Here is a 56,127-nt window from a genome sequence, read left to right as displayed (position 1 = left end):
CGGCCCTTGGCCTCGGCCCAGTTGAAGGCCCGCGAGGCGGAGCTGCTGCTGTCCACGGTTCCGAACGGCGCCGTGGTGGTGGCGCTGGACGAGCGCGGCCGCCATATGACATCGCCCGACTTCGCCGAGAAGATTCGCGTCTGGCGCGACGGCGGTATCGGCGATGTGGCCTTCCTGATCGGCGGCGCCGACGGCCATGGCGAGGCGGTGCGGGCACGCGCCGACCTGCTTTTGTCGCTGGGCGGCATGACCTGGCCGCACATGCTGGTCCGCGCCCTGTTGGCGGAACAGCTGTGGCGGGCCCAGGCCATACTCGCGGGCCACCCGTATCATCGAACGTAATCTGGCAACAAACGCCGCTGGCCTCTTGAACTTCTTCGCTTTATGGCGCAAGGATGGGGTTCGGGGAGAAATGACAACCGGGGCAGGAGGGATGGTGTCGGAATCGGATATTCCTCCGGACGAGTTCGCGGCTTTTCAGGAATTCGTCGCCAGGGTGGATGGCACGAATATCAGTGCCCAGACCCTGCTCGCGACGGACTACCTCAACCACTTCAACGAAATCGTCATGCTGATCGACATGATTCCGGACATGCCGGACATGGTCGAGGAATGCAAGATGTGGCAGCCCAAGAGCTATACCGAGCATTTCGCCGATTCCAGCTTCAAGGACAAGCAACTGGCCATCGAGGCCTATGACCGGGTGCCGAGCAAGTTCCGCCGTCCCTTCGAGGAGACGCTGAACCAGTTGAACGGCCTGATCATCGGCGGCGTCAACAAGCTGGAAGAAGAAATCCTGGCCGGGTCCGATCCCGGACTGATCACCGAGCATGTCAAGGCCATCAGCCGCGCCGCCCAGGCGCTGATGGACTGTGCCAACGCCATCATCCACGGCTCCGACCGCGCCATGGCTCAGTTGGAAATCGACGGGGTGCTCAACGGGATGTAAGGCCGCTGGTCACTTGATGTGACTCTCGGGCGGGCGAGACGCCCGCGCTCCGAACGGCGCGCTATTCTCGGAGCGCGGCCGTCCCGGCCGCATTCCACAAGGGTCATTTCATCGGCCGAGCGGCATAAGGCGCCGGATCGGCCAGACCGGCCTCGGCGAAGCCCTTCAGACGCAACCGACACGAATCGCACTGGCCGCAGGCATGCCCCAGCGGATCGGGGTCGTAGCAGGTCGACGTGATGGCATAGTCCACGCCAAGCGCCAGCCCCTTCTTGATGATCTCGCCCTTGGTCAGGTTGATCAGCGGCGTGTGCAGCGTGAGGCGGCGCCCCTCCACCGCCGCCTTGGTGGCCAGATTGGCCATGTCCTCGAACGCCTTGATGTAGTCGGGGCGGCAGTCGGGATAGCCGGAATAATCCACCGCGTTGACGCCGACGAAGATGTCGGCGGCGCCGATCACCTCGGCGAAGGCCAGGGCGAAGGACAGCATGATGGTATTGCGGGCAGGCACATAGGTGACCGGAATCCCCGTCGAGATTTCCGCGTCGGCGCGGCCCTTGGGCACCGCCAAGTCGGAGGTCAGCGCCGAGCCGCCGAACACCCGGAGGTCGATATCGGCGATGCGGTGATCGGAAACCCCGATGGCGAGCGCCACCCGGCGCGCCGCGTCGATCTCGACGGCGTGACGCTGGCCATAGCGGAACGTCAGCGCCGCCGGGGCGAAACCGTCGGCCTTGGCCATGGCCAGCGTGGTCGCCGAATCGAGACCGCCGGACAGCAGAACGACGGCGGGCTTCATCAGCGGCTCACAGCGAGAAATGCTTGGCGATGAAATCGTCGCTTTCCGCCTCGCTCCACCCCTTGGCGATCAGGCCGTCGCGCACCCGGGTGATATCCACGTTGGGCCAAGTGTGGCAGCTTTCCACCGTGTGCTTGTCGGCGTCGACGATGCGGAAGTCGTAGGGCCGCCTCTCGCTTTGAAAGACGTCGTAATACAGCACCTGATCAACGTGATTGTCGGGCAGGAAGGTCAGGATGCGCGGCTTGATGTCATAGAGCTTTTCCGGCCCGCTGATCAACTCGGAGGCGGCGATGATCAACTCGTCGCCCTTCTGGCAGGTCCGGGCGGCGGCGCCGTTGAGCACGCAGCAGCGCGAGCCGGGCTCGCCGTAGATCACATAGGTGGAGATGCGGGCGGCGGAATTCTTGTTCCAGATCTCGACGAATTCCATGGGATAGATGCCGGCCATCTCGCACTGCTCGGGATCCAGCGTGATGGAGCCGTGGTAGTTGAGATCGGCATTGGTGACGCGAATGCCGTGAAGCTTCGCGCGGATAACATTCATCATGAGACACCGGAACAACAGATATGGTCGAATGTGACCTAAACTGAGTGGCGCGCTTTCCGCAACACCTTAATTGCATTCAAGGGCGTCAAATCAAGAGGGACCCCCACGGATTCGGCGCTTGACGGGCTTACCCGCCCTGTCGTTTGCTGGTCCCTCATCGCAAGAGTCAGGATTACCGGTTCCATGTCCGCACCCGCCACGCCCAGCAGCGCGCCCGTCACCGGCAAGCGCCAATTGGTGGACTCGCTGGAACGAGGGTGCAAGCCGCGCGACCAATGGCGCATCGGCACCGAGCACGAGAAATTCGGCTATACCGACGGCGATCTGCGCCCGCTGCCCTATGACGGCAAGCGCGGCATCAAGGCCATGCTGGACGGGTTGGCGGCGCTGGGCTGGGAAAAATTCGAGGAAACCGGCAAGGTCATCGCGCTGCTGGACGGCCAGGGCGCCTCGGTCAGCCTGGAGCCGGGCGGCCAGTTGGAACTGTCCGGCGGCCTGATGGAAAACATCCACCAGACCGCCGCCGAGGTCACCCATCACCTGGAGCAGGTCAAGCAGGTGGCCGAACCGCTGGGCATCGGCTTTCTCGGCGCCGGGTTCCAGCCCAAATGGGGCCAGGGCGACATCCCCTGGATGCCCAAGGGCCGCTACGACATCATGCGCCGCTACATGCCGCTGGTGGGCGGCAAGGGCCTCGACATGATGCTGCGCACCTGCACGGTGCAGGTGAACCTGGACTTCGCCTCGGAAGCCGACATGGTGAAGAAGCTGCGCGTCTCGCTGGCGCTGCAATCCATCGCCACCGCCCTGTTCGCCTCGTCGCCCTTCGTGGACGGCAAGCCGTCGGGCCTGCTGTCGGCGCGGGCCGATGTGTGGACCGACACCGACCCCCATCGCACCGGACCGCTGCCCTTCGCCTTCGAGGACGGAATGGGGTTCGAGCGCTACGTGGACTGGATGCTCGACGTGCCCATGTATTTCGTCTACCGCGACGGAAAATACATCGACGCGGCGGGCCAGAGCTTCCGCGACTTCATGGCGGGCAAGCTGCCCGCCCTGCCGGGCGAGACGCCCACCATGGGCGACTGGGCCGATCACCTGACCACCGCCTTTCCCGATGTGCGCCTGAAGCAGTTCCTGGAAATGCGCGGCGCCGATGCCGGGCCGTGGCGGCGTCTATGCGCCCTGCCCGCCCTTTGGACCGGATTGCTCTATGACGACGTGGCGCTGGACGGCGCCTGGCAGTTGGTCAAGGACTGGACGGCGGAGGACCGCCACGGGCTGCGCCGCGACGTTCCCGCCCAGGCCCTGGCGGCCAAGGTCGGCGGCCGCACGGTGCGCGACATCGCCGCCGATGTCCTGGCGCTGGCCTCGGGCGGGCTGAAGCGGCGCGCCCGGCTCAACGATTCCGGCCGTGACGAGTCCATCTATCTCGACACCTTGGAAAACACGGTGCGGACCGGACGCACCCCCGCCGAGGATATGCTGGAGGCCTATGAGGGCCGCTGGCAGGGATGCGTCGATCCGATCTTCAAGGAATACGCCTACTAGCGATCCTTGCGGTCCTCGCGCATCTCACGACGGTCCTCGCGATGCTCCTTGCGGTCGTGGCGCATCTCGCGCTTGTCGTCGCGCATTTCCTTGCGGTCCTCGCGAAGCTCCTTGCGATCCTTGGCCATGGCCTCCTTGTCGCCGTCCTTGCGGTCCTTGCGCAATTCATTGCGGTCATGGACCTCCTTGCGGCGATCCTGGCCGATCTCGCGCCGGTCCTCACGCATGTCCTCGCGGTCCTTGCGCATTTCCGGGCGGTCCTTGCGCATCTCGCCCGGTTGCTGGGCCGAGGCGGGCATGGTCATCACCACGGGAAGGGCGGCGATCAGGGCAATCAGAAGCTTTTTCATGGACGTAACTCCGGTTGAAGGGATGGATGGAGTAGAGCATCCCTTTGCGACATAAATTGGGCAACGTCACACGGTGGGCAAATCCACCGTGAAGCGCGCCCCGCCCTCGGGACGGTTGGCGGCGAACAGACGGCCGCCATGGGCGTCGATGATCTGGCGCGAGATGGACAGGCCGAGCCCGGAATGGGTGCCGAACTTCTCGCCTTCGGGGCGCTCGGAATAAAAGCGCTCGAAGATGGCGTCCAGCTTGTTGGACGGAATGCCCGGCCCCTGATCGTCGATTTCCATGCGGACCATGCCGTCCATCCGCAAGGCCCGAAGGGCGATGGTCCCCTGGGGCGGGCTGAACGAGATGGCATTGGCGATGAGGTTCCGCAACACCTGCACCAAACGCGGTTCCAGGCCCATGACCATCAGCGGATCGCCGTCGGGCCGTTCCAGGGTGAAGCTCAGCCCCTGATCGGCGGTGGTGGAGCGGTAGACCTCGGTCAGGGCGTCCATCATGGCGGTCACCGCCACCGGTTCGGTCTCGATCCGCTGCATTTCGGCATCGATGCGCGACGCGTCGGAAATATCGCTGATCAGCCGGTTCAGCCGCCCCACATCGTCGAGGATGATGGCCATCAGCTTGCGCTGCTGATCGGGGTTCTCGATGCGGGCGGCGGTCTCCACCGCCGAGCGCAACGAGGTCAGCGGATTCTTGATTTCATGGGCCACGTCGGCGGCGAAAGCCTCGATGGCATTCATGCGTCGCCACAACGCCTCGGTCATCTCCTTCAGGGCCAGCGACAGCTCGCCGATCTCGTCCTTGCGGGCGGACATGTCGGGAATGGAATGGTTGCTTCCATGGCCGTGGCGCACCCGCTCGGCCGCCAGGGCAAGGCGGCGGATGGGCCGCGCGATGGCCCCCGCCATGTAGAGCGACAGGCCGATGGTCAAGGCCAGGGACACCGCGAAGGCTTCCAGGATGGCGATGCGGATCTGAAACAGCGAACGGGCGATATTGGTGCCGTCGGTGGTGATCAGCAGGGCGCCGACCACCTGCTTGTAATGCTGCACCGGCACCGCCACCGACAGAATCAGCCCTCCGATCGGCCGCGTCCGCACGCCCCAATCCTGGCGTCCCGCCATGGCGCTCATCACCTCGGCGAAGTCGCCGGCGCGGTGATGCAGGCGTTCCTGATAGACCGGCAATCCGTCGTCGGCGGGAACCCAGCGGGTGACGTGTTCCAACCACAGACGCAGACGATCGCTCCACTTCGGGATTTGCGGCACCGGCAGTTCCTCGATATGAACCAGCCCGACCGCCCCCCGCCGCCCTCGGGAATCCGCCGCCAGATCGCCATCCATCTCGAACAGGCGGGCACGCAGATTGGCCGGTTCGGCCAGACGCCGCACCAGGAGCTGCACCAGATCGTGATTGAATTCGATATTGCCGCGCTCTTCCTCGAACACCGCGCTTTCGCCGATGGCGGCGGCCATCATCTTGGCATGGGTGCCGAGCGCCTCCAATTCGGTGCGGACCAGTCCCTGCTTATAGTGGTCCAGATAGAACAGTCCGATCACCAGGACCACCGGCGCCAGCAGATTGACCGCCAGAATGCGCCGGGTCAAAGGCGAGGCCAGGGGCCGCCAGCGGGGGAGCTTTCTTTGGACCACCTCGGTCATGCCTATTCCTCGCCGTAGCGATAGCCCACGCCGTAGAGGGTCTCGATCTGGCTGAATTCCTCGTCCACGTCGCGGAACTTCTTGCGCAGCCGCTTGATGTGGCTGTCGATGGTGCGGTCGTCCACATAGATGGATTCGCCGTAAGCCGCGTCGATCAACTGGTCGCGGTTCTTCACATGGCCGGGCCGCTGGGCCAGGGCCTTGAGCAGCAGGAACTCGGTGACGGTGAGGTCCACCTTCTTGCCCTTCCAGGTGCTGGCATGGCGGGCGGGGTCCATGACCAATTGGCCGCGCACCAGGGCGTCGCCGCCCGGCTGATCGCCGATCACATTGGCCTCCAGGCGGCGGATCAGGGTGCGGATGCGCTCGATCAGCAGCTTCTGCGAGAACGGCTTCTTGATGTAGTCGTCGGCGCCCATGCGCAGCCCCATCAACTCGTCGATCTCGTCATCCTTGGAGGTGAGGAAGATCACCGGAATAGCCGATTGCTTGCGCAGGCGTTGCAGCAATTCCATGCCGTCCATGCGCGGCATCTTGATGTCGAGCACGGCAAGATCGGCGGGCTGGCCGGTCAGGCCGCGCAGGGCCTCGGCGCCGTCGGTATAGGTGCGGACCTTGAAGCCCTCGGCCTCCAGCGCCATGGACACCGAGGTCAGGATGTTGCGGTCGTCATCGACCAGGGCAATGGTGTGGGACACGAAAGAAACCTCCCTAAATCGTCACTCCCTCTCCCCCGATTCGGGGGAGAGGGTTGGGGTGAGGGGGCTGGATGCCAATAGACGAACCCTCACCCGGCGCGTTCCGCGCCACCCTCTCCCGCAAGCGGGAGAGGGAATAAGGTTAGCACCTCGCGAAGGGTTTGCATCCCGATCATGGCGAAATTATAGTGGCCGTGATGGTTCCCGGCGTCCCAAGGGCGTCGGGTGAAAATGGGAACTACGGTGCGGCGCCCGAAAAGGGGGCTAAATCCGTGACTGCCCCCGCAACTGTAAGCGGAGAGGGTTCGGCCCCAGAGATCGCCACTGGCCCCCAAACGGGCTGGGAAGGCTATGCCGGACCTTATGACCCGCAAGTCAGGAGACCTGCCATCGCGAGAGTCGTTGCGAGCCCGTTCGGCCGGGGTGAGTCGGTGGGTTGGTGTTCCGTTTCGCGACGACGTTTGGTCTCGACGAACGGAGTCTGTTCAAAATGCATATCATGGAAGGTTTTCTTCCCGCCGGGCATGCCCTTGCCTGGACGGTGATTTCCGCCCCCTTCGTGGTGATGGGCGCGCGGCGGCTGAAGCGCATCGTCGCCGAACACCCGGAAGCACGGCTGCAACTGGCCGCGGCCGGCGGCTTCACCTTCGTGCTATCGGCCCTGAAGCTGCCCAGCGTCACCGGATCGTGCTCGCATCCCACCGGCACCAGCCTGGGGGCCATGATGTTCGGCCCCTCGGTGATGGCGGTGATGGGAAGCGTCGTCCTGCTGTTCCAGGCCCTGCTGCTGGCCCATGGCGGCCTGACCACCCTGGGCGCCAATATCTTTTCCATGGCCATCGCCGGTCCCTGGGTCGCCTATGGCATCTGGAAGCTGGCGGGACGGCTGGCCCTGCCCGCCTCCGTCGCTGTCTTCCTGTCGGCCTGCCTGGGCGATATGGCCACCTATGTGGTGACCTCGACCCAATTGGCCCTGGCCTTCCCCGATGCCGAGACCGGCTTCGCCGGATCCTTCGCCAAGTTCGCGGGCATCTTCGCCGTGACCCAGGCGCCGCTGGCGGTGGCCGAGGGATTGGTCACCATCGTGGTGATGAACGCCCTGGCGGCACGCGGCCATATTCGCATTCTGGGAGCAAAGGCATGACCGCCAAGAGCAACGCCCTGCTGCTGGGCATGGCGGCCCTGATCGTCGCCGCGCCGCTGATCCTCAACCCGGCCGCCCAGTTCGGCGGCACCGACGACGCCGCCAGCGAGGTGGTCACCGCGTCCAACCCCGATTACCGGAAATGGACCGAGCCGTTCTGGGCCCCCACCAAGGAAATCGAGGCCACCCTGTTCGCGCTGCAGGCTGCCTTCGGGGCTGGAATCCTGGGCTATGTCCTCGGCCGGATGCACGGTCGCAGGGACAAATGAGCCGACAGGATGCGGGCAGGATGCCCGCGCCCCGATCCCGGACGCCACAATCGGGAGCGCGGCCGTCCCGGCCGCATTCCTCATGAGTCTCCACATCGACCGTCTGGCCCAGGCAAGTCCATGGCGGGGCCGGGCGCTGGCCGAGAAGGCGGCGCTCGCCCTCGGCCTGCTGGCCCTCGCCCTGACGCTTCCGCCCTGGCCGGGGGCGGCCCTGGTGCTGGCGGCCGCCTGGGGCACCGCCCTGATCGGCGCCCGCATAAGGCTTGCCGATTGGCTGCGGCTCAACGCGGCGCCCATGGGCTTCATCCTGACCGGCGCCGCCGCCATCGCCATTGACCTGGGGCCGCAGGGCATCGGTCTTGCCGCCGACCACGGACAGGCGGCGGCCATGGTCATGCTGCGCGCCTGGGCGGCGGTGGCCTGCCTGCTGCTGCTGGCCGCCACCACGCCGACGCCGGATTTGATCCGGGGCATGCGACGGCTGGGCCTGCCCGCCGAGATCGCCGAGATCATGCTGCTGACCTGGCGGTTCCTGTTCCTGCTGCTCGATGCCGCCGCCGCCATCCAGACGGCGCAAGAGGCGCGGCTGGGCTGGCACGGCTGGCGGCGGTCCATCCGCTCGCTGGGGCTTTTGATCGCCCTGCTGCTGCCCCGTGCCATGGACAGCGCGAGGCGGCTGGAGATGGGACTGGCGGCGCGCGGCTTCGACGGCACGCTGCGCATGTTGAGCCCAAGGCGGCAGGCCTCGCTGCCCATGCTGGCCGCGATCCTAGCGGGCGAAGCCGCCCTGGCGGGAGCCTGCCTGTGGCTGGCCTGATCCTCGACGCCCAAGCCCTGAACTACGCCTATCCCGGCGGCATCAAGGCCCTGGACGGGCTCGACCTCGCCGTCGCAAGGGGGCGCAGGCTGGCGGTGCTGGGCCCCAATGGGGCGGGCAAGTCGACCTTGCTGCTGCATCTCAACGGCAGTTTGAAGCCGTCGGGCGGAAGGGTGCTGCTGGACGGCGCCGAAGCCGCTTATTCACGGGCGGCCCTGGCGGATTGGCGCAAGCGGGTCGGGCTGGTGATGCAAGAGCCCGACGACCAATTGTTCGCCGCCACGGTGGCGGAAGACGTCTCGTTCGGCCCGCTCAATCTCGGCCTCGACGAGACTGAAACCCGCCAGCGGGTCGCGGAAGCCTTGGACGCGCTCGGCATCGGCGATCTGGCCGACCGCGCCACCCATATGCTGTCGTTCGGCCAGAAGAAGCGGGTCGCCATCGCCGGAGCCTTGGCCATGCGGCCCGAGGTGCTGTTGCTGGACGAGCCGGTGGCGGGCCTCGACCACCAAGGCGCCAGGCGGCTGCTGGACGCCCTGGCGACATTGTCCGAGGCGGGCACCACCCTGGTCTTCACCACCCATGACGTGGATCTGGCCTGGGCTTTCGCCGACGAGGTGGCGCTGTTCAACCGGGGCAGGGTGACGCGGCACGGCACCGCCGCCGAGGTGCTGGCCGACCGCGCCGCCTTGGCGGAAGCGGGGCTGGAACCGCCGCTGCTGCTGGAACTGGGATTCAAGACGCGGGAAGAAGCGCTGGCGGCACGCCGTTAACCCCGACGAGCCGCAGGCGAGGAGTTGCGGCCAAGGGCCGGCGCGCCGCGTGGCGCGGAAGCCAAGCGAACGGAGTTCGCGCCCGGCGCTTGAGGGGCATGTCTAATGCTGTTCCCGCGTGGCGGTGAAGCGAACTTTCTCGAAATCCTGCTGGGCGCGGTTCATCTGCCAGGTATTGCGGGCCAGATAGACGATGCCACCGTCGCGGTCCTCGGCCATGTTGGACTTGTTGGCCTCCATGAAGCGCTTCAATTCGGCCTCGTCGTCGCAGGCGACCCAGCGGGCGGTGACGAAGGGGGCTTCCTCGAAGCCGGCCTTGATGTTGTATTCGGACTCGATGCGGGTGGTCAGCACGTCGAACTGCAGCGCGCCCACCACGCCGACGATCCAGGTGGAACCGTCGATGGGCTTGAACACCTGGGAGATCCCCTCTTCCGCCAGATCCTCCACGGCCTTCTTCAACTGCTTGGCCTTCATGGGATCGTCAAGGCGGACGCGGCGCAACACTTCCGGGGCGAAGGTGGGAATGCCGAGGAAGTTCATGTCCTCGGCCTCGCTCAGCGTGTCGCCGATGCGCAATTGGCCGTGATTGGGAATGCCCATGATGTCGCCGGGAAAGGCCTCTTCCGCCAGTTCGCGGTCGCGGGCCAGGAAGAACACCGGATTGACCAGGGCCATCTGCTTGCCCGTGCGCACATGCTTCAGCTTCATGCCGCGCTTGAAGCGGCCCGAGCAGATGCGGAAGAAGGCGATGCGGTCGCGATGGTTGGGGTCCATGTTGGCCTGGACCTTGAAGACGAAGCCGCTGACCTTGGCCTCGTCGGGCTCGACCACCCGCTTGTCGGACTTGCGCGCCAAAGGCGGCGGCGCCAGACGGCCGACGCCGCGCAGCAGTTCGGCGACGCCGAAGGTCTTCAAGGCGGAACCGAAGAAGACCGGCGTCAGGTGACCGGCGCGGAAGCTTTCCAGGTCGAATTCGGGATAGCCGCCCCGGACCAGTTCCACTTCCTCGCGCAGCTTGGCCGCCGCCGTCTTGCCCACCGCCTCGTCCAGCTTGGGAGAATCCAGCGAGGCGTCGACGCTGATTTCGGCGATGTGATCGCCACGGCCGGGATCGAACAGGATGACGCGATCGCGCACCAGATCGTAGACGCCCTTCAAGTCGCGGCCCATGCCGATGGGCCAGGTCACCGGCGTCACGTCCAGCGCCAGGGTCTTTTCCACCTCGTGCAGCAGATCGAAGGTGTCACGGCCTTCCCTGTCCACCTTGTTGACGAAGGTGATGATGGGCACGTCGCGCAGGCGACAGACCTCGAACAGCTTGAGCGTCTGGGTCTCGATACCCTTGGCGGCGTCCAGCACCATGATGGCCGAATCCACCGCCGTGAGCGTGCGATAGGTATCCTCGGAAAAGTCTTCGTGGCCGGGCGTGTCCAGCAGGTTGAAGGTCAGTCCTTCATGCTCGAAGGTCATCACCGAGGCCGACACCGAGATGCCGCGCTCCTTCTCGATGGACATCCAGTCCGAGCGGGTGCGGCGCTGTTCGCCACGGGCGCGCACGGCGCCAGCCAACTGAATGGCTCCGCCGAACAGCAGCAGCTTTTCGGTCAGCGTGGTCTTGCCCGCATCGGGATGCGAGATGATGGCGAAGGTGCGCCGCAGCGCCAGGGCGTCGGACAATGTGCTCATGGTCCTGGGTTTTCGTCGGAACCGGTGCAAAGATCAAGGGTTAAAGGCTTTGAACATCCCGTGCACCGTGAAGAACGCGAACAACCTCGATTCCGTCGGAGGCTGGGCTGTAAAAGACGATGTAGTGTCCAACGGGAAAGCTGCGCGTCCCGGAGCGAAGCGCCGCACGGTCCCGACCGATCATGGGAGAGCCCGCCAGAAGCTCGCAGCACCGCATGATTTCAGCGATGAAAGTTGCGGCGGCAGCGGGATTGTCGGTCGCGATGAAGTCGCCGATCTGTTCCAGGTCGGCGATGGCGCGGGGACGAAAGCGAACTCGCGCCATCAACGATCGGCTGCGCCATACTTGGCGAGAAGGCGCTGGAACACCGGACCGGCATCGACAGACTCGCCGCTGGCGACACCGTCGTCCAAGGCGGCACGCAATGCCTTGACGCGAGCAGCTTCGCCCCCGGCAAGGGCGACGGCGATCGCAGATTCTTCCGCCGTCTGGAGAAAACCGGCCAGATCGGGATCAAGAAATTCGCGATTGACGCGCATGATTGGCAGGCCTTGGTTGGGGCTTCAATGTCGCGCAGAATATCATATGACTCCTTGGTGTTCCTATGATTGAGAACCACCCCCATGAAAATCGACCTCGACCTCGACCTTGACCTCGCCGCGCGCCTGACCACCGTCGCCCGCCAGTTGAAGCGTGATCCGGCCGAATGCGCCATATCCGCCATCCTGGCCTTCGTCACCGATTGCGAAGAGGCCCAATCCCTGCGGGCCCGCCTGGGCGGCGGCGATCATTGGGTCCGCGACGAGGACTGGAGCGACTAGAGCTCGCGAAGCGAGCGCCTGGGCCATTGAGGCCCGGCGACTGAGGGGCAATGAGAAAGCGATTGACCGCTTGGAGCGATGGGGGCGATTTGCTAGTGTGCGCTCGAACCGAAGGATAAGGGGGCAAGGCTTGGAAGCTTCAGGGGTTAACGTTGATTTGCGGGCCAAGGCGGACTGGGTCTGGCGCCAGACCCTGGAGGTCTATCGCCGGGCTCCGGAAGTCCGCTTGGCGTCGTCGCTGTCGCCCGTCGAGATCTTCGTCTCGCTCTATTACGGCGGCCTGCTGCGCTTCGATCCCCAGCGCACCGACTGGGAAGAACGCGACCGCTGCATCATCAGCAAGGGCCACGGCTCCATCTGCATGTATCCGATCCTGGCCGACCTGGGCTATTTCCCGGCAGAAGAACTGGAGCGGGTGTGCCAGGCCGGCAGTTTCCTGGGCGGTATTCCCGATCCGGTGATCCCCGGCTACGAGACGGTCAACGGCTCGCTGGGCCATGGCTTGGGCGTGGCCAGCGGCATGGCGCTGGGGCTCAAGGTCAAGGGCGGCGCCCAGGACGTCTTCGTGGTGACCGGCGACGGCGAACTGCATGAAGGCGCCAACTGGGAGGCCATCATGTTCGCCGCTCAGAACCGGCTGGACAACCTGACCCTGATCGTCGACGACAACCGCATCTGCATGCTGGGCTTCACCGACGAGATCAACTCGCTGGGCAGGCTTGCCGACCGCCTGGGCGGCTTCGGCTGGGACTGCCTGGAGGTGGACGGCCACGATGTCATGGCGGTTCACGCGGCGCTGTCGCATCTGAAGAAGACCCGCGACGGCCGGCCTAAGGCGCTGGTGGCCCGCACCATCAAGGGGCGGGGCGTCCCCGGCCTGGAAAACGCCCCCCTGTCCCATGTGATGTCGCCCAAATTCGAGACCATCGACTCCCTGCTGCGGGAGCCCCAGCAATGACCGCCCTTCAGCCAAGGGCCATGCGCGATGCCCTGCTTGAGCGCATCTGGGAGAACATGGCGACGGACGAACGCCTGTTCTTCGTCGCCGCCGATTTCGGCGCCCCCACCCTGGACCGCATCCGCGGCGACTTCCCCAAGCGCTTCATCAATGTGGGCATCGCCGAGCAGAATCTGATCAATGTGTCCGCCGGGCTGGCGCTGGAAGGGTTCAAGGTCTTCGCCTACGCCATAGCGCCCTTCATCACCATGCGCTGCTATGAACAGTGCCGCACCAATCTGGCCCTGCTGTCCACGGTGCGGCCCATGAATGTCACCCTGGTGGGTGTCGGAGCAGGCTACAGCTACGTGGTGTCGGGACCGACCCACCAGTGCTACGAGGACATCACCCTGATGCGGACCCTGCCGGGGTTCTCGGTGCTGTCGCCCGCCGATCACGTCACCGCCGGGGCGCTGTTCGACCGCTGCGCCGGACAGCGGGGTCTGAAATACCTGCGCTTCGACGCCCAGAACCTGCCGGTCCTCCATGGCGAGACCGCCCCCGACCTGAACAAGGGCTTCACCCAGTTGCGCGATGGGTCCGACGCCAGCGTGGTTGCCACCGGCTATATGGTCCATACCGCGCTGAAAGTGGCGGACAAGCTGGCCCAGGACGGCATCAGCCTCGCCGTCATCGACCTGTTTGACCTGTCGGGCTTCGACCAGGACGCGCTGGCCGCGCTGCTGGCCGCGAGGCCCGCGCTGATCAGCATGGAAGAGGGCTTCAGCGGCCGGGGCGGCGTCGATTCCCTGGCCCGCGATCTGTTGAGCCGCAAGGGGTTGGAGCGCCCGACCCTGGGCATCGGGGTGGAACCGGCCTATCGTTTCGAGCTGGGCGACCGCGCCACCCTGCACGAGCAGGTGGGAATCGGCCCCCTGGTGGCCGAGGCGCGAGTGCGGGCCTTTCTTAAGACTTAAACAATCAGGATTGCTTGGATCATGTTCTACGAGCTCGCCGCCCCGACCTGGGGCCCTGAAGAGGCCGCCGCCGCCAAGGCCGTCATCGATTCCGGCTTCTACACCATGGGCGCCAACGTCAAGGCGTTCGAGGAGGAATTCGCCGCCTATCACGGCGTGAAGCACGGCATCATGGTCAATTCCGGCTCTTCGGCCAATCTGATCGCGGTGGCCGCCCTGGCCTATAAGAGCGAGCGCCCCCTTCAGCGCGGCGACGAGGTCATCGTTCCGGTGATCAGTTGGGCCACCACCTACCACCCGCTGCAGCAATACGGGCTGAAGCTGCGCTTCGTCGACGTGGACCTGCAGACGCTCAACATGGACGTCGCCCAGTTGGAAAAGGCGCTGACCCCCAAGACGCGGGCCATCGTCGCGGTTTCCATTCTCGGCAATCCGGCGGCGCTGGACGTGACCCGCGCCTTCGCCGACAAGCACGGCCTGTATCTGCTGGAAGACAATTGCGAGAGCATGGACGCCGAACTGGGCGGCAAGAAGTGCGGCACCTTCGGCCATCTCAACACCTTCAGCTTCTTCTTCTCGCACCACATCTCCACCATGGAAGGCGGCATCATCCTCACCGATGACACCGAGCTGGCGCACTTAAGCCGGTCCCTGCGCGCCCATGGCTGGACCCGCGACCTGCCCAACGACAGCCCGGTGTTCCAGAAGAAGGGCAACGACTTCTTCGAGGCCTATCGCTTCGTGCTGCCCGGCTACAATGTGCGGCCGCTGGAAATCGAGGCCGCCATCGGCCGCGAGCAGATCAAGAAGCTGCCCGGCTTCACGGCCCAGCGCCGCAAGAATCTGGCGCTGTTCCAAAAGCTGATGGGCAATGACGACCGCTTCATCATCCAAAAGGAAAACGGCAAGAGCTCGGCCTTCTCGTTCACCATCATCCTCAATCCGGCCAGGAAGATCGACCGCAACAAGGTCTTCGCCGCCTTGAAGGACGCCGATATCGGCTATCGCATCATCACCGGCGGCAATTTCCTGCGCCACGACGTGATCAAGCACTACGACTACGAGGTGGTGGGCGGTGCGGTGCCCAATGCCGACCTCGCCCACGACCACGGCTTCTTCGTCGGCAACCATCCCTTCGACCTGACGGAGCAGATCACCCGTCTGCGCGAGGTCTTGGACAAGGCCTGCGGGTAGCACCCCACCCCGGCCCCTCCCCATCGAGGGGAGGGGAGATACGGGATCACCCCCCTCCCCCTGGTGGGGAGGGATGGGGTGGGGGGACTGAAACGATAATACAGAGAGGGACCACACAATGACCTACAACATCCTGGTGACCGGCGGCGCGGGCTATCTCGGCTCCATCATGGTTCCCGAACTGCTGGCGGCCGGGCATAAGGTCGCGGTGCTGGACAATTTCATGTTCAAGCAGCACTCGCTGGGCCATTGCTGCTCGAACCCCAATTTCAGCGTGGTCAAGGGCGATTGCCGCGACGAGACGCTGATGAAGGGCCTGATCAAGGACAAGGACGTGGTGGTTCCGCTGGCCGCGCTGGTGGGCGCGCCGCTCTGCGCCATGGACCCCATCGGCGCCACCACCACCAATCTCGACGCCCAGAAGATGCTGTTCAAGATGCTCTCGCCCAACCAGCGCGTCTTGATGCCCATCACCAATTCCGGCTACGGCGTCGGCGAGCAGGGCAAGTTCTGCACGGAAGAAACTCCGCTGCGCCCCATCTCGCTCTACGGCGTCCACAAGGTGGAAGTGGAGCAGGCGCTGATGGAGCGCGGCAACGCCATCAGCTTCCGTCTCGCCACCGTGTTCGGCATGGCGCCGCGCATGCGCATCGACCTTCTGGTCAACGACTTCGTCTACCGCGCCGTCACCGACCGCGCCGTGGTGCTGTTCGAGCCCCATTTCAAGCGCAACTACATTCATGTTCGCGACGTGACCCGCGCCTTCATGCACGGCTTGGAAAATTTCGAATCCATGAAGAACCAGCCCTACAATGTGGGCCTGTCCGACGCCAATTTGTCCAAGTGGGAACTGTGTCAGGTGATCCAGAAGCACCTGCCCAAATTCGTCTTCGTCGAGGCCCCCATCGGCGAGGATCCCGATAAGCGCGACTACATCGTGTCCAACGAGAAGATCGAGAAGACCGGCTTCAAGCCCGCTCACTCCCTCGATCTCGGCATCCAGGATCTGATCAAGGGCTTCACCATGATCAAGAACAGCATCTACGGAAACGTCTGATGTCCCAGCGCCCCGATCTCGTCCTGGTCAATCCGGGCGGCCGCGAGCGCATCTATCAGCAGCTCGGCAACGAGCTGACGGCCATCGAGCCGCCGCTGTGGTGCCGCCTGATCGCCGGTTACGCCATCGACCGGGGCAAGAGCGTGGTGATCGTGGATTCCGAGGCCGAGGGCATGGGCCCCGCCTCGGTGGCCGAACGGGTCAAGGCGTTGAATCCGGTGCTGGTGGGCATGGTGGTGTTCGGCCACCAGCCCTCGGCCTCGACCCAGCAGATGGTGGCGGCGGGCGAATCCTGCGCCGCCATCAAGGCCGTGGCGCCGGAAATTCCCATCATCATCGTCGGCGGCCATGTCTCGGCCCTGCCCGAGCGCACCCTGGCCGAAGAGCAGGTGGACTTCGCCTGCAAGGGCGAGGGACCGGCCACGGTGGTGCAGTTGCTGGACTGGCTGGAACTGGGTGCCGAGACCGACCCCACCGAGGTGGCCGGTCTGGTCTGGCGCGACGGCGAGGACGAAATCCGGGTCAATATGTCGGCGCCGCTGATCAGTGATCTGGACGCCGATCTGCACGGCAATGTCTGGCATCTGCTGCCCATGGAGAAATACCGCGCCCATAACTGGCAGTGCTTCGGCGATCTGGGGGCGCGCATGCCCTATGCCAGCATCTACACCTCGCTGGGCTGCCCCTATAAGTGCAGCTTCTGCTGCATCAACGCGCCCTTCGACGCCAACCGCTATCGCATGCGCTCGCCCGTCCAGGTGGTGGCCGAAGTGGACCGGCTATATCGCACCTACGGCGTCAAGACCTTCAAGATCATCGACGAGATGTTCGTGCTCAACGACCGCCACGTCACCGCCATCTGCGACGGGCTGATCGAGCTGGGCTATTCCGACGAGCTGAATTTCTGGGCTTATGCCCGCGTCGACACCGTCAAGCCCGCCATGCTGGCCAAATTGCGCAAGGCCGGTATCCGCTGGCTGGCGCTGGGCATCGAATCGGGCTCGAAGCATGTGCGCGACGGCGCCGACAAGGCGCTGAAATACGAGGACATCGTCGGCATCGTCCGCGATATCCAGAAGGCGGGAATCTGCGTCATCGGCAACTACATCTTCGGCCTGCCCGACGATACGGTGGCGACCATGCGCGAAACCCTGGACCTGGCCAAGGAATTGAACTGCGAGTTCGCCAATTTCTATTCCGCCATGGCCTATCCCGGATCGGGCCTCTATACCCAGGCGGTGGAGAACGGCTGGGCGCTGCCCGACGGCTGGGCCGGATTCTCCCAGCATTCCTACGACTGCAAGCCGCTGCCCACCGAGCATTGCTCGGCGGCCCAGGTGCTGAAGTTCCGCGACGACGCCTTCCACGAATACTTCGCCGATCCCCGCTATCTCGGCATGGTGGCCCAACGCTTCGGCTGGGACACCCGCAAGCATATCGAGGACATGGCCGAGCATCGCCTGGCGCGCAAGATCGTCGAGGAGATGGGGGCTAAATGATCCGCTGCAGGAACGTCCCTATATTAATACTTTGGATGCTCTGGATATCATTCGAGTATTTTGTTTTGGCAAAGTACTCTTACTTCCCCCTCTACGATACCAGTGAGCTATACATGCATTTGCCGGCCCTGGAGACGATAGGGCAGGCCTGGAGTCCCTTGATTAGGGGGGGGGCCGATCTGGCCCAAACCGGATCGGCCTCCCTGATCAGTCAAATACTGTTCGGAGGCATTCCGATCCGGTTCAGCTATCCGGTATTGATCACAGCATCTCTGATCGGCGGAACGTGGTGCATGTACCGCCTGATCCGCAACCAGATGGCGGAACCCATGCCGGCTACCCTGGCAGCCATGGCCTACGGTGCGTGCGCCACCTCGGTCTTTCTGGTTAACATCAACTTGGCTCTATTGCCGGTAGTGCTGCTGGCCATCAGTCGTTATTTGGATGCTAAATATTCGGTCCTCCGCGGTTTGGTCGCGCTGGCCAGTGCGCTGGTGACCGTTGGGGTGCCGTTCCCGTCGGATGTCCTGCAATATTTCTCACTTGCCCTGGTACTGTGGTTTGCCGTAGTGGAGCGGAGGACATCACGGACGGACTGGATCATTATCTTCCTGTTCTGTGCCATCCCACTCATTCGGATCAATGAGGCCTTTTCCCTGTCGGCCCACCTGAATGAGTCGGCGTTTTATTACACCCGTGGCATGAAGCACTACACCGCTACGACGGTCCTTACGGAAATCATCGGGACTCTGTCCTCGTTCCATGTGGAATTCCTGTTGATTCATTTGGGCCTACCGGTCGGCGTCTTCCTGATCCGCAGGAACAGCGCCGCATATATACTTCTTCCGACTGCGGCTGTTCTGGCGCTCCTATTCTCCCGCACCTTCGTTTCCAGCTATGATGGCCCCCTGTCGGCACTGGTTCTGTCCTTTTCCTACGTTAAGATTATGGGCTATATGATCTTGCCGGAACTGGCTGTGACCATGGCCATCGGCATCAGATATCTTTCCCGTTCCCTTCCCGCCATTGGCGGCGGGGCGATGACGGTGGCGATCATCGCCGCCATGACCGTGTCCACCGGCGTCCAAAAGTATCGCAACCTGACTCTCGACTGGCTGTCCAACGGGAATTACGTCCGCAATTTCGAAAGCCCGGTCCTGCGCGCCCTGGCTCAGCGGGTCGCCCAGGATCCGTGGCCCAGCCGAGTGGAACCCATTTTTCTATATCCGGCTCATCTTAACGCCTACGGTCTGGAGACGGAGTCCGGGGATATGCCGGCGGGACCGCGGCGGCATTTCGAATTCTGGAGTGCCATCATGGAACCCTGGATCGCCCAGGAAGGCGGGCCGGAAGCGGTGTCGCCCGACATGAAGGATCTCCTGGAGCGGGATGGGGGCTGGCCCCAATTCCGGAGCGAGCGGCCTAATTTGGTCACATCGGGGACCCGGACGGCGGAAAGCTATGCCGTCCGCCCCATGGACCGGCTGTACCGCATGAATCTGCTGTCCCTGGCCAATGTCCGTTATTTCGTCTCGCGCGAGCCGCTATCCGGCCCCGGCCTAGTGGAGGTGGAACGGGCCCCGAAACCCTGGGGCGGGTTGTCCCTGCGCGAGAAGGTAATGGTCTCCTTGACGGAGAATCTCTCCGGACGACAATGGCTTTATGTCTACCGCAATGACCTGGCCCTCCCCCGTTTTTTTACCGTTGGAAATATCCGCGCATTCGATAACGACCGCGCTACCGTCGAGGCCATGGCTCAAGCTCCAGTGGAAATCCTGAGGGAAACCTTGTTCGCCAGACGCGATGAATTGCCCCCAGGATTGGCGGTGGACGCAACTCCGACACCCGGAAAAATTACCCCAAGGGTCTATTCAAGCGATCGGATTGAGTTGGATATCAGCGTCGATGGACGACAGGTTCTGGTTGTCACGAATACCTTTTCACGATATTGGAAGGCCAGTGTTGACGACGTTCCCACTGCTCTTTTTCCGGCCGATCACACCTTCTGGGGGATCGCACTGGAAAAGGGGAATCACCGTGTTGTCTTCACTTACGTCCCATCTTATTTGCCTTGGGTTCAGGCTGTTTCCCATGCAGGTAACTCTCTTCTTTCCCCGTAAGAAAGCTTCTTGTGTATGACTGTTTCCATCGTCGCCCTGACCCTGAACGAGATTGATGGCGTGCGTGCCATCCTGCCCCAGATCAAGCGGGAATGGGCAAGCCAGATTCTTGTCCTGGATGGCGGTTCAACCGATGGGACCATCGAATGGTGCCGCGAAAACGGCTACGAGGTATACGTCCAGAAACGCCGGGGCATCCGCTTTGCCTATCTGGAGGCCATGCCATTGATCTCCGGCGATATGGTCATCACCATCAGCCCTGACGGGAATTGCGCGCCGGAATTTATCCCCGCGCTGATCGACAAGATGCGGCAGGGATATGACCTTGTCATCGGATCGCGCTATTGCGATGGCACATCAAGCCAGGATGACGATGTCATCACGGGGTTCGGCAACTGGCTATTCACCCGCACCGTTAATCTTCTGCACGGCGCCCGCTATACCGATGCCATGGTGATCTACCGGGCGTTCCGCCGCGACCTGATCGCCCGACTGGATCTGGACAAGGACGAAACCTATCTTCTGCCCGAACGGTTGTTCGGAACCATCATCAGTTGGGAGCCGGTCATGTCGGTCCGCGCCGCCAAGGCCAAGATGCGGATCGGCGAGATCGGCGTGGGCGAGCCGCCCCGTATCGGCGGCGAGCGCAAACTCCAGATTCTTCGCTGGGGAGCCGCCTATTACTTCCAGTTCTTCCGCGAGTTGTGGTTCTGGAAACCACGGTGAGGGCGGAATCATGAGCCAAGACGCAGTCTCCATCATCCTCTCGTTCCGCAACGAGGAAGACAATCTGCCGGAACTGATCCGGCGGCTGGCGCTGATGGCCGACGGGCGTCCGGAAGGCTTTGAGTTCATCTTCGTCAATGACTGCTCCACCGACCGTTCACGCCAGATCCTGGTCGAAGCCCGTGCCAAGGATCCGCGGGTGAAGATCATCACCACCGCCCGGCGCGCCGGGCCGTCCGAGGGCGTGCTGGCGGGCCTTGCCGCCGCCACCGGCGACGCCATGATCTATATGGACTGCGATCTTCAAGACCCGCCCGAGCTGCTGCCCACCTTGATCGAACATTGGCGGGCCGGACACGACGTGGTCCACACAAGGCGCAGCGTCCGCCACGGCGAAGACCCCCTGCGCATGTGGCTGACGCGCCGCGCCTACGAGGTTATCAACTGGACCTCGCGCGGGCAGATGCCCATCGAGTCGGGCGACTTCAAGCTGTTGTCGCGCCGGGCCGCCCAGCACATGCTGAGCTTGCGCGAACACGACCCCTATATCCGTGGACTGGCGGTGTGGATGGGGTTCGATCAGACCTTCGTCGATTACGAACGCCAACCGCGCCATTGCGGCGAAAGCAAGTTCTCCGGCCTTCACCGTAATGCGGTCAAGACCATGGTGGCGGGCGTCACCTCGTTCTCGTTTCTGCCCATCTACATGGTCAATTGGGCCGGACTGTGCGGTTTGGCCCTGTCGGTCCTGCTGCTGCTGATCGGACTGTTCGCCGGCAGCGGCTGGCTGTTCGCTTCCCTGGCCTTTTTCTTGTGGGGCAGCCTGATGCTGGCCGTCGGCGCCACCGGTCTTTACGTGATCCGGGTCTACAAGGACGTGCGGGGCCGTCCGCGCTGGATCATCGCCGAGGCCGAGGGCGTCGCGCTGGTGCCGGACCGCGCCGTCATGGGGCCGTGATGACCGAAAGCGGCGACAACGGACTGGGCGGCATCGACGTGGTGGTGCTGGCCGGTGGTTTGGGAACCCGCATCCGGAGCGTTCTCGGCGACATCCCGAAAGTGCTGGCCCCCATCAACGGCCGTCCCTTCCTCGATCACCTGCTGGACCACCTGGCCGCCCTGGGCGCCGGGCGCGTGGTGCTTTCCCTGGGCGTGGGCGCCGATCAGGTGAGGGCTCACCTTGACGGACGCGACCTGCCGCTGCAGGTTCTGGCGGTGGCGGAACCGGCTCCCTTGGGGACCGGCGGCGCGCTGCGCCACGTCATGCCCCGGCTTGTCGGCGACCCGGTCATGGTCATGAACGGCGACACCTGGCTGGAAGCCGATTTCGCCCAATTCCTCGCCGAGCATCGTCGTTCTGGCCGCGCGGTATCGCTGTTGTGTGTCGCCGTCGCCGAGGTTTCACGCTATGGTCGGGTGGAGATCGCCGCCGACGGCCAAGTCACCCGCTTCGCCGAGAAGGATCCGACACTGGCGGGGCCGGGCTGGATCAACGGCGGCGCCGCCCTGTTGTCGCGTCCGGCGCTGGACCGTCTGGCCGCCGAGACCGGGCCGTCGCTGGAACGCGATTTCCTGGCGCAGTTGCCGCCGGGCTGGATTTTCGGTTGGCGCGCCGAGGGCGCCGCCTTCATCGATATCGGCACTCCCGAAAGCTTGGCCGAAGCGGGGAACGTGCTGCCACACGATGCGATCGCGGCCAAAGGAAAGACACCGGGATGATCATCAGCCGCACCCCCTTCCGCGTTTCACTGTTCGGCGGCGGGTCCGACTATCCGGCATGGTTCCGCCAGCATGGCGGCGCGGTGGTGGGCTTCACCATCGACAAATACTGCTACATCACGCTGCGCACCCTGCCGCCCTTCTTCGAGCACAAGCATCGCATCGCCTATTCCAAGGTGGAAACCGTCGATGACATCGCCGATATCCAACATCCGGCGGTTCGCGCCGTGCTGACGGAAATGGGGGTGTCGTCGGGCGTCGAGATTCATCACGACGGCGATCTGCCCGCCCGTTCCGGCATGGGCTCCTCGTCCTCCTTCACCGTCGGGCTGATCAACACCCTGCTGGCCAAGCAGGGCAGGATGGCCACCAAGAAGCAGTTGGCCCAGGAAGCCATCCGCATCGAGCAGAATGTCATCGGCGAGAATGTGGGCTCGCAAGATCAGGTCTGGGCCGCTTATGGCGGAATGAATCGCATCACCTTCCTGCGCGACGACACCTTCGACGTGGTGCCGCTGATCATTCCGGTGGAGCGCCGCCGCGCCATGCTGGGCTCGCTGATGCTGTTCTTCACCGGCTTTTCCCGCTACGCCGACAAGATCGCCGCCAAGCAGATCGCCAATCTGGCCAACCGCGAGGCCCATGTCCACAAGATGGTCGCCATGGTGGACGAAGCGGTCGCCATCATGGGCAGCGACGGGCGCCAGCTCGACGACCTGGGCCGCTTGCTGCACGACAGTTGGCGGCTGAAGCGGGAACTGGCCGACGCCGTCACCACCCCGGAAATCGACGAGATCTATCAGGCCGCCATGGATGCCGGGGCGATCGGCGGCAAGCTGCTGGGTGCCGGAGGCGGCGGCTTCGTGCTGTTCTACGTGAAGCCGGAGCTACAGGCCAAGGTCAGGGAGCGGCTGAAGTCCCTGATCCATGTGGATTTCAACATCGACAATTCCGGCAGCAAGATCGTGGTCTACGAACCAAACGGCCTGGAAAACAGCTGACCGGCCAAAGAAAACGGCGGAGCCCAGGGGGCTCCACCGCTTATCCCAAACCGAACAGCACAGCTTACTTGGCGCCGTTGATCGCCATATAGCTGATGCCACCGGTGGCGCCGATGCCGATCTGGCCGCCGAGGCCGAGCGGAACCAGGGTGATGTCGTTGCCGACACCCGCCAAGCCCGCCTGCACCGCGAGGCCGAGACCGACGGTGGCCGAAGCCTTGGCACCGACGAAATAGCCCTCGAGGCTCGACTTGTCCTTCCAGGTACCGCCGATCACCAGATAGCCCATGCCGGCCTTGTGCTCGATTTCGAGATCGATGCCGAACAGAATGCCGTCAATGCCGGTGTACTTCTGGGGGCCGCCGACGCCCTCATAGGTGCATTCCACCGGATTGCGGGAATGCAGCACATAGGTCGTGCCGGTTCCGGTCTTGGAGCAGGCCAAGACACCGAGAACAACGCCACCTTCGGCCTTCGCCTCACCACTCAGGGTGAACATGGCGGCCGCAGCGAAAAGAGCCGAAGCAATCCACTTCTTCATCCGTCCCTCCTTTGAAAACCATATGCCACCGGAACCAGGGCCACCCGCCCAAAGTCAGTAGCTGGACAAGAGTATGGCACAAACGACAGCAAAGAAAAGTCCATCAAAGGACCATTGTCCGGGGTTACGTGAAACTTTTCTTGCTGCGGCGCAGCAAAATAGGGGCATTCGCACCGGCTCGGGCTTGCCTATGCAAATATCCATTGCCCCCATTACTGCGATCATTCGGCGAATCAGGTGAATTGCCCCGGCCACCGCAAGCCGGGCACCGCATGGTCTTGCAGCCAGTCCCGACACGCCGCCGCCGCCGCATCGCCTTCGGCCGGAGCCCAAGCGGCGAAATCTGCTTCGGGCGTCGGGCTATAGGGACCAGGCTTGACCTCCAACATGATCGATCCACTGTCCAGTGCCACCAGGCTATGCCATGTCCCGACGGGAAATTCGGCGATCCGCGTCCCCTCGCCGCCGACCTCGACCCGCTCGGTCACCACGCCGTCGCCATCGAAACCGATCAGCACGGCGCGCCCCACCAGCAACACGAAGAGTTCGAATTTGTCCGAGTGGCGATGGGGACGGATATAGGTGTCGGGCTCCAGCGCGATGGCCAGCCGGTTAATGGACTCGGCGGTATCGTCGTGGATGTTCAGGTGCGCGCGCCGCCGCGGCGAAGTCCGGGCTTGTTCCACCAGGGCGGACAGGCGTCGGGGGTCGACAAGCTTCATGATGAATTTCCTCCTCGCCCAAAAATTCTGAATGCCACGGGCGCCAGCATGATGACCAGAACCACCCTGACCACATGATGGGTCGATACGAAGGCGACATCCTGGCCCAGGGCCAGCGCCACCAGACACATCTCGGCGATGCCGCCCGGCACGAAGGACAGCAGCAGGACCGCGAAGGGCAGATCGGACATCGCCGCCATGGCCCAGGCGGCGGCGGCGGAAACCCCCAACATGATGACCGTCGCCCCCAGGGCGGGACGCGCCATGACCGCGACCTCGGACCACCCCAGCCCGCGAAACCGCGATCCGATGGAGGCCCCGGTCACCAGTTGGGCGAGGATCACCAGTTCCGCCGGTGGCTTTGACGCGGTCAGTCCGGCCAGATGCAGCCCGGCGCTGAACATCATGGGACCGGTCAGCGTCCAGGCGGGCAACCGGGCAAGCCGGGCCAGTAGAGCGCCGAGCAACGCCGATCCGGCCAGGACCAGCGCATCCATGCCGCCAAGATCCAGCAGCCGCCCCATGCTCTGGGCCATGGGAACGGAATGGACATGGGCGATCAGCCGATAGCCGAACGGCACGGCGAAGACGATCAGAAGAATGCGCAGGGAATGCGACAGCGCGATGGTGCGCTCGTCGCCGCCCATGGCGCCCCCCGTCATCACCATTTCATTGATGCCGCCGGGCGCCCCCGCGAAAAAGGCGGTAACCTTGTCCATTCGGCCCAGCCGCCGCAGATAGGCCACCACCAGCGCCGTGGTCAACGTCATGGCCACCGCCAGCACGGCCATGCTGTCGGCCCAGCGGCCGACGCGGTCCAGCAGATCGGGGGCGAAGGCGCTTCCCAGCATCAGCCCCAGCACGCCGATCATGGTGGCGCGGAGCGGCCTGGGCACCGCGGGCGACCAGCCCGACAGGGATGCGACGGTGGTGGCGCCGAGCGCCCCCAGCATCCACGGCAAGGGCAGGTCCAGGGCGGCGAACAGGGCGCCGCCCAAGGCGCCGAGTCCCAGGCCCAGCGCCCAGGATCCCAGAACCTGCCTCACTGAAGAAACTGCTCGGCGATGATGCGCTCTTCCAGATTGTGTTCGGGGTCGAACAGCAGGGTCAGGTCGCAGCTCCGGTCTTCCGTCACCTCCACCTCGATCACGTCGCGCACTTCGGTGTAATCGGCCACGGCGCTGACCGGCCGCTTGTCCGATTCCTGGATCTCGAACAGCACCTTGGCCGTATGGGGCAACAGGGCGCCGCGCCAGCGACGCGGCCGGAACGGACTGATGGGCGTCAGCGCGGTGATGCCCGCCCCCAAGGGGATGATCGGTCCGTGGGCGGACAGGTTATAGGCGGTGCTGCCCGCCGGAGTGGACAGCAAGATGCCGTCGCAGATCAGTTCTTCCAGGCGGACCTTGTTGTCGATGCGGATGCGCAGCTTGGCGGCCTGGCGAGTTTCGCGCAGCAAGGAGACCTCGTTCATGGCCAGCGCCTCGACCACCTCGCCCGAGCCGGTGCGGGCGCGCATGCGCAGCGGGTGCAGCGTCACCTTCTGGGCTCGCGACAGCCGTTCGATCAGTCCGTGCTCGCGGAAGGTATTCATCAGGAATCCCACCGTCCCGCGATTCATGCCGTAGATGGGAACCCGGCGCGAGATGAAGCGGTGCAGGGTTTCCAGCATGAAGCCATCGCCGCCCAGCGCCACGATCAGGTCGGCTTCATCGGGGGAGACGTGGGGGTAGCGGCTGGTCAGCCGCCCCAGTCCGGCCTTGGCGGCCTCGGTTTCGGCGCCGACGAAGGCGATGGAGGAAAAGTTCATGCAAGCCTCGCGGCGCGTTGTGCTGCGGGGAGTATATACCCTGCTGTGCATTGTCCCAAAGCCGGGTTTGGCTTAGAACATGGGCGCATGGCCTCACCGCTTCACATCCTCAACACCGTCTTCGGCTTCCCCGGTTTCCGGGGCCAGCAGGCCGAGGTCATCTCCCATATGGTGGACGGCGGCGACGCCCTGGTCCTGATGCCCACCGGCGCCGGAAAATCGCTGTGCTATCAAGTCCCGGCCCTGTGCCGCGACGGAATCGCGGTGGTGGTCTCGCCGCTGATCGCCCTGATGCAGAACCAGGTGGCGGCACTGACCCAACTGGGCGTGCGGGCCGCCGCCCTCAATTCGGCGCGCAGCTTCGACGAGGCCGCCGTCATCGAGCGCCAGATGCGGGCGGGCGAGCTGGATTTGCTCTATGTGGCCCCCGAACGGCTGGTGACGCCGGGCTTTCTGTCCCTGCTGGACCAGTGCCGCATCGCCCTGTTCGCCATCGACGAGGCCCATTGCGTCTCGCAGTGGGGCCATGATTTCCGCCCGGAATACCTGCAACTGGCGCTGCTGCACGAACGTTTTCCCGCCGTTCCCCGCATCGCCCTGACCGCCACCGCCGACGGCCCGACCCGCAAGGATATCGCGGAGCGGCTTGGTCTGGGCGACGGCCGAATCTTCGTCGCCGGATTTGATCGCCCCAATATCCGCTATCGCATCACCGCCAAGAAGAACGCCAAGGAGCAGTTGCTGCGCTTCCTCGAGGCAGAGCATTCAGGCGATTCCGGCATCGTCTATTGCCTGTCGCGGGCCAAGGTGGAGGAAGTGGCGGGATGGCTGACCGACAAGGGCTATGATGCGCTGCCCTATCACGCCGGTCTGGACCAGTCGGTGCGGGCCGCCAACCAGGACCGCTTCCTGCGCGACGAGGCGGTGGTGATGGTGGCCACCATCGCCTTCGGCATGGGCATCGACAAGCCCGATGTCCGCTTTGTCGCCCATCTCGACCTGCCCAAGAGTCTTGAATCCTATTACCAGGAGACCGGCCGTGCCGGTCGCGACGGATTGCCCGCCAATGCCTGGATGGCCTATGGATTGGAAGACGTGGCCAAGCTGGGCCAGTTCATCGCTTCCAGCCAGGCCTCGGACACCCAGAAGCGTATCGAGCGGCAAAAGCTGAACGCCCTGCTGGGCCTGTGCGAGACCACCCGCTGCCGCCGTCAGGTGCTGTTGGAATATTTCGGCGAAAGCGGCGCGCCGCCCTGCGGCAATTGCGACATCTGCCTGGAGCCGGTCGCCTCGTTCGACGGCACCGAACTGGCGCGCAAGGCGCTCAGTTGCGTCTATCGGACCGGCGAGAGCTTTGGCGCGGGCCATGTCATCGACGTGCTGCTGGGCAAGGACACCGAGAAGGTCCAGCGATTCGGCCACAATGGCCTCAGCACTTTCGGCATCGGCGCCGAACTGGCCGCAGAGGAATGGCGCTCCGTCCTGCGCCAACTGGTGGCGGCGGGCTATCTGAGCATCGACGTGGAAGGCCACGGCGCCTTTCGCCTGACCGAGACCTGTCGGCCGGTGCTGCGCGGCGAAATCCGCGTCGATCTGCGGCGCGACCCGCTGCCCGCCAAGGCAAAAGCCAAGACCGCCACGGGCAAGAAGGCCGCGACCCAGTGGGAGCGAGCGGACGACGAAGCCCTGTTCCAGGTGCTGCGGGCCGAACGCATGGCCCTGGCCAAGGCCCAGGGCGTGCCGCCTTACGTGATCCTGCACGACGCCACCCTGATCGAGGTGGCGCGGCAACGCCCGCGCCGCGCCAAGGATCTGGCCGACATCGCCGGTCTCGGCGAAACCAAGCGGGAGCGCTACGGCGACGTCCTGCTGGCGGCGGTGGCCGCCTTCGAGGACGCTCGTCGCTTGCCGTGACCCGCGGGCGGGCGAGACGCCCGCGCTCCGAACGACTCGCTATTCTTGGAGCGCGGCCGTCCCGGCCGCTTTCCACCCCATCACGTCATCGGCCGAGCGTATAGGACCATGGCCTTAGCCGCCGGTGACGCTCATATGGCGGCCGACCGCCGGATGGGCGTTGCGGTCGATGATGAAGTCGTGGCCCTTGGGCTTGCGCGAGATGGCCTCGGTGATGGCGGATTCCAGCAAATGGTCGGATTCGCTGGCGCGTAGCGGCGTGCGGAGATCGGCGGCGTCCTCCTGGCCCAGGCACATGAACAGGGTGCCGGTGCAGGTGACCCGCACCCGGTTGCACGATTCGCAGAAATTATGGGTCAGAGGCGTGATGAAGCCGATGCGACGCCCGGTTTCCGCCACCTTGACATAGGTGGCCGGACCGCCGGTCCGATAATCGATATCGGTCAGGGTCCAGCGGTTTTCCAACCGAGAGCGCACCAGCGACAGCGGCAGATACTGCTCGGTGCGGTCGGCGTGGATCTCGCCCATGGGCATGGTCTCGATGAAGGTGAGGTCGAAGCCATGCTCGCCGCACCATTCCACCAGACGGTCGTGCTCGTCCTCGTTGCCCTCCTTCAGGGCGACAGTATTGATCTTGACCGCCAGACCGGCCGCCTTGGCCGCCATGATGCCCTCGATCACCTGATCGAGCCTGCCCCAGCGGGTGATGGCCTGGAACCGTTCCGGGTTCAGGCTGTCCAGCGAGATGTTGATGCGGCGGATGCCCGCCTGGGCCAGACCCTCGGCATGCTTGGCCAATTGGGTGGCGTTGGTGGTCAGGGTCAGTTCGTCGAGATCGCCGGACTTGACCAGCTTGCCCAGATTGGCGACCAGGCTCATGACGTTGCGACGCACCAGCGGCTCGCCGCCGGTCAGGCGGATCTTGCGCACCCCGAAACGCACGAAGGCGCCGCACAGGCGCTCCAGCTCTTCCAGGGACAGAATTTCGGCCTTGGGCAGGAAATGCATATCCTCGCCCATGCAATAGACGCAGCGCAAATCGCAGCGGTCGGTCACCGACACGCGCAGATAGCTGATGGCGCGTCCAAACGGATCGATCATGGCTCGTCCTCCATACCCCTCGGCGGGGGCTTGTCAGGATGATATATAGGAAGGCCTGCGAGAAACAGGAATGGCTTTGATCAAGGATAAACCATGACCGCAACCGCCCAGCCGGGCGTCCCTCCCATCGGCGCCGTCATCTATGCGCCGGGACAGCCGCCGGAACAGCTTCTGGCCGATTTCGCCGGGCAATTGCTGGCGCGCGGCTTCAGGATCGGCGGCCTGATCCAGCATACCGAGCGCGCCGAGGACGGCCGCAAGACCGATATGCGGGTGACCGAACTCGATACCGGCCGCCAGATTTCCATCGGCCAGTCCCTGGGCAAGGCGTCCAAGGCCTGCATCCTGGACACCCAAGCCCTGGCGGAAGCGTCGGGCGCCATGCGCCGCGCCCTGGAGGATCGGGCCGATCTGGTCTTCTTCAACAAATTCTCCAAGTCGGAATGCGAGGGCCAGGGGCTGGCCTCGGACATGCTGGCCACCGTGGCCGAGGGGATTCCCGTCCTGACGGCGGTGCCCGGCGTGCTGATCGGGCAATGGGTGGAGTTCACCGGCGGGCGCACCGATCTGCTGCCCCCCACCATGGAGGCGCTGTGGCGCTGGTGGGGGCCGCGCCGCCTCTACGCCGATCTGGCCCAAGGCGTCACCGAAGCCGAGGTCAAACGGGTGGTGGTCGGCCTCAACTGGACCATGGTGGAAACGCCGTTCGGCGTCGGACTGGCGCAGACGCCGGAACGCGGCACGCCGGCCTGCCTCGCCGCCCCCCAGGCGGGTTATCGGGCGGGCGGCTCGCTGCCGGAGCTGGCGGCGCTGGTCCGCTCTAACAACCCGTTCGACGTGGCCTTGGGCGTCGCCGCCTGCAACGCCCATTACAATCGCTTCGATCTGGCCGCAGAGACCGGCAACGGTCTGGACAGTTTCGGCCGTCCCGAGGGTGAGGCGGTGGTGATCGGCGCCTTTCCCGCCATCGCCGAGCGGCTGCCCGGCATCAAGGTGATCGACCGGCGTCCCGGCCCCGGCCAGTATCCGGAAGAAGCCGCCGAGACCCTGCTTCCGGCGGCGGAAACCGTGATCATCACCTCGGCGACCCTGGCCAACCGCTCGCTGCCCCGTCTACTGGTGCTGGCCCGCGACGCCCGCGTCGCCCTGGTGGGGCCGGGCGCCGCCATGACCGAGCGCCTGTTCTCCTATGGCATCGAGGTTCTGTCCGGACTGGTGGCCGAAGACCCGGACGGCCTTGCCCGCGTGGTCTCGGAAGGCGGCGGGGCCAAGGATCTGAAGCGCTTCTGCCGCCCCGCCACTTTGCGCCGGACCGGCGGCATCGGATCCGTATAATGGAACCCCGCATCGCCCTGTCTTACTACTCGCTGCCGGTGGACTATCTGGAGACGCTGGAACAGAAAGCGGGTGGGCATATCCGCAATCTGGTGATTTCAAGCCTCAAGGGCGTCGGCACCCTGGATATCGTGACCCAGCTGGCCCGGCTGGAGGTGGACACGATCTATGTGCCGACGCCCGATCGCGACTGGACCGCCTTCACCCCATTGCTGCGCCTGATCGCCCAGATCGCGCGTCCCCGCCAGGTCATTCTGGTGGACGATAAACTAGTGTTCCGCCAGGATCCGCCATGGACGGTCCTGCCGCTGCTGCTCGGCGTAATCCTGCGCACAGCCGCCGCCTTGGCCTTGACCATGATGCAGTATTGGCAGCTTAAGCTCCTGCTGGCCAAAGAGAGGCAGGATTGCGGCCTGGACGCCGACAAACGACATGTCCTCTATATCAAGTCCAACCTTTGGGCCGGCATTACGGCAGGCGGCTCCATCTCCCACACCGCCGGTGTGATCAAGGCGCTGTCCAATATCGGCCGCAGCGTCTTGTACATTTCGCCCGGCGCGGCCCCGGAACTGTCCTCTATCAAGGACGCGACGGCCAACCGCCTGTCGATCCACGGCGGCTTCGTCTACCCCCGTGAACTCAATTCGCTGCGCTACAATCGCGCCTTGACCCAGTGGGCGGCGAAGCTGCCCAAGCGTCGGTTCGGCTTCATCTACCACCGGCTCAGCCTGGGAAGCTTCGCCGCCGTCACGGCGGCCCGCCGCCTGGGCATTCCCCTGGTGGTGGAATACAATGGCTCGGAAGTTTGGATCAACCGCAACTGGGGAACCCGGCTGAAGCTGGAGGGTCTGGCGGTCATGGCGGAAGACGCGGTGCTTCGCCATGCCCATCTTGTGGTGGCGGTCTCGGCGCCGCTGCGCCGCGAATTGATCGCCCGTGGCGTCGAGGCCGAGCGCATCGTCGCCCATCCCAACGGTTTCGACGAGACCCGTTTCGATCCCCGGCAGTTCGGCCCCGAACAGGTCGCAAGGGTCCGAGACAGTCTCAAGATCGCCCCGGACGCGGTGGTCGCAACTTTCGTGGGCACCTTCGGCATGTGGCATGGGGCCGATATCCTGGCCCATGCCCTGGTCCATCTGGGCCACCATCACATGGAATGGCTGGACTCGTCGCGCCTGCACGTGGTCTTCGTCGGCGACGGAGTCAACCGCACCAATGTGGAGAACATCCTGGCCGGACAGGGCCTTGAAGGCCGCTACACCTTCACCGGTCTGGTCCAGCCCCATGAGACGCCGCAATACCTAGCCGCCTCGGATTTCTTCGTCGCCCCCCATGTTCCCAATCCCGACGGCTCGGAATTCTTCGGCTCTCCCACCAAGCTGTTCGAATACATGGGCATGGCCAAGCCGGTCCTTGCCAGCAATCTGGCCCAAATCGGCGAAGTCATGGCGGGCGCCCCCCGGCTTAGGGATTGCCGGAATTGGGACGAGGCGGCCGAACCCGACCAATGCGGCGTATTGGTCGAACCCGCGAATATCGGCGCATTAGCCGATGGGCTGGTCTATCTGACTGATCATCCCAATTGGCGGCAAAGCGCGGGCATCAATGCCCGCCGCCGGGCCTTGGAGCGCTACACCTGGGGCCACCATGTGGGGGCCATCCTCGCCGGACTCGGCTCAAGACTCGCGCCCGCACCCGCCCTCCCCGGCGGCATCGTGTGCCGACGGATTCTCGTCAACGCGGTTCATTCCAAGAGCGGCGGTGGACTGACCTATCTGCGCAATGTGATTCCCCTGCTGGCGACACGGGCGGGTTTTGATATCCATGTGGTGGTTCAATCGGATCAGGCCGAGTCGGCCAGCCCCATTTGCGCCGATGCGGGCGTCACCATTCATCTGCTGCCCACATGGTCCAGGCTTGGCACCGTCTTGCTGCAAGAGCAGGTTTCGATCCCGCTGCTAGCCCGCAGAATCCATGCCGACGTGGTCTTCTCGCCAGCCAATTACGGTCCCGTGATGGCGAGCCGATCCGTTATCTTGCTGCGCAATGCCTTCGAGGTCACCGCATTGGAGCAACGCCGTGCCAAGCAGCTTTATTGGTTGGGCGTGAAATTGCTGACCCGACTGTGCTTCGCCACCTGCCGCCGCGCCATCATCGTTTCCAAGCATGCCAGCAACACCTTCCTCGACGTGTTCGGCTTGGATTCCGACCCGCGCATCGACGTCGTTCATCATGGCGTTGGAATCGGGTTTCATCCGCCCGCCGATGACGGCGCCCGTAGTCCCGGCCGCCTGCTGGCGGTCTCCGATATTTATGTGCAGAAGAATTTCGAGACCCTTCTGCGTGCGGTCGCCCTGCTGGCGCCCGATCATCGCGACCTGCGCCTGGATATCGCGGGCAACGAGTTGGATCCAACCTATGCCGAGCGCCTGAAGGCACTGTGCCGGGAGTTGGGGATCGAAGGCCGCGTCGCCTTCCTGGGCGGCCAACCTCCCGCCAAGGTGGCCGAGCTTTATCGCCAGGCCCAAGTCTTCGTGTTCCCGTCGTTGGTGGAAACCTTCGGCAATCCGCTGGTGGAAGCCATGGCTTCGGGTATCCCGGTAGTGTGCTCCGATTCCGCCGCCATGCCGGAAGTCACCGGTGGCGCGGCCCTATTGGCTCGGCCGCGTGACGTGGAGCATATGGCAGCGCAGATCCGCCGCCTGCTGGACGACTCCACCTTGTGGGCAGAGATGTCGGCCAGGGGACTGGAACGGGCGCGGGACTTTTCGTGGGAGCGGACCGCCGATCTGACCGCCGACATCCTGCGCGAGGCGGCCGAGGATTGATGGGACGCCCGCCGCGTGGCACCATGCCGCGCTTTTCATGAAAAGGTTTTGGGAAAAGGGCTTGGCGTGAGGATTTCCTGGTCACTGGGGCATTGGCTTCCGGCCATGCGGCAATTGATGGATCCCGCCAGCGTCGCCATCACGGTGGACGACGCCCCCATGCCCGATTCCATGCCCGAGATGCTGGACCTGCTGGACCGTTTCGGTGCCAAGGCCACATTCTTCATGAGCGGCTGTCGCGCCGTGGCCGCCGATGATCTGGTGGCCGAGACGGTACGGCGCGGCCATGCCGTCTATGCCCATGGCTGGGACCATATCCGCCTCGACCGCGAGGCGCCTGAGCGCCTGACCGAGGACATGGCGCGCTGCGAGGCGCTGCTGGCCCGGCATCGCCCGACGCCGTCGCCCTATCTGGTGCGGCTGCCCTATAACGGCGGCTGGCGCAATGCCCGCGTCCACCGCACCCTGGCGGCATGGCAGCCCGGCTGCGCCGTGGTCCATTGGTCCCTAAGCACCGAGGACCACATGATCTCCACCCGCTGCGCCAAGCCGGAAGACGTGGAGTCGGAATGCCGCCGCGAGGTGGAGCGTCTGATGAGCGATCCCCGCTTGCCCGGCGGCATCATCCTGATGCATGACCAGCCCATCAACGAGCGTCCCGGCCACGCCTTCAAACCGGCGGTCACCGTCACCCTGATGCGGCTGCTGCTGGAAGGCCTCGCCGCCAAGGGCCTGCGCTCGGTCATCCTGCCCGCGCCGCCGCCCCAGGCCTGGTGGCGCCGGTTCGCGCTGACTTGAAGGAGTCCCTGTTGCGCATTCTTCACACCATTCCCGGACGCAATTGGGGCGGCATGGAGCATCGCACCATCGAGCAGGTGCGCTGGCTGAAAGGCCACGGCCACGCCGTATGGCTGGCCTCGCCCGCCAACGGCGAGTCCTACAGGCGGGCGGAGTCCCTGGGCCTGCCGGTCATCGACTTCGACTTCGACCGTCCCTGGCGACCGTCCACCATCCGCGCCCTGCGCAAGCTGGTCATCGAGCGCGCCATCGAGGTGATCGACAGCCATGTAACCCGCGACGCCAAGGCGGCGGCGGCCTGCCTCGACCTCTGCGCCGTGGTGCGGTCGCGCCACGTCAACCAGCCGCTGAAGCCCACCCTGGTCCGCCGCGCCCAATGGCGCATGGGAGCCGACCACATCATCACCGTGGCGGAATGCACCCGCCAGCATCTGATGGAAATCGGACTGGCCGATCCCAAGCGTTCGGTCTCCATCGGCGGCTGGGCCGACGAGCGGTTCTTCGAGCTGCCCGACCCGGTGGCGACACGGGTGCGACTGCGGACGGAGTTGCGGCTGGGCGAGGATCTTTATGTCTGGGTTTGCGTCGGCATGATCCGCCCCGACAAGGGCCAGGATCACCTGCTCGCCGCCCTGGCCCTGCTGCGGGACAAGGGTTTGGAACCCACCCTGGTGGTGGTCGGCTCGGCCACCGATGAATGCGCCGACTATGAAGCCGGTCTGTATCGGCAGGTGGAGCAATTGGGCCTCGACGGACGGGTGGTGTTCACCGGCTATCGCGACGACGTCTCCGAGTTGATGCAGATGGGCGACGCCGTCGTCATCCCGTCGCTGACAGAGGCCCAGCCCCGCGTCGCCGTCCAGGCTTTCGCGGTGGGCAAGCCGGTTGTCGCCAGCAATGTGGGCGGCGTGCCGGAAATCGTCTTCGACGGCGAGACCGGCCGTCTGGTCCCCCCCGCCCAGCCGAGCGCGCTGTGCGAGGCCATGGCCCAGGTGATGACCGATGCCGAGACCACCGCCCGGATCGCCGCCAATGCCCGCAAGATGGCGGAGCAGACCATGCGCTTCGACCACCGCATGGCCCAGACCCTGGAGACCTACCGCACCGCCATGACCCATGCGCGGAAGCGGGCCTTTCCGCGTTTCAAGGGGAATGGGCCATGAGCACCCTCACCGCCCTGGTGGTCGTCTATAATGAGGAGAAGCGGCTGCCGTCCTGCCTGGAAAGGCTGCGCTTCGTCGACGAGTTGGTGGTGGTGCTGGACAAGTGCACCGACCGCTCCAAGGAGATCGCCCTGTCGTTCGGCGCCCGCATCGTCGAGGGAACTTGGGACCGCGAAGGCGAGCGCCGCAACACCGGCATTGCCGCCTGCCGCACCGACTGGGTGTTGGAGGTGGACGCCGACGAGCATGTTCCCGCCGCCCTAGCCGAGGAAATCCGCCGGGTCATCGCCAGCAGTTCCTTCGCCTGGCACGAAATCCCGGTGGACAATTTCATCGGCGAGAGGCTGGTGCGCCACGGCTGGGGCGCCAGCTACGGCAAGGCCGCCTATCCCGGCCTGTTCCGCAAGGAGGCCAAGACCTGGGGCAACGACCGCGTCCATCCCTCGCTGGTCTGGCGGGGGACCAAGGGGCCCATGCTGGAACACCGGCTGCTGCATTACGTGGACAAGAACATCTCGGACATGATCCGCCGCCTCGACTCCTACTCCACCGCCCGGGCCAGGGATCTGCGCGAGCGGGGCGAGACCTGGGGCGGCACCCTGAGCAATGTCCGCCGCATGGCGTCGCGCTTCTTCAAATGCTATGTCCGGCGCGGCGGCTGGAAGGAAGGCGGCTACGGCTTCATCATCGCCATTTGCGCCGCCCTCTATCCCATGCTGTCTCACCTCAAGGCCAAGCACGAGAAGGACTGACTCTTTGGGATGCGGCGTGATACACTGCATCCCGCCGCATCCCAGGAGGCCCCGCCATGGATGAGCCCGCCGCCAAGATCCAGATTTCGCTCCGCATCCCCTCCGACTTGGTGGAGGCCTACGACACCATGGCCAAAGCCATGGAGCGCGACCGCAGTTGGATGATGCTGCGCGCCTTGAAGCAGTATCTGGAAAGCGAGGAAGGGTCGGATACCCTGGCCGAGGCCGAGGGCATCGCCGCCCTGGACCGAGGCGAGGGCATCGATTTTGATACGGTGATGGATGAGGCCGATGCCATCATTGCTGCCGCCGAAGCCAGGCTGGCCAGGAAAGCCGGATGAGTCGAACACGTCTGGCCGGAATGTCGCCTGCCGCACGGGCGTGGTATCTGGCCGAGATCGCGTATCTCTCGGAACGCAATCCAGTCGCCGCCGCCAAGGTTTCCGAAAAAATGCGCGGTGCCCGGCAGACCTTGGCCGAATACCCGAATATCGGACCCTCGGGCCGCTCGCCCGGAACCCGCCGTCTCGTGGTCGGTCCTTATATCCTGACCGTGCGCCGACACCGAGGCGAAACGGAAATTATCCACATCCGCCACGGCCGCCAATTGAATAAGAAGGAATAACCCATGGCCCGCATCGTCATGACCGACGACGGCATCACCTTCGACGGCGCCACCCTGGACGAGCGTCCTCTCGGCGGCGCCGAAACCTCGTTCATCGAGATGGCCAACGCCCTGGCGGCGCGCGGCCATGACGTGCTGGTCTGCAACAAGTGCGAGGATGAGCGCGTCCATCGCGGCGTCCGCTGGAGGTCGCTGGCCCAGGGCGTGCCGGACTCGGCCGATCTCTACATCGCCAATCGCGGCGACAAGCTGATCCGGCGGTGCCCCAACGCCAGAAAGACTATTTTCTGGATTCACAATCCGGCCGGATACCTGCTGAAGTGGCGCTATCAGTGGAAGCTGGCGCTGCGTCGCCCGGTGATCGTGTTCTCGGGCGCCAGTCACGCCTCCACCTATCCCGGCTGGGGATTCGACGGCGGCCGCGAGACCGTGCTCTACGGCCTCACCGATCTGTTCTGCCATGCCGGGGAACGCACCGAGGCGCCGCCGCCCCGGGTGGTGTTCACCTCCAATCCCATGCGCTCGCTGGATTGGCTGCTGGATCTGTGGGAAGCCCGCATCCGCCCCGCCGTACCCGCCGCCGAACTGCACATCTTCGCCGGAATCGCCACCTATGGCGCCGCCGGGGCGGCCAAGGCGGGCCGCATGGGGCCGGTGCTGGAGCGCGCCGCCGCCCTCGCCGACCAGGGAGTCATCCTGCGCGGCCCCGTCCCCAAGACCCAGTTGGTCGAGGAACTGGCCCAGGCCCGCGCCCTGCTCTATCGCGGCGATATCGGCGAGACCTTCTGCTCGGCGGTGGCCGAGGCCCAGGCCATGGGGGTGCCCGCCGTCCTCGGCGACATCGCCTGCATGAACGAACGGGTGGTCGAGGGAGAAACCGGCTATTGCGTCAAGACCGACGACGCCTTCGCCGAAGCGGGCATCCGCCTGCTGACCGACGACGATCTGTGGCGAGACTTCCATCGGGCTTGCCTCGCCAGGCAGCGGTCCTGGCGCTGGGACCACGCGGCGGCCGAGTTCGAGCGGATCGGGAAAATCGCTCAAAATCCGGAGAACAACAAATCCAAGGCTTGAGTAAGGTCGGAATGCCGATCTTCACCGACAAGCCCAACGGCTTCGCCAAGGTCGCGCCGAGCAACCGCCGCTATGGCCTGGGTCACCATGACATATGGTCTGCCGTCTATCTCAAATGTCGGATTCAGCCGCGCCATGGGCTGTGATATTTCCTCTGCTGGCAATATCGGCACCACCACCGTCGTCGCGAACGACGCCAAGAGATCCGCCTGAACGTTCATGACATAGCCGTTCACGCCAGCAAGGCGATACAATTCACGCGCCATCAGAATTGACGAAACCGTGCCAGCGGAAGGCCAACGGCTTCCACCCGCTGATTCCAGGCCTCGACCGCACCTTTATTTTCGGCAAGCCAGCGGGCGGAACGGGCCTCGGCTATGGCCTCCGTCAAGCCCCGTTCACACGCCTTGGACAGGCTGATGTCCAGGCTTTTTGCCTCAAGCACTAAATTCTGCGGCAATGAAACATTGGTCGGCCTTTTAATGGTGGCGGTCATAGCCATGCTCCATACGCAAATTCATGCGCCAAATTATGCGCAGAAATTATTCCGGGTGCAATTCTTACCGAAATCAGCCGCAACAGCCGCCCAATCGCCTGCCCTTGGGGGCCTCGCCGATCCATTTGCGGTGCCACGCCACCGTATTGTAGAGCACCCAGATGGGCAGCGAGACGTCGCGGCGGCCCTGGCGGTGATCGTCGATCATGGCGGCCACCGCCTTCTTGGAAAAGCCGAAGCGGTCCAGCAGCGACGACGACAGGATCTCGCTTTCCGCCCGGCGGCCGAACTCGCCGCGCAGCCACTGGGACATGGGGGCGCCGAATCCCATCTTGGGGCGGTCGATGATGTCGTCGGGAATCAGGCCGCGCACCGCCTGCTTCAACAAGGCCTTGGCACCGCCCGCCAGTTTGTCGGCCTGGGGAATGTCGAGGACGAATTCCACCAGATCCTTGTCGAGGAACGGCACCCGCGCCTCGATGGACTGGCCCATGGTGATCTTGTCCACCCGCATCAGCAGCAGTTCCGGCAGCCGCAGCCTGAATTCCGCATGGGTCATGCGGCTAAGCTGGTCGCGGCCGGGAAAATCGCGGTCGAACGCCGCCATGAAGGAGGCGGGCACCGCCGCGCTGTCGGGCGTCAGCCATGAGTCCGGCAGCAGACCGAGATCGGCCATCTCGCCCGCCCGTCCCACCGAGCAGAAGGCCTGGGGATCGGGGATCAGCCCGCGCTTCTGCCCGTCCCACAGCGATATGGCGCCGGTCCAGAACAGCTCGCCGTCCCGATCCGCCGCCCGGCGCACGATGTCCAGCTTGGCGGCCAGATCGGGCCGCGCCCAGGCGCCCAGCGCCGCCGCTTCCGCCGCCACCGCCCGCAACGGCCCCGGCATCCATTTGCGCCACGGCCCCCAGGCGCGATGATGCAGGTCCAGCCAGGTCATCCAGCTGGGATAGCCGCAGAACAGTTCGTCGGCGCCCTCGCCCACCTGCACCACCTTGACCCCGGCCTGACGCACCACCGAGGAGACGAAATGCAGCGGAATGCAGACCCAGTCGGCGATGGGCTCGTCCTGGGTGTGGACCAGCTCCTCCAGATAGCTCTCCATATGCTCGCCGGAGATGCGGACCACGTGATGCTCGGTGCCGAAGTGGCGCGCCACCCTGTCGGCCCAATCCAGCTCGTTCAGATGCTTGTGGTCGGAAAAGCCGATGGTGAAGGTGTTGACCCGCCCCCCGGCCAGACGGCTCATCAGCCCCACCAGGGTGGAGGAATCGATGCCGCCCGACAGGAAGGCCCCCACCGGCACGTCGGCGGCGAGATGGCTGGCCACCGAGGCTTCCAGGCGCGAGCGAATGCCCTGGACGAAATAGTCCCGCCGCGCCGCCTCGGACAGGCCGCCTGGGACCGGCTCCACCAGACCCGGCACCGCTCGCCACCAACGGCGCGCCCGCATGGCACCGTTTGCGTCCACCTCCAGCACATGACCGGCGGGCAGCTTGAACACCCCGTCGAACAGGGTCAGCGGCGCCGGTGGCGTCAGGAAGGACAGGGTATGCCACAGGGCGGGGGCGCAGACATCGCGCTCCAATCCGGGATGGGCCAGCAGGCCCTTGATCTCGGAGGCAAAGGCGAGGGTTCCGTCGATGCGGCTGAAATACAGCGGCTTGACGCCGACCCGATCGCGGACGAGCAACAGTTTCGCCGCAGCCGCGTCCCACAGGGCGAAGGCGAACATGCCCGACAGGCGGGCCAGCAGCCCGTCCAGACCCCATTGCTCGTAGCCATGAACCAGAACCTCGGTATCGGAATGATCGGTGGCGAAGACATGCCCGGCCTCGGTCAGTTCCCGCCGAAGGACCAGATGGTTGTAGATCTCGCCGTTGAAGGCGACGACCACCGAGCCGTCCTCGTTGGCCATGGGCTGGCCGGCATTATCCGCCAGATCGAGAATGGACAAACGGCGATGGGCCAGCCCGACCCGGCCATCCGCCGACAGCCAAAGCCCGGCGCCGTCGGGACCGCGATGGGCCATGGCTTCGCGCATGGCGGTCAGCAAGACCCCATTCACGCCCGGCCCGATCAATCCGGCGATACCGCACACGACGCCATACCCGCTGCCAAACCTGCTCCTGTTTAGCAGGGCGGAGGGACGGCGTCATGCCCCGGTTGCGCCGGACAACCGGCTGCGGTACACCGAGCCATGCGCATCCTGTTCGTCACCGCCAGCCGCATCGGCGACGCCGTCCTGTCCACAGGACTGCTGGCCCATCTGGCCGAACACTATCCACAGGCCCGATTCACCGTGGCCTGCGGCGCACCCGCCGCCCCCCTGTTCGCCGCCGCGCCCTTCGTGGACGAGGTCATTCCCATGGTCAAGCGCAAGCGCGCCGGTCATTGGATGGATTTGTGGAAGCGCACCGTCACCCGGCCGTGGTCGCTGGTGGTGGATTTGCGCGGCTCGGCCATCGGCTGGCTGCTGCCCACGCTGCGCCGCCGGGGACTGAAGTCATCATGGGAGCCCAAGCACCGTCTGGTGCATCTGGCCTCGGCCCTGGGGCTCGACCAAGCCTTGCCCCCCAAGTTGTGGGCCACCGATGCCCAGTGCTCGGAGGCCGCCCGATTGATTCCGCCCGGCGGGCCGGTGCTGGCGATCGGCCCCACCGCCAATTGGGGCGCCAAGCAATGGCCGGCGGAAAGCTTCGCCCAGGTCATCGCCGCCCTGACCTCGGCGGACAGTATCCTGCCCCAGGCCCGCGTCGCCGTCTTCGCTTCGGCCGACGAACGCGCCAAGGCGGCCCCGGTTCTGGATTCCGTCGCGCCGGAGCGCCTCATCGATCTGGCGGGCGGCATCGACCTGCCCACCGCCTATGCCTGCCTGCGACGCTGCGCCTTCTATCTCGGCAATGATTCCGGCCTGATGCACATGGCGGCGGCGGCCGGGATTCCCACGCTCGGCCTGTTCGGGCCATCGTCGGAAGTGTTCTACGGCCCCTTCGGCCCCCACGCCGCCAGCGTGCGGGGACCGCGCTCGTTCGAGGATATCTGCCACGCCCCCGACTACGACTATCGCAGCCAGGACTGCATGATGCGCGATCTCTCGCCCCAAAGGGTGATCGAGGCGGCGCGAAGTCTGTGGACCCGGACGAAGGGCTGCGCTACACCTCGGCTGTCGACAGAACGGGTTGCGCCATGAATTCCACCAAGATCGCCGTCATCGGCCTGGGCTATGTGGGCTTACCGCTCGCCGTGGCGCTGGCACGTCACTTTCCCACCACCGGCTTTGACATTTCCAAGGACCGTATCGGCGAGTTGCACAAGGGCTTCGACCGCACCGACGAGGTGGAGCCCGCCCGGCTGCGCGCCAGCACCTTGAAGCTGACCGCCAACAGCGGCGATATCGAGGGCGCCGACGTCTATATCGTCACGGTGCCGACGCCGGTGGACGACGCCAACGAACCCGACCTGCGCCCCATGATCAGCGCCAGCGGCACCGTTGGCCGCGCCATGAAGAAGGGCGCCGTGGTGGTCTATGAGAGCACCGTCTATCCCGGTGTCACCGAGGATGTCTGCGGCCCCGAGCTGGAGCGCATTTCCGGACTGACCTGCGGCGCGGACTTCTTCCTGGGCTACAGCCCCGAGCGCATCAATCCCGGCGACCGCGAGCACACGGTGGACCGCATCACCAAGGTCATCGCCGGTCAGACCCCCGAGGTCACCGCCCTGCTGACCAAGGTCTACGGCGCCGTGACCACCGGGGGCGTGTTCGCCGCCGCCTCCATCAGGGTGGCCGAGGCCGCCAAGGTGATCGAGAATTCCCAGCGCGACATCAACATCGCCTTCATCAACGAAATCACCCAAATCTTCCAGAAGCTGGGGATTTCCATCTATGACGTGCTGGACGCCTCGGCCACCAAGTGGAACTTCCTGAAATTCATGCCCGGACTGGTGGGCGGCCACTGCATCGGCGTCGATCCGTTCTATCTGGCCCGCTGCGCCCAGAACAACGGATTGCATCCCGAGATCATCCTGGCCGGGCGCCGCATCAACGACGGCATGGGGCCTTGGATCGCCCGGCAGATTTCCGCCCAGTTGGCCCCGGAGTCCCGCATCCTGATGCTGGGCCTGACCTTCAAGGAGAACGTCCCCGACCTGCGCAACAGCAAGGTGGTCGACGTCATCCGCACATTGCGCGAGTTGGGCCACGCGGTGGAAGTTCACGATCCCTTCGCCGACCCCGCCGAGGCCACCCATGAATATGGCGAGACGCTGATGGCCTCGCTGGACGGGGCAGGCGGCTATGACTGCCTGATCGGCGCGGTGCCCCATTCGCCTTATCTGGGCTTCACCGATGAAGCCTTCTCGATGCTGGTACGGCCCGGCGGTCTGGTGGCCGATGTCAAGGGTATGTGGCGCGGCATGGATATCCCCGAGGCTGTGAGGTTGTGGCGGCTGTAGGAGGGAGCGTGAAGCAGGTTCTGATCCGATCCGGCCAAGCCGTGGTGGAAGATGTCCCAGCGCCCCTGGCCGGGCCAGGAGAAGTCTTGGTTTGCGCCGCCTATTCCTGCATCTCGGCGGGAACCGAGGGGGCGGGAGTGGCGCTGTCGGGCATGCCGCTGTATCGCCGTGCCATGAAGCAGCCCCAGCATGTGAAGCGGGTGCTGGAGATGGTGCGCGACCAGGGGCTGGCGGCCACCATCAATCGGGTCAAGGGCCAGTTGGATGCGGGCACTCCCACCGGCTATTCCGCCGCCGGGACGGTTATCGCGGTGGGCGAGCGGGTGGACGGATTCGCCGTGGGCGACCGGGTCGCCTGCGCCGGTGCGGGCATCGCCAATCATGCCGAGATCATCGCGGTGCCGGTCAATCTCGCCACCCGCATTCCCCATGGGCTTGAAAGCGACGAGGCCTGCACCGTCACCCTGGGCGCCATCGCCCTGCAAGGCATCCGCCGCGCCAATCCCACCCTGGGCGAGAGCGTGGTGGTCCTCGGCCTCGGGGTACTGGGCCTGTTGAGCGTTCAGATGCTGAAAGCCAACGGCGTCCGGGTGATCGGCATCGACCCCGACCCCAAGCGCCGCTCCATCGCCCTGGCCACCGGCGCCACCGCGGCGCTGGACCCCGTCGATGACGCCGTCGGCACCGTGGCGCGGCTGACCGATGGATTCGGCGCCGACGCCGTCATCATCTGCGCCGCCTCCAGCTCCGACGCCATCGTCGCCCAGGCAGCCCAGTGCTGCCGCCGCAAGGGCCGGGTGGTCCTGGTGGGCGATGTGGGCCTGTCGCTGGACCGCGCCGATTTCTACGCCAAGGAAGTGGACTTCCTGATCTCGTGCTCTTACGGCCCCGGACGCTACGACCCGGTCTTCGAGCGGGGCGGCGCCGATTATCCGCTGGCATATGTGCGCTGGACCGAGACCCGCAACATGGAGGCCTATCTGGCCCTGCTGGCCGAGGGATCGGTGACGCTGGCGCCCTTGTCGCCCGAAGTCTTTCCCATCGGGCAGGCGCCTGCCGCCTATGCCCGGCTGAAGGATGCCGCCGACAGGCCGCTGCTGGCGCTGCTGTCCTACCCCGAGCCCGACGGGCGCCCCAGCCGCCGCATCGCGCTTGCCGCCAAGCCGGGGCTTTCGGGGAGCATCGGAGTCGGCATCCTGGGCGCCGGTTCCTTTCTTCAGGCCGTCCATATCCCCAATATGCTGGCCATGCCCGAGCGCTTCCATCTACGCGGCGTCATGAGCCGCACCGGCGCCACCGCCAAGGCGGTCGCCACCCGCGCCGGAGCCGCCTATGCCACCAGCGAAGTGGACGAGGTACTCAACGACGACGCAATCGGGCTGGTGATGATCGGCACCCGCCACGACCTGCACGGCGACCTGACGCTGCGGGCGCTGCGGGCCGGCAAGGCGGTCCTGGTGGAAAAACCGCTTTGCCTGACCGACGCGGAGCTGGCGGCCATCGAGGATTTCTACGCCGCCCATCCCGACGGCCCCATGCTGCTGACCGGTTTCAACCGCCGCTTCTCGCCCGCCATCCGGCGCATTGCCGAACTGCTGCGCGGCCGCTCGACGCCGCTGATGGCGTCTTATCGCATGAATGCCGGCTTCCTGCCCGCCGACCACTGGACCCAGGGACCGGAAGGCGGCGGCCGTAATCTGGGCGAGGCCTGCCATGTCTACGACCTGTTCTGCGCCCTGACCGGCAGCCTGCCGGTGGACATCCAGGCCCGGTCCATGCGGGCTCCGAGCAAGCAGTGGCGGGCCGATGACAATTTCTCCGCCAGCCTCGCCTTCGCCGACGGCTCCGTCTGCACCTTGCTCTATACCGCCCTAGGGACCAAGGAACACCCCAAGGAACGATTGGAGGTCTTCGCCGACGGCATGGTTCTCGCCCTCGACGACTATCGCTCGCTGACGGTGGCGGGGCGCCGGACCAAGGGCTGGCAAGGCGGTCAGGACAAGGGCCACAAGGCGCTGATGGTGGCCCTGGGCGACGGCCTGCGCACCGGAATTTGGCCCATCGCGTTGGATCAGCAGATCGCCATAGCACGAGCCGCCCTGAGAATTCAGCGTCTGATCTCGGCCTGACATGAGAACCAAACTCATCGGGTGGGCTGTCATTCTCGCCATCGTGATGCTCGGCGTGGAGTTGGTCGCCCGACTGATCGAAGCCGGAAGGGAGCAGTTGATTGCCATTCCCGCCATCGCCAAGGCCATCAATGAAACCATGGTGCTGGACCCCTACAAGGTCGCCTCGGATCGCTATGGCGGCCATTGGGGACTAAAGCCAGGCTATACGGCTGATTCCCAAGAACTTGTTGCCGCTAAATTGGCCGTCGGCAAAGTGGAAGGCGGCATCGCGATCGCCACCGTGCCGACAGGGCGACTTGCCATCAACAGCCAAGGCTTCAAAGGGCAGGAAATTGATTTGGGGCATCGGCTTAGGCGCATTCTGTTTCTTGGAGATTCCGTTACATTCGGTCTGCCGGGAGTTGACTATGTCAGTCTCTATCAGGAAAACCTCGCCGCCCGTGGACGCTTGGTCGAGGCCATCAATGGCGGCGTCGAAGGTTACTGGCTGCGCAATCACCTGCTGGAAATCAACCGCTATATTGCGCTTAAGCCCGACATCGTTGTGATCTTTGCCGGGTGGAATGATATCTACGGCGAGTATCCTCCAGCCCTATCATCATCCTTTGCAACCATACGGCTGCTGGAACAAGTGGGCCGACTGCTTGCGAGACTCGGCAGCGACGACAAGACCCGCGCCCGAGCTCTTCTCAACAAGCGAAAACGACTTGATCCCACCGATCCGATCCTAGGCCGCCTCCAGCACGACACTCCACTTTTTCTGGAACGGACCAAACAACTGGGTGACAGCTTGTCGAAGAACGGTGCACGGGTTGTTCTCGCTACCCTGCCTGGGCTTTATATGCCCGACCAAATTCCCGATGGCGCCACACTGGCCAAGGGACATTTACCGCAATGGACCGACAATCCCCTGGCGCTGGCGATCGTCACGGACAGAGCCAACCAAAATCTCCGAGAACTGGCGGTAAGCCGAGGCTGGAAATTGCTCGATTTGGAAGCCTGGAGTCGCGAAGCCTTGGTTCCACGTGATCGCTATTTCGTTGATTCGGTACACCTGACCGCTGATGGTTACCGCCTGATGGGTCGTCACCTAGCCGACAGCCTTAGCCCATAACCGGGTGAAAACGGCAACGACAACCCCCATAGCTCAGAAAGTTCTTGCGGCGAACGAACCGTCTTCTCGCCGACTCCCGGCCAATCTTCCACAATCACCATCCCCCCCTCGATGACAACCCGTCGCTGTACCGGCCGAGTAAAGCCGTCATGACGGCCAACGAAGTCCGGTCCAAAGCGCAGCACTTTCGCTCTTGCCTTATCCTCAAGTCGGAATGGCGAGATGAATCTTGCGGGCTCGGCGGCGCCGTGGCGCGGCACGAAATGGGCGAGGGCTGAACGATAGGCGTTCCGAGCGACCAGATCCGGGGTATAGACAAAGGTTCCCGGATCACGGGCCCAGTTGATTCCGTCAATCTCGATCTCTACCGCCAACTGGTCGTTATGAGCGTGACCGCCGTTGCCGTTCTGACCAATTGGGCCACAGCGCACCGATACGAAGCTCCGTGCATTTTTCCAGATGAACAGGCCGAAATCCGGATAGGCGATGGCCTCCAATCCGTCTAAGGCAGCGGGATTGGACGGCAAGATGATCAGACGCGAGCACCCCCCAAGTTCCACCGCGCCGGTTCCTGGGTGCCGCAGCCTGGGCTGGGCTGCCTCGAACTGTCGTCCTGCTAATTGCCGGACGACATCGCTTTCCGGCGTTACGGCATCTTCCTGGCCGAACAGGCCTTCGGACAAAAAGAGCAGACTCGACATGTCCAAAGGCGATTCATGGCAACGCAGCCTGATGAACCGGCCGGAATCATTATCGCCGATCTGAACGATCTCGCCGGAAGGTTTGGTGATATCCCGGGCGAACCGAGCCACCAATGACAGTCGATCCATGACCGATTTTGACAGTCCCCCCATTAGGGCCGCAGTGTAGAGGGCCATCTCTGCCGACAGCCGATGATAGGCGGTCGATGCCTCGAAATTGCTGCCGTCGGGAAGAAACTGGCGTTGGATTTCCGCGCTCAATTCGGTTCGGCAGAAGGCCATCCAGTCAGCGGCCTCGCTACTCTCGGCCAGAAAGGCGGCACAAAAGGCCAAACCACAGATATCCGCCAGATAGTGATTGCCTCGGTGCTCCGCATTCCACTCCAGATTGGCTCGGACATGGCGCCCATGGGCCAGTGCGGCGGAGGCCAATTCCGATTCAAATGCAGCATCGAAGGTTGCACCGGCTGCGCGGAATAAATCCCAAGCCAGCAGCATATTGGCCGCCCTGATCGCCACATCCATGGCGCAAGCCCAATTAACCCCCCAGCCGGGAGGATTGCTGCCAAGAAAATCCAGCATCTGATTGCGAAATTCGCGAACCAGGGCGAAATCCCGGTTTTCCGCAAAGGCCAGTGCCATCGACGGCAGATGTTGTAGCCGCGCCAATTCCCAGGGAACCTTGACGTCCACCCCAGGATGGTGCCCATAGGCAATGCTCCCGCCCAACGTCCTGATCGACCAACGATACCCCGACTTGAAATCCACCTGCCAGTCTATGGGGCAATAAGTGGCCGCGTCGATGAGGGCCAGGATCGTCATGGCGCGGTCTCTGCCGCCTGGCCATTGCGCCTCGACCACAGCAGCACGCCAATCGTCAGGCAACCTAGCCCCAGGACCGTAGCGATGCCCGTCAAACCCCGGGTAAGTCTCGCCATGAGCCACCCGCACCGGACCGGAACCCAGCAAGTCGAAGCGATGGTTGCGCCATTGATCCATCACAATGGAACCGGCCGCCCATGAGACTGGCCGTTGCAGACGACGCCGCATGACCCCGCCCGGCGGCGGATAAGGACAACGACCACGAAGCAGGATCGAGGCCAATCGGTTCTTAAGTCGCTTGGCCGCGAAGCCGACGGCCTTGCGGGCGGCGACGTCCAACGGCATGGACAAAGCTAGGCGGATGAGATGGCGCATGCACGACAGCCTGCGTCAGCCGGGCGGCTTCGTCAACGGACCTTGCCCGAGCTGTGTCGGGAAGGCATGCTACCCTCCATGGCTGGGCGATACGGCATCGACGATTTGGCAAGGGGGTTGACGGGGCTCGGATTGAGCGTCGGCGGCCATGTGCTGATGCGCGCATCCCTAACCCGTGTTGGGGCGGTAGACGGAAATCGAGCCCAAGCGGTGATCCAGGCCACCCTCGACGTGATCGGTGAAACCGGTACTTTGGCGGCCCTGGCCTTCCGCCCCATGGTGCCTTTTCCCAGCCGCCGCCCCCCAACACCCCCCGGCCCATTTTCAAGCGGCGGCCTCGCAAACGCCCTGGCCGCTTGGCCTGGCGCAATGCTGAGCGAGCATCCCTGCTGCGCTTGGGTTGCGGTCGGTGCTGGTGCGTCGCGCATAATCGCCGGGCACGATTCGCAGGCGGCATGCTTTCACCCTGTCGCCACTCTACTGGACATGGACGGTACGTTGGTTAATCTGGGAAATGTGCTGGATAGTCCCGGCTTTTCCACCGTACATCACGTCCAACATGAACTTGGCTTGTCCTCCCGCAATCTGTTGGCAGGACATATCGGTCTCCGCACGGAAGCCGGAATCTTCATCAGCCGCGATTTTCCCGGCTGCTCCATGGGGTTCGCGAAGCTTTACGGGGCATATGTGACGGCTGGAATCCTACGAGCCGGACAAGTCGGCGATGCCTATGCCGTGGCCGCCAAGGCAAGTGACCTCGTGGCGGTGGAGCGTCCACTGATCGCGGCGGCCCCCCGCCTCCCGCTCTGCGATAATCCCAATTGCATGCATTGCAGAGGGCTGGTGACCTACAATAAGCGGGACTGGCCCGCCTTCTGGACCAAATGGGTTTGGCGACGCCTGAGGCGAGCGCTATGAACCGGCAAGACTATCTTCGCAGGGTTGTTCGCCTGTGGCTGGGACTACCCCAAGGCGCCATTACCCCGGACCTCCCAGAATCGCTCGCCAGTCTGCTGATCCGGGACGAAGAGCGCCTTAATCCCCATCGCGATGCCTGGGGATGTTGGGAATACGCCTTTTCCGACAACCATCATCGTGGCGCCCTGCTGGTGCCGGAAATCGATCAGTGGGTTCAAGCACAGCGGCGGCAAGGTTTCGGCGGCGAACCGCTTTGGCCCAACGGCCACCGCTTCACCTTGACCATCAGCCATGATGTCGATGACTTGTCTCGCCATATCACCGCCAAACAATGGGCGCGTCAGGCCGCCATCCGCATGCGCGGCGACGTGAAGTCGGTCATCGCCGCACTGCCGGTCAGTCTGTGGCAGACCCGGAGCATTCGTCCGACCCCATCTTTGGCCGATTCCCTGGAAAAGGCTTTGAGCATCGAAGCGGAATTCAAGATTTCCGCATCCTGGTTCTTCACGGTCTGGCCGATCGACCGGTCCAGCCCTTATGACTGCATTTACGCCTTGGGCGATCCGTGTCGTTTCCGCGGCCATCCCACCACCGTAGCCGCGCTCATGCGAACGGTGGCCTCCGAGGGACATGATGTCGGACTGCACGGCAGCTATGGTTCGGCCGTACATGACGGCGCGTTGGCTGCGGAAAAACATATTCTGGAAATGGCGCTGGGCAAACCCATCGTCTCGACCCGTCAACATTGGCTGCATTGGCGAGTGGACAAGACGCCGCGCCTCCAGGCCAATGCGGGACTCAAGGTGGACGGGACACTCGGGTTTAATGGCTCGGCAGGGTTTCGTGCCGGAACCTCACTGCCCTATCCCCTATGGGATGATGAGCACGGCCAGCCGCTCGACATTCTGGAAGTGCCGCTGGCGGTGATGGATGTGGGCCTGTTCCGACTGGGCGCCATGGGGCTGGATCTCGCGCTGGCGAAACGAGTGGTCGACCAGATCACGGCACGAGTGGCGACGGCGGGTGGCGCGCTATCCCTGCTGATTCATCCCAGCCACCTTGTCGATCCCAAGGTGGAAGCCTTGATGCGATGGACGATCTCACATTGCATAGAGCAGGGAGCCTGGATCGCCAATCACGCCCAAATCCGCCGCCATTGGGATGAACGGGCCGCGCGTTTGGGCGACAAGGGAGAATCATTTAGTGCCGTGCGTTCTTGATCCAGGTCAGCGCGTCGGTGAGCCCCTGAATCAACGTGATTTCAGCCGCAAAACCAAGCACGCTTTGGGAATGGGCAGGATCACCCTGGGAGTATCGAATATCACCGCAGCGCGCGGGACCGTGGGAAATGGGAACCGTTGAGCCGCTTGCTCGTAAGACAGCCTGGGCCAGCATATTGACGCTGACCCGTTCGCCTCGACACACATTGAACGGCGAGAAATAACCCGACGGCTGGCCTTCCAGAAAGGCCATAGCCTTGGCCATGCAGCGAACCACATCGCTCACATGGATAAAATCGCGAACCTGTTCGCCATCGCCGAATATCATCAAGTCCAATCCACGCAATGCCCGATCGGCGAAGATGGAAATCACCCCGCTATAGGGCGATGCAGGATCTTGGCGTGGACCAAATACATTGAAGAAGCGCAGCCCCGCAAACCGCCCTTCAAACACTCGAGCCGCAGCCCGAGCATGAAACTCGCAACCCAACTTATCGGCGCCATAAGGTGAAATCGGCAAGGCCACGCCGGCCTCTTGCAGCGGCAGCGCCTCGCTGTCGCCATAGACGGCCGCCGAGGAAGCGAACACCACCGGAACCGGCCGCGCGCCAGCCGCTGAACGAGCGGCCTCGAATAGATTGATGGCGCCCGTCTGATTGATGCTATGGGTCGCGGCCCAGGCTTCGGTGCTGCGCTGGACAGAGGACACCGCGGCAAGATGGAAACAGCCGTCCGCACCGTCCATGGCGCTCTTGACCACGGCCGCATCGCATACGTCACCGACAATCAATGTGGCGCGTTCATTGAGATTTTCGCGTCGTCCGCTAGAGAGGTCATCGAGGACGCGGACATCATGACCATCGGCGAGCAAGCGATCCACCAAATGGGATCCGATGAAACCGCACCCGCCGGTCACCAGATAGCAGCGCACCATCAATCAAACGCCTCCCAAACGACAGCTTTGGGGCCGGAATCGTAACGGAATGGTCCTGCCGGTCTCTGCAGATTCATAGATCGCGCTAATTAGTTCCAGTGATCGGCGACCTTCAAGACCATCCACCAAACCTGCACGACCTTCCTTGAGCGAGGAGATGACGCCGCGCAGATATTGTTCCAAGTTCCAGGCGGGAATCTTCGGCGTGTCTCCGAAACGATCAAACGCTCGGCTGTCTTCGGCGGTGGGCTCAACGAAGTTCCAAGTCTTCAGTTGGTTCATGAAGAAGCCGCCGATCTCGACCGCCCCCTTCTCGCCCATCAAGCTGAGCGACCCTTCCAGGTCCGTGGGTCGCGCTCCGGTCGTGGCCTCGATCACTCCCAAAGCACCCGAGGCAAAACGGAGAATGGCGACGCCGGTATCTTCTGCCTCGATATTGGCGAGACGCGTTGCCGTCATGGCCGACACACTCTCTACGTCGCCCATCAACCAGATCAACATGTCGATGTGATGCGCCGCTTGGTTGGTCAGCACACCGCCGTCCTGAGCCCACGTGCCGCGCCAGGGGCGCTGGTCGTAATAGGCCTGATGGCGTGCCCAGCGCACGCGCACGGTTCCCATCACCACTTTGCCCAATCGTCCGGCGACCATGGCATCGCGCAGCGCTACGATGGGCGGGTTATAGCGGTTCTGCTTGACGACGAAAATCTTCCCTCCGGACTGATCGCACGCCGCAATCATACGATCCGCGTCGTCAATGCGCAGGGCCATCGGTTTTTCCACCACGAAGTGGCGGCCGAATCGTGCCAAGTCAAATACCTGCGCAGCGTGATCGCCCGACGGCGTCAAAACAGTAAAGACGTCGAACGCCACCGCATCCGCCATGGCGGTGGCAGAGGTGAACCAGGGCACACCCAATGTTTCACCCATTTTGCGGGCGGCACCGGATTGGACATCGCAGACGGCGACAATGGATGCGCCGTCAATTCGGGCGATAGCCTCCACATGCTTGGCGGCAATGGAGCCGCAACCGACCAGAGCGAAACGGATGGTCATGGCATGTCCTCTAGAGCACGGCACGCAGCCGCTCGCAGACCCAAGCGATTTGTTCGGCGGTTATTTCCGGAAACATGGGCAGACTCAGCACCTCATCCTGGTAGCGGGACGCCACCGGGAAATCCTTGGGACGATGACCCAATTTCTGGTAAGCGGTCAAGTTGGGCAATGCCACCGGATAATGAACTCCCGAGGAAATTCCAGCCTCACCCAACGCGACCTGCACTCGCTCACGGTCCTTGACCCGAACCACGTAGAGGTGGTGCACATGGCGCCCTCCAGGCGGATCGCTCGGCAGTTCCAGCCCACTGCCATCCAGGCCTTGGGCATAGTCAGCCGCGGCACGACGACGACCTTGGGTCCAGGCGTCAAGATGGCCCAACTTCACTGTCAATACGGCCGCCTGTAGACCGTCGAGGCGGCTGTTGACGCCTTCGAACTGGTGATCATATTTGGACATACGGCCGTGATTCGCCCACATCCGCATCTTGGCCGCCAAGGACGGATCCGAGGTGACCATTGCCCCGGCATCGCCGTAGGCGCCCAGATTCTTTCCCGGATAGAAGCTGAAACACCCGACATCGCCGAATGTCCCCACCATGCGGCCATCCAGTTTGGCCCCATGGGCCTGGGCGCAATCCTCTACGACCTTCACCCCATGGGCACGCGCCATGTCCATTATAGTCGGCATTTCCGCCGGACGGCCGTAGAGATGAACCGGAATGATGGCCTTGACGCGTGGCGTGATGGCGTTGCGCAGTTTACTCAAATCCAGGCAATAGGTAACCGGATCGCAATCGACGAAAACCACCTTCGCCCCGGCATTGGTGATCGCCTCGGAACTGGCAATAAAAGAATTGGCGGCCGTGATCACCTCGTCGCCGGGTCCGATCCCCAACGCCCTCAGGGCGATTTCAATGGCGTCCGTACCATTGCCGCAGCCAATGCAATGACCAATACCCAGAAAAGAGGCAAAGGCGCTCTCGAATTCGGCCACCGGCGCGCCGCCGATAAAGGCCGAAGTCTCGACCACCCGAGCCATGGCAGCATCGATTTCAGACTTAATTGTTCGATATTGCAGGCCCAGATCTGCGAATGGAACTTTCATACCGACACCTTTTCCAGAACCCGCGCCACCAACACGCCCAGCTTTTCCTCTTCGCGCTCCCAGCAGACCTCTTGGGCCAGCTTACGCACACACTCGCGTGCATAGCCGGTCGCTTCCGGGTTGTCGATTAGCCATTGAACAGCCGCGGCTACGGAAGCTGGGTCGGTTGGATCAATTTTCCTTCCCACGTCACGTTCGCCCACTATCCCGACTAAATCCGGCAACGTCGGCCATAGCAGCGGCAGATGCGCCGAAATGCTCTGAAAAAAGCCGTTGGGTAGAATGTTCTCGTAATTGCCGGTTTCAGGCCAATAAAGAATGAGGGCGGCGTCGGCAGAACGAATGTAAGGAACGACCTCTTCGGGCGCTACCGCGCCAAGCGCGTGAACACGCGCTGCGACGCCAAAGCGCTGAGCAATGACCGCCGCGTCATCATGAAATCGGCCAACAAAAGCAAGGTGGACATGTGTCGGCAACCGGGACAATGCCTCGATGGCCTGCTCCACCGCCATACCGGGCTTGCGATTGCCGACACTGACCAGCAGCAAATCGTCCGGCCGAATGCCCGAAGCCTCACGTAGATTCGTGGCCGGTTGGCGTTCCAAACGGCAATCATGGCAATTGCGAAGCACATGGGGCTTGACGCCATAGGCCTGCTCGAACAGCCGGGAGACCCCGTCACCCACCATCACCACTGCGTCGGCACGCCGCGCCACCCAGCCTTCCCAGGCCGACAAGAACGGCAAGAAGGTGGAGCGCCAAAAGCGCGACAATTCGCCTTTGCGCCAAACTTCCGGATAAAAATCATGGGCGTCATAGATGATCGCGGCAGGCCTTAGAATTTGTAGCAGACGAACCATCGGAAACAGACGGTATTCATGCAGGTAATAAAGATCGCCCCGCGGAGCGCGCAGCAATCCCTGGATCGGCCGCAATACGAAATATCCAACCGCCATCGCCAACAGATGCAGACGCTCGACGACAAAGCGGGGCATCCTTCCACGCAGACGAGCCAGCGGACCACCGCCCGACTGGGTGGATGCCGCCGCCGCCGCTCGCGGCTTGGCCCCGCCGAGCGCCGTCACCGGCACCGGCAGCAGGTCCGGCCGAGAACTGGGCAAGCTCTCAAGTGCTACCGAGTCAAAACCCAGCCTTGCCAGCGAGGCCGCAATCTTGATCGAGCGGGAATCCTTTTCCAGCGGCAGGGGCAGAACGGTGACAACCGTCGTCATGCTTGAACTCCGAAAACTCGACCCCAGGCAGCGAAGCTAAGGATGCGCCACAAGGTGAAGTCAAAGGTTTTGCCGCCGCCCAGGACGTCGTTGGCGTACCGGCGCAACGGTTGGGACACGAATACACCGGGAAAACGCTGAATAGCCTCTTCCAGAAACTGATCGACCATGGCGCGGGCGGGGCCCGCCAACCAATTCTTCTCTGGCGTGGCAAAACCGATCTTGTCCTGGCGGTGGGTTATGGCTGTTGGCAATACCGGCTCCATGGCCCTTCGCAGTAGCCACTTGGTCTCGCCGCCGACAATCTTATGCTGGGCCCCCAAGCCAACCACCAATTCCACCAACCTGTAGTCCAAAAAGGGAAGCCGCGATTCCACTCCATGCGCCATGCTGTTGCGATCCTCATAGTGCAGAAGCATGGGAAGGCTGGTTTCCAGCATTTGGCTTTCGATCAGCCGTTCAAGCGTGGCGGTGGCGGGAAGCGGCACATGATGGCCACCGCAAAACTCAGCTTCAAGCCAACTTGGCCGCCCAATCCCTCGAATCCTGCGCAGGATCTGGCGCCCGCCTTCAGGCAGCAAGGCGCGAGCAAGCACCGCCGCCTGCCAATAGACCGAGGTTCCGTGACGACGACGTTGCGCGGCCAACTCTGCGACCAAGGTCGTGAGACGCCCCCGGCGCAGCAACCCGGCATGGTGCGCGGTAAAGGCCGGGTGATAGCCCGCCAATTGTTCATCGGCTCCCTGGCCGTCCAGCATAACCGGAACGCCTGTGCGCCGAGCCGCCTCGAACACCTGCCATTGAGCGAAAACACTTGTGCTGCCGAAGGGGCCGTCCTGGTGATGGACGAGGCGTTCCAGCAAGTCGGGAAGCTCTCTCCCATCGGGAAAAATCTGCACCGGACGGGAGGAAATCGCAGCATTGACCTCATCCATGAAAGGACGCTCGTCGATCCTGTTGTCGGCGTAGCAGGCGCTTACTGTAACCATGGGCCGTGACATCTGCCGCGCGGCAAGGCAGACGATGGCGCTTGAATCAAGACCGCCCGACAGACAGGCCCCCACCGGCACGTCGGACCTAAGGCGAAGCCTTACCGAATCGTCCATCAGGACACGGAACCGATCCACCGCCTCCGCCGCCGATAAGCGAAGACTGCCGGCCGACGGCATGGAATACCATCGACGCACCACTGGTTCGGGGGGGCCACAATCCAGACGGACGACGGCGCATTCACCGCCGCGCAATTGGCGCACGCCCTTAAACAGAGTCTGGGCGGAATGATCGAAGACGCCCCAAGCCAGAAAGTCGTAGGCGGCTCCGATCTCCAGTGAGGCCCGAAAGCCATTTACTGCCGCGAATTGCTTGATCTCCGAGGCGAAGGCCACACCACCACTTGGCGGCGACCAGACATACAGCGGCTTGACTCCGAAACGGTCGCGGGCCGCGAACAACCGATTATGGCCCTTGTCCCATAAAACGAAGGCGAACATGCCGTTAAACCGGTCCAGACAAGCCTCTCCCCACTCGGACCAGGCCGCCAGTAAAACTTCGGTATCAGAACGGGAACGAAAGCGATGACCTTTGGCCTCCAG

The 56,127-nt window shown here is 64.1% G+C and carries 55 protein-coding genes and 1 riboswitch (2 of these 56 running past the window's edge); of the genes, 33 read left to right on the top strand and 22 right to left on the bottom strand.

The features are described from left to right. Positions 1–342: the 3' portion of a 23S rRNA (pseudouridine(1915)-N(3))-methyltransferase RlmH gene (gene rlmH / locus CU669_RS11445; protein WP_112144741.1), read on the top strand. It extends 117 nt beyond the left edge of the window; the window shows 342 of its 459 coding nt (coding positions 118–459); its start codon lies off the left edge, out of view; its stop codon occupies positions 340–342. Between the two features lie 91 nt (positions 343–433). Then, on the top strand, positions 434–949 hold the full coding sequence (locus CU669_RS11440; RefSeq protein ID WP_112144739.1) for a hypothetical protein: 516 nt from the start codon (positions 434–436) through the stop codon (positions 947–949). A 103-nt stretch (positions 950–1,052) separates the two neighbouring features. Here the strand turns inward: CU669_RS11440 and queC are convergent, their stop codons facing one another. Both queC and CU669_RS11430 read right to left on the bottom strand, forming a co-directional pair. Beyond that, entirely contained in the window at positions 1,053–1,748 is a 696-nt protein-coding gene (gene queC, locus CU669_RS11435; protein WP_112144737.1) for a 7-cyano-7-deazaguanine synthase QueC, read from the bottom strand. Between the two features lie 7 nt (positions 1,749–1,755). Then, a complete protein-coding gene (locus CU669_RS11430; protein WP_112144736.1) occupies positions 1,756–2,298 on the bottom strand; it encodes an aspartate 1-decarboxylase in 543 nt (180 codons plus the stop codon). A 183-nt stretch (positions 2,299–2,481) separates the two neighbouring features. Here CU669_RS11430 and CU669_RS11425 point away from each other — a divergent pair, with 183 nt between their 5' ends. Continuing rightward, positions 2,482–3,849, top strand: a complete 1,368-nt coding sequence (locus tag CU669_RS11425) for a glutamate--cysteine ligase (RefSeq protein ID WP_112144734.1) — start codon at positions 2,482–2,484, stop codon at positions 3,847–3,849. Here CU669_RS11425 and CU669_RS11420 read toward each other — a convergent pair. The 3 genes from CU669_RS11420 to CU669_RS11410 form a co-directional block, all read right to left on the bottom strand. Further along, on the bottom strand, positions 3,846–4,199 hold the full coding sequence (locus tag CU669_RS11420) for a hypothetical protein (protein ID WP_112144732.1): 354 nt from the start codon (positions 4,197–4,199) through the stop codon (positions 3,846–3,848). The two genes, CU669_RS11425 and CU669_RS11420, sit on opposite strands and share 4 nt — an antisense overlap. Before the next feature lie 66 nt (positions 4,200–4,265). After that, complete coding sequence (locus tag CU669_RS11415; protein ID WP_112144731.1) at positions 4,266–5,867, bottom strand: stimulus-sensing domain-containing protein; 1,602 nt, start codon at positions 5,865–5,867, stop codon at positions 4,266–4,268. Positions 5,868–5,869: 2 nt separating this feature from the next. After that, positions 5,870–6,565 carry a response regulator transcription factor gene (locus CU669_RS11410; RefSeq protein ID WP_112144729.1) on the bottom strand — a complete coding sequence of 232 codons (696 nt, stop codon included), beginning with the start codon at positions 6,563–6,565 and terminating at the stop codon, positions 5,870–5,872. Between the two features lie 181 nt (positions 6,566–6,746). Next, positions 6,747–6,971: riboswitch (cobalamin riboswitch) on the top strand. Positions 6,972–7,055: 84 nt separating this feature from the next. Between CU669_RS11410 and CU669_RS11405 the strand changes: the two genes are divergently transcribed. The 4 genes from CU669_RS11405 to CU669_RS11390 all read left to right on the top strand — a co-directional run bounded on the left by CU669_RS11405 (position 7,056) and on the right by CU669_RS11390 (position 9,568). Next, positions 7,056–7,709: an energy-coupling factor ABC transporter permease gene (locus CU669_RS11405; RefSeq protein ID WP_112144727.1), complete on the top strand. Its 654-nt coding sequence runs from the start codon at positions 7,056–7,058 to the stop codon at positions 7,707–7,709. Next, positions 7,706–7,978 (top strand): energy-coupling factor ABC transporter substrate-binding protein, encoded by a 273-nt coding sequence (locus CU669_RS11400; protein ID WP_112144726.1) that lies wholly within the window; start codon positions 7,706–7,708, stop codon positions 7,976–7,978. Before CU669_RS11405 ends, CU669_RS11400 begins: the two co-directional genes overlap by 4 nt. Positions 7,979–8,060: 82 nt before the next feature. After that, the gene (gene cbiQ / locus CU669_RS11395) at positions 8,061–8,795 is read left to right on the top strand and encodes a cobalt ECF transporter T component CbiQ (protein ID WP_112144724.1); all 735 of its coding nucleotides are present in this window, start codon (positions 8,061–8,063) and stop codon (positions 8,793–8,795) included. Next, entirely contained in the window at positions 8,783–9,568 is a 786-nt protein-coding gene (locus tag CU669_RS11390) for an energy-coupling factor ABC transporter ATP-binding protein (protein ID WP_192884610.1), read from the top strand. Before cbiQ ends, CU669_RS11390 begins: the two co-directional genes overlap by 13 nt. A 102-nt stretch (positions 9,569–9,670) precedes the next feature. On the opposite strand, the gene CU669_RS11385 is transcribed toward CU669_RS11390, so the two are convergent. The 3 genes from CU669_RS11385 to CU669_RS11375 are packed head-to-tail and all read right to left on the bottom strand — an operon-like array spanning position 9,671 to position 11,797. After that, positions 9,671–11,257, bottom strand: a complete 1,587-nt coding sequence (locus CU669_RS11385; protein ID WP_112144723.1) for a peptide chain release factor 3 — start codon at positions 11,255–11,257, stop codon at positions 9,671–9,673. 40 nt (positions 11,258–11,297) lie between these two features. Further along, entirely contained in the window at positions 11,298–11,582 is a 285-nt protein-coding gene (locus tag CU669_RS11380; RefSeq protein WP_112144721.1) for a type II toxin-antitoxin system RelE/ParE family toxin, read from the bottom strand. Further along, the gene (locus tag CU669_RS11375; RefSeq protein ID WP_112144719.1) at positions 11,582–11,797 is read right to left on the bottom strand and encodes a hypothetical protein; all 216 of its coding nucleotides are present in this window, start codon (positions 11,795–11,797) and stop codon (positions 11,582–11,584) included. The genes CU669_RS11380 and CU669_RS11375 overlap by 1 nt, the downstream gene beginning before the upstream one ends. Positions 11,798–11,881: 84 nt before the next feature. Between CU669_RS11375 and CU669_RS11370 the strand changes: the two genes are divergently transcribed. The 11 genes from CU669_RS11370 to CU669_RS11320 all read left to right on the top strand — a co-directional run bounded on the left by CU669_RS11370 (position 11,882) and on the right by CU669_RS11320 (position 23,309). Then, positions 11,882–12,079 carry a hypothetical protein gene (locus CU669_RS11370; protein WP_239988679.1) on the top strand — a complete coding sequence of 66 codons (198 nt, stop codon included), beginning with the start codon at positions 11,882–11,884 and terminating at the stop codon, positions 12,077–12,079. A gap of 130 nt (positions 12,080–12,209) precedes the next feature. Continuing rightward, entirely contained in the window at positions 12,210–13,037 is an 828-nt protein-coding gene (locus tag CU669_RS11365; RefSeq protein WP_112144717.1) for a transketolase, read from the top strand. Then, the gene (locus tag CU669_RS11360) at positions 13,034–13,993 is read left to right on the top strand and encodes a transketolase family protein (RefSeq protein ID WP_112144716.1); all 960 of its coding nucleotides are present in this window, start codon (positions 13,034–13,036) and stop codon (positions 13,991–13,993) included. Before CU669_RS11365 ends, CU669_RS11360 begins: the two co-directional genes overlap by 4 nt. Before the next feature lie 21 nt (positions 13,994–14,014). Then, positions 14,015–15,187: a DegT/DnrJ/EryC1/StrS family aminotransferase gene (locus CU669_RS11355; RefSeq protein WP_112144714.1), complete on the top strand. Its 1,173-nt coding sequence runs from the start codon at positions 14,015–14,017 to the stop codon at positions 15,185–15,187. Positions 15,188–15,305: 118 nt separating this feature from the next. Beyond that, entirely contained in the window at positions 15,306–16,244 is a 939-nt protein-coding gene (locus tag CU669_RS11350) for an NAD-dependent epimerase/dehydratase family protein (protein WP_112144713.1), read from the top strand. Beyond that, positions 16,244–17,743: a B12-binding domain-containing radical SAM protein gene (locus CU669_RS11345; RefSeq protein ID WP_112144711.1), complete on the top strand. Its 1,500-nt coding sequence runs from the start codon at positions 16,244–16,246 to the stop codon at positions 17,741–17,743. The genes CU669_RS11350 and CU669_RS11345 overlap by 1 nt, the downstream gene beginning before the upstream one ends. 113 nt (positions 17,744–17,856) lie before the next feature. Next, the gene (locus CU669_RS11340; RefSeq protein ID WP_161539647.1) at positions 17,857–19,863 is read left to right on the top strand and encodes a YfhO family protein; all 2,007 of its coding nucleotides are present in this window, start codon (positions 17,857–17,859) and stop codon (positions 19,861–19,863) included. A gap of 15 nt (positions 19,864–19,878) precedes the next feature. Continuing rightward, positions 19,879–20,589, top strand: coding sequence for a glycosyltransferase family 2 protein (locus tag CU669_RS11335; protein ID WP_112144707.1), 711 nt, complete (start codon positions 19,879–19,881; stop codon positions 20,587–20,589). Positions 20,590–20,599: 10 nt separating this feature from the next. Then, positions 20,600–21,547 (top strand): glycosyltransferase family 2 protein, encoded by a 948-nt coding sequence (locus tag CU669_RS11330; protein WP_112144706.1) that lies wholly within the window; start codon positions 20,600–20,602, stop codon positions 21,545–21,547. Then, a complete protein-coding gene (locus CU669_RS11325; protein WP_112144704.1) occupies positions 21,547–22,308 on the top strand; it encodes a nucleotidyltransferase family protein in 762 nt (253 codons plus the stop codon). The genes CU669_RS11330 and CU669_RS11325 overlap by 1 nt, the downstream gene beginning before the upstream one ends. Next, complete coding sequence (locus tag CU669_RS11320) at positions 22,305–23,309, top strand: GHMP family kinase ATP-binding protein (protein WP_112144702.1); 1,005 nt, start codon at positions 22,305–22,307, stop codon at positions 23,307–23,309. Before CU669_RS11325 ends, CU669_RS11320 begins: the two co-directional genes overlap by 4 nt. 64 nt (positions 23,310–23,373) lie before the next feature. On the opposite strand, the gene CU669_RS11315 is transcribed toward CU669_RS11320, so the two are convergent. The 4 genes from CU669_RS11315 to CU669_RS11300 all read right to left on the bottom strand — a co-directional run bounded on the left by CU669_RS11315 (position 23,374) and on the right by CU669_RS11300 (position 26,382). Next, complete coding sequence (locus CU669_RS11315) at positions 23,374–23,850, bottom strand: DUF992 domain-containing protein (RefSeq protein WP_112144700.1); 477 nt, start codon at positions 23,848–23,850, stop codon at positions 23,374–23,376. Between the two features lie 233 nt (positions 23,851–24,083). Further along, positions 24,084–24,572: a WbuC family cupin fold metalloprotein gene (locus CU669_RS11310; RefSeq protein WP_112144698.1), complete on the bottom strand. Its 489-nt coding sequence runs from the start codon at positions 24,570–24,572 to the stop codon at positions 24,084–24,086. Beyond that, positions 24,569–25,618 carry an AbrB family transcriptional regulator gene (locus CU669_RS11305; protein ID WP_112144696.1) on the bottom strand — a complete coding sequence of 350 codons (1,050 nt, stop codon included), beginning with the start codon at positions 25,616–25,618 and terminating at the stop codon, positions 24,569–24,571. Before CU669_RS11305 ends, CU669_RS11310 begins: the two co-directional genes overlap by 4 nt. Next, positions 25,615–26,382 carry an NAD kinase gene (locus tag CU669_RS11300; protein WP_112144694.1) on the bottom strand — a complete coding sequence of 256 codons (768 nt, stop codon included), beginning with the start codon at positions 26,380–26,382 and terminating at the stop codon, positions 25,615–25,617. Before CU669_RS11300 ends, CU669_RS11305 begins: the two co-directional genes overlap by 4 nt. An 87-nt stretch (positions 26,383–26,469) precedes the next feature. On the opposite strand from CU669_RS11300, the gene recQ reads away from it, so the two are divergent. Further along, positions 26,470–28,296, top strand: coding sequence for a DNA helicase RecQ (gene recQ / locus CU669_RS11295; RefSeq protein WP_112144692.1), 1,827 nt, complete (start codon positions 26,470–26,472; stop codon positions 28,294–28,296). A 114-nt stretch (positions 28,297–28,410) separates the two neighbouring features. Here the strand turns inward: recQ and moaA are convergent, their stop codons facing one another. After that, positions 28,411–29,397 (bottom strand): GTP 3',8-cyclase MoaA, encoded by a 987-nt coding sequence (gene moaA, locus CU669_RS11290; protein ID WP_112144690.1) that lies wholly within the window; start codon positions 29,395–29,397, stop codon positions 28,411–28,413. 93 nt (positions 29,398–29,490) lie between these two features. Here moaA and CU669_RS11285 point away from each other — a divergent pair, with 93 nt between their 5' ends. From CU669_RS11285 to CU669_RS11250, 8 genes are all read left to right on the top strand, one after another. Beyond that, complete coding sequence (locus CU669_RS11285; RefSeq protein WP_112144688.1) at positions 29,491–30,732, top strand: DUF2478 domain-containing protein; 1,242 nt, start codon at positions 29,491–29,493, stop codon at positions 30,730–30,732. After that, complete coding sequence (locus CU669_RS22040; RefSeq protein WP_112144686.1) at positions 30,732–33,560, top strand: glycosyltransferase; 2,829 nt, start codon at positions 30,732–30,734, stop codon at positions 33,558–33,560. The genes CU669_RS11285 and CU669_RS22040 overlap by 1 nt, the downstream gene beginning before the upstream one ends. 66 nt (positions 33,561–33,626) lie before the next feature. Then, the gene (locus tag CU669_RS11275) at positions 33,627–34,358 is read left to right on the top strand and encodes a polysaccharide deacetylase family protein (protein ID WP_239988678.1); all 732 of its coding nucleotides are present in this window, start codon (positions 33,627–33,629) and stop codon (positions 34,356–34,358) included. Between the two features lie 11 nt (positions 34,359–34,369). Further along, positions 34,370–35,521, top strand: a complete 1,152-nt coding sequence (locus tag CU669_RS11270; protein WP_112144813.1) for a glycosyltransferase family 4 protein — start codon at positions 34,370–34,372, stop codon at positions 35,519–35,521. Beyond that, the gene (locus CU669_RS11265) at positions 35,518–36,273 is read left to right on the top strand and encodes a glycosyltransferase family 2 protein (RefSeq protein ID WP_112144682.1); all 756 of its coding nucleotides are present in this window, start codon (positions 35,518–35,520) and stop codon (positions 36,271–36,273) included. Before CU669_RS11270 ends, CU669_RS11265 begins: the two co-directional genes overlap by 4 nt. A 56-nt stretch (positions 36,274–36,329) precedes the next feature. Continuing rightward, on the top strand, positions 36,330–36,614 hold the full coding sequence (locus CU669_RS11260) for a CopG family ribbon-helix-helix protein (RefSeq protein WP_112144680.1): 285 nt from the start codon (positions 36,330–36,332) through the stop codon (positions 36,612–36,614). Next, on the top strand, positions 36,611–36,898 hold the full coding sequence (locus tag CU669_RS11255) for a type II toxin-antitoxin system RelE/ParE family toxin (RefSeq protein ID WP_112144678.1): 288 nt from the start codon (positions 36,611–36,613) through the stop codon (positions 36,896–36,898). The genes CU669_RS11260 and CU669_RS11255 overlap by 4 nt, the downstream gene beginning before the upstream one ends. A gap of 3 nt (positions 36,899–36,901) precedes the next feature. Further along, positions 36,902–37,972: a glycosyltransferase family 4 protein gene (locus tag CU669_RS11250; RefSeq protein WP_112144676.1), complete on the top strand. Its 1,071-nt coding sequence runs from the start codon at positions 36,902–36,904 to the stop codon at positions 37,970–37,972. Here the strand turns inward: CU669_RS11250 and CU669_RS11245 are convergent. The 3 genes from CU669_RS11245 to asnB (CU669_RS11235) form a co-directional block, all read right to left on the bottom strand. After that, entirely contained in the window at positions 37,939–38,238 is a 300-nt protein-coding gene (locus tag CU669_RS11245; protein ID WP_112144674.1) for a CcdB family protein, read from the bottom strand. The two genes, CU669_RS11250 and CU669_RS11245, sit on opposite strands and share 34 nt — an antisense overlap. Continuing rightward, entirely contained in the window at positions 38,238–38,468 is a 231-nt protein-coding gene (locus CU669_RS11240) for a type II toxin-antitoxin system CcdA family antitoxin (protein ID WP_322096900.1), read from the bottom strand. The genes CU669_RS11245 and CU669_RS11240 overlap by 1 nt, the downstream gene beginning before the upstream one ends. 73 nt (positions 38,469–38,541) lie before the next feature. After that, positions 38,542–40,569, bottom strand: a complete 2,028-nt coding sequence (gene asnB / locus CU669_RS11235) for an asparagine synthase (glutamine-hydrolyzing) (protein ID WP_205119432.1) — start codon at positions 40,567–40,569, stop codon at positions 38,542–38,544. 99 nt (positions 40,570–40,668) lie between these two features. Between asnB (CU669_RS11235) and CU669_RS11230 the strand changes: the two genes are divergently transcribed. From CU669_RS11230 to CU669_RS11215, 4 genes are read left to right on the top strand one after another with little or no spacing between them, the layout of a single operon-like run. Continuing rightward, positions 40,669–41,661 (top strand): glycosyltransferase family 9 protein, encoded by a 993-nt coding sequence (locus CU669_RS11230; protein ID WP_112144671.1) that lies wholly within the window; start codon positions 40,669–40,671, stop codon positions 41,659–41,661. Continuing rightward, positions 41,658–42,923 (top strand): nucleotide sugar dehydrogenase, encoded by a 1,266-nt coding sequence (locus CU669_RS11225; RefSeq protein ID WP_112144669.1) that lies wholly within the window; start codon positions 41,658–41,660, stop codon positions 42,921–42,923. The genes CU669_RS11230 and CU669_RS11225 overlap by 4 nt, the downstream gene beginning before the upstream one ends. Positions 42,924–42,931: 8 nt before the next feature. Next, complete coding sequence (locus CU669_RS11220; protein WP_192884609.1) at positions 42,932–45,052, top strand: bi-domain-containing oxidoreductase; 2,121 nt, start codon at positions 42,932–42,934, stop codon at positions 45,050–45,052. A gap of 1 nt (position 45,053) precedes the next feature. Further along, positions 45,054–46,169: an SGNH/GDSL hydrolase family protein gene (locus tag CU669_RS11215; RefSeq protein WP_112144667.1), complete on the top strand. Its 1,116-nt coding sequence runs from the start codon at positions 45,054–45,056 to the stop codon at positions 46,167–46,169. On the opposite strand, the gene CU669_RS11210 is transcribed toward CU669_RS11215, so the two are convergent. After that, positions 46,142–48,067: a heparinase II/III family protein gene (locus tag CU669_RS11210; protein WP_112144665.1), complete on the bottom strand. Its 1,926-nt coding sequence runs from the start codon at positions 48,065–48,067 to the stop codon at positions 46,142–46,144. The genes CU669_RS11215 and CU669_RS11210 overlap by 28 nt on opposite strands. A gap of 78 nt (positions 48,068–48,145) precedes the next feature. Here CU669_RS11210 and CU669_RS11205 point away from each other — a divergent pair, with 78 nt between their 5' ends. Beyond that, positions 48,146–48,985 (top strand): AAC(3) family N-acetyltransferase, encoded by an 840-nt coding sequence (locus CU669_RS11205; RefSeq protein WP_161539646.1) that lies wholly within the window; start codon positions 48,146–48,148, stop codon positions 48,983–48,985. Continuing rightward, positions 48,982–50,205 (top strand): polysaccharide deacetylase family protein, encoded by a 1,224-nt coding sequence (locus tag CU669_RS11200; protein ID WP_112144662.1) that lies wholly within the window; start codon positions 48,982–48,984, stop codon positions 50,203–50,205. The genes CU669_RS11205 and CU669_RS11200 overlap by 4 nt, the downstream gene beginning before the upstream one ends. On the opposite strand, the gene CU669_RS11195 is transcribed toward CU669_RS11200, so the two are convergent. The 5 genes in view from CU669_RS11195 to asnB (CU669_RS11175) are tightly spaced (at most 10 nt apart) and all read right to left on the bottom strand, a layout consistent with a single transcriptional unit that may run on beyond the window. Beyond that, a complete protein-coding gene (locus tag CU669_RS11195) occupies positions 50,186–51,139 on the bottom strand; it encodes an NAD-dependent epimerase/dehydratase family protein (protein WP_205119439.1) in 954 nt (317 codons plus the stop codon). The genes CU669_RS11200 and CU669_RS11195 overlap by 20 nt on opposite strands. 3 nt (positions 51,140–51,142) lie before the next feature. Next, complete coding sequence (locus CU669_RS11190; RefSeq protein WP_112144660.1) at positions 51,143–52,195, bottom strand: Gfo/Idh/MocA family protein; 1,053 nt, start codon at positions 52,193–52,195, stop codon at positions 51,143–51,145. A 10-nt stretch (positions 52,196–52,205) separates the two neighbouring features. Continuing rightward, a complete protein-coding gene (locus CU669_RS11185) occupies positions 52,206–53,303 on the bottom strand; it encodes a DegT/DnrJ/EryC1/StrS family aminotransferase (RefSeq protein ID WP_112144658.1) in 1,098 nt (365 codons plus the stop codon). Continuing rightward, positions 53,300–54,535 (bottom strand): glycosyltransferase family 4 protein, encoded by a 1,236-nt coding sequence (locus CU669_RS11180; RefSeq protein ID WP_112144656.1) that lies wholly within the window; start codon positions 54,533–54,535, stop codon positions 53,300–53,302. The genes CU669_RS11185 and CU669_RS11180 overlap by 4 nt, the downstream gene beginning before the upstream one ends. Beyond that, positions 54,532–56,127, bottom strand: partial view of an asparagine synthase (glutamine-hydrolyzing) gene (gene asnB, locus CU669_RS11175; protein ID WP_112144655.1) — the 3' portion only. Its footprint extends 252 nt past the window's final position; the window shows 1,596 of its 1,848 coding nt (coding positions 253–1,848); the start codon falls outside the window, past its right edge; it ends in the stop codon at positions 54,532–54,534. The genes CU669_RS11180 and asnB (CU669_RS11175) overlap by 4 nt, the downstream gene beginning before the upstream one ends.

Origin of the sequence: Paramagnetospirillum kuznetsovii, from assembly GCF_003284725.1 — a bacterium.
Taxonomy (GTDB): Bacteria; Pseudomonadota; Alphaproteobacteria; order Rhodospirillales; family Magnetospirillaceae; genus Phaeospirillum; species Phaeospirillum kuznetsovii.
The sequence above is the reverse complement of the archived record's forward strand: the minus strand, read 5'-3'. Positions and strand labels throughout refer to the sequence as shown.

Coding starts and splice junctions, on each gene's coding strand:
- CU669_RS11440 (WP_112144739.1), top strand. CDS start 434: ATGGTGTCGGAATCGGATATTCCTCCGGACGAGTTCGCGGCTTTTCAG.
- queC (WP_112144737.1), bottom strand. CDS start 1,748: ATGAAGCCCGCCGTCGTTCTGCTGTCCGGCGGTCTCGATTCGGCGACC.
- CU669_RS11430 (WP_112144736.1), bottom strand. CDS start 2,298: ATGATGAATGTTATCCGCGCGAAGCTTCACGGCATTCGCGTCACCAAT.
- CU669_RS11425 (WP_112144734.1), top strand. CDS start 2,482: ATGTCCGCACCCGCCACGCCCAGCAGCGCGCCCGTCACCGGCAAGCGC.
- CU669_RS11420 (WP_112144732.1), bottom strand. CDS start 4,199: ATGAAAAAGCTTCTGATTGCCCTGATCGCCGCCCTTCCCGTGGTGATG.
- CU669_RS11415 (WP_112144731.1), bottom strand. CDS start 5,867: ATGACCGAGGTGGTCCAAAGAAAGCTCCCCCGCTGGCGGCCCCTGGCC.
- CU669_RS11405 (WP_112144727.1), top strand. CDS start 7,056: ATGCATATCATGGAAGGTTTTCTTCCCGCCGGGCATGCCCTTGCCTGG.
- CU669_RS11400 (WP_112144726.1), top strand. CDS start 7,706: ATGACCGCCAAGAGCAACGCCCTGCTGCTGGGCATGGCGGCCCTGATC.
- cbiQ (WP_112144724.1), top strand. CDS start 8,061: ATGAGTCTCCACATCGACCGTCTGGCCCAGGCAAGTCCATGGCGGGGC.
- CU669_RS11385 (WP_112144723.1), bottom strand. CDS start 11,257: ATGAGCACATTGTCCGACGCCCTGGCGCTGCGGCGCACCTTCGCCATC.
- CU669_RS11380 (WP_112144721.1), bottom strand. CDS start 11,582: ATGGCGCGAGTTCGCTTTCGTCCCCGCGCCATCGCCGACCTGGAACAG.
- CU669_RS11375 (WP_112144719.1), bottom strand. CDS start 11,797: ATGCGCGTCAATCGCGAATTTCTTGATCCCGATCTGGCCGGTTTTCTC.
- CU669_RS11370 (WP_239988679.1), top strand. CDS start 11,882: ATGAAAATCGACCTCGACCTCGACCTTGACCTCGCCGCGCGCCTGACC.
- CU669_RS11360 (WP_112144716.1), top strand. CDS start 13,034: ATGACCGCCCTTCAGCCAAGGGCCATGCGCGATGCCCTGCTTGAGCGC.
- CU669_RS11355 (WP_112144714.1), top strand. CDS start 14,015: ATGTTCTACGAGCTCGCCGCCCCGACCTGGGGCCCTGAAGAGGCCGCC.
- CU669_RS11350 (WP_112144713.1), top strand. CDS start 15,306: ATGACCTACAACATCCTGGTGACCGGCGGCGCGGGCTATCTCGGCTCC.
- CU669_RS11345 (WP_112144711.1), top strand. CDS start 16,244: ATGTCCCAGCGCCCCGATCTCGTCCTGGTCAATCCGGGCGGCCGCGAG.
- CU669_RS11340 (WP_161539647.1), top strand. CDS start 17,857: ATGCATTTGCCGGCCCTGGAGACGATAGGGCAGGCCTGGAGTCCCTTG.
- CU669_RS11335 (WP_112144707.1), top strand. CDS start 19,879: ATGACTGTTTCCATCGTCGCCCTGACCCTGAACGAGATTGATGGCGTG.
- CU669_RS11330 (WP_112144706.1), top strand. CDS start 20,600: ATGAGCCAAGACGCAGTCTCCATCATCCTCTCGTTCCGCAACGAGGAA.
- CU669_RS11325 (WP_112144704.1), top strand. CDS start 21,547: ATGACCGAAAGCGGCGACAACGGACTGGGCGGCATCGACGTGGTGGTG.
- CU669_RS11320 (WP_112144702.1), top strand. CDS start 22,305: ATGATCATCAGCCGCACCCCCTTCCGCGTTTCACTGTTCGGCGGCGGG.
- CU669_RS11315 (WP_112144700.1), bottom strand. CDS start 23,850: ATGAAGAAGTGGATTGCTTCGGCTCTTTTCGCTGCGGCCGCCATGTTC.
- CU669_RS11310 (WP_112144698.1), bottom strand. CDS start 24,572: ATGAAGCTTGTCGACCCCCGACGCCTGTCCGCCCTGGTGGAACAAGCC.
- CU669_RS11300 (WP_112144694.1), bottom strand. CDS start 26,382: ATGAACTTTTCCTCCATCGCCTTCGTCGGCGCCGAAACCGAGGCCGCC.
- recQ (WP_112144692.1), top strand. CDS start 26,470: ATGGCCTCACCGCTTCACATCCTCAACACCGTCTTCGGCTTCCCCGGT.
- moaA (WP_112144690.1), bottom strand. CDS start 29,397: ATGATCGATCCGTTTGGACGCGCCATCAGCTATCTGCGCGTGTCGGTG.
- CU669_RS11285 (WP_112144688.1), top strand. CDS start 29,491: ATGACCGCAACCGCCCAGCCGGGCGTCCCTCCCATCGGCGCCGTCATC.
- CU669_RS22040 (WP_112144686.1), top strand. CDS start 30,732: ATGGAACCCCGCATCGCCCTGTCTTACTACTCGCTGCCGGTGGACTAT.
- CU669_RS11265 (WP_112144682.1), top strand. CDS start 35,518: ATGAGCACCCTCACCGCCCTGGTGGTCGTCTATAATGAGGAGAAGCGG.
- CU669_RS11260 (WP_112144680.1), top strand. CDS start 36,330: ATGGATGAGCCCGCCGCCAAGATCCAGATTTCGCTCCGCATCCCCTCC.
- CU669_RS11255 (WP_112144678.1), top strand. CDS start 36,611: ATGAGTCGAACACGTCTGGCCGGAATGTCGCCTGCCGCACGGGCGTGG.
- CU669_RS11250 (WP_112144676.1), top strand. CDS start 36,902: ATGGCCCGCATCGTCATGACCGACGACGGCATCACCTTCGACGGCGCC.
- CU669_RS11245 (WP_112144674.1), bottom strand. CDS start 38,238: ATGGCGCGTGAATTGTATCGCCTTGCTGGCGTGAACGGCTATGTCATG.
- CU669_RS11240 (WP_322096900.1), bottom strand. CDS start 38,468: ATGACCGCCACCATTAAAAGGCCGACCAATGTTTCATTGCCGCAGAAT.
- CU669_RS11230 (WP_112144671.1), top strand. CDS start 40,669: ATGCGCATCCTGTTCGTCACCGCCAGCCGCATCGGCGACGCCGTCCTG.
- CU669_RS11225 (WP_112144669.1), top strand. CDS start 41,658: ATGAATTCCACCAAGATCGCCGTCATCGGCCTGGGCTATGTGGGCTTA.
- CU669_RS11215 (WP_112144667.1), top strand. CDS start 45,054: ATGAGAACCAAACTCATCGGGTGGGCTGTCATTCTCGCCATCGTGATG.
- CU669_RS11210 (WP_112144665.1), bottom strand. CDS start 48,067: ATGCGCCATCTCATCCGCCTAGCTTTGTCCATGCCGTTGGACGTCGCC.
- CU669_RS11205 (WP_161539646.1), top strand. CDS start 48,146: ATGGCTGGGCGATACGGCATCGACGATTTGGCAAGGGGGTTGACGGGG.
- CU669_RS11200 (WP_112144662.1), top strand. CDS start 48,982: ATGAACCGGCAAGACTATCTTCGCAGGGTTGTTCGCCTGTGGCTGGGA.
- CU669_RS11195 (WP_205119439.1), bottom strand. CDS start 51,139: ATGGTGCGCTGCTATCTGGTGACCGGCGGGTGCGGTTTCATCGGATCC.
- CU669_RS11190 (WP_112144660.1), bottom strand. CDS start 52,195: ATGACCATCCGTTTCGCTCTGGTCGGTTGCGGCTCCATTGCCGCCAAG.
- CU669_RS11185 (WP_112144658.1), bottom strand. CDS start 53,303: ATGAAAGTTCCATTCGCAGATCTGGGCCTGCAATATCGAACAATTAAG.
- CU669_RS11180 (WP_112144656.1), bottom strand. CDS start 54,535: ATGACGACGGTTGTCACCGTTCTGCCCCTGCCGCTGGAAAAGGATTCC.